This window comes from Velocimicrobium porci, from assembly GCF_009696045.1.
GTDB classification, from domain to species: domain Bacteria; phylum Bacillota; class Clostridia; order Lachnospirales; family Lachnospiraceae; genus Velocimicrobium; species Velocimicrobium porci.
On sequence record NZ_VUMT01000007.1, the window covers coordinates 57,672 to 115,342 of the forward strand.

47 protein-coding genes, 1 other RNA gene, 1 riboswitch and 1 other annotated feature (2 of these 50 cut by a window edge) are annotated in these 57,671 nt (G+C 34.3%); of the genes, 39 read left to right on the forward strand and 9 right to left on the reverse strand.

Translation table 11 applies throughout. From position 1 onward, the window contains the following. From FYJ58_RS06125 to FYJ58_RS06215, 19 genes are all read left to right on the forward strand, one after another. Window positions 1-449, forward strand: the 3' portion of a protein-coding gene (locus FYJ58_RS06125) for a LicD family protein (RefSeq protein WP_154518784.1). 385 nt of this gene lie to the left of the window's left edge; 449 of the gene's 834 nt are visible here — the last part of the coding sequence; its start codon lies off the left edge, out of view; its stop codon occupies window positions 447-449. A 22-nt stretch (window positions 450-471) separates the two neighbouring features. Next, the gene (locus FYJ58_RS06130) at window positions 472-1,470 is read left to right on the forward strand and encodes an LCP family protein (protein ID WP_154518786.1); all 999 of its coding nucleotides are present in this window, start codon (window positions 472-474) and stop codon (window positions 1,468-1,470) included. A gap of 113 nt (window positions 1,471-1,583) precedes the next feature. Then, window positions 1,584-2,090 (forward strand): acetolactate synthase small subunit, encoded by a 507-nt coding sequence (gene ilvN / locus FYJ58_RS06135; RefSeq protein ID WP_154518788.1) that lies wholly within the window; start codon window positions 1,584-1,586, stop codon window positions 2,088-2,090. 116 nt (window positions 2,091-2,206) lie between these two features. Beyond that, window positions 2,207-3,217: a ketol-acid reductoisomerase gene (ilvC, locus tag FYJ58_RS06140; RefSeq protein WP_154518789.1), complete on the forward strand. Its 1,011-nt coding sequence runs from the start codon at window positions 2,207-2,209 to the stop codon at window positions 3,215-3,217. A gap of 353 nt (window positions 3,218-3,570) precedes the next feature. Beyond that, window positions 3,571-5,136 carry a ClC family H(+)/Cl(-) exchange transporter gene (locus FYJ58_RS06145; RefSeq protein ID WP_328597809.1) on the forward strand — a complete coding sequence of 522 codons (1,566 nt, stop codon included), beginning with the start codon at window positions 3,571-3,573 and terminating at the stop codon, window positions 5,134-5,136. Window positions 5,137-5,213: 77 nt separating this feature from the next. After that, window positions 5,214-6,431, forward strand: coding sequence for a peptidase T (pepT, locus tag FYJ58_RS06150; protein ID WP_154518791.1), 1,218 nt, complete (start codon window positions 5,214-5,216; stop codon window positions 6,429-6,431). 309 nt (window positions 6,432-6,740) lie between these two features. Next, complete coding sequence (locus FYJ58_RS06155) at window positions 6,741-7,259, forward strand: GNAT family N-acetyltransferase (RefSeq protein ID WP_154518793.1); 519 nt, start codon at window positions 6,741-6,743, stop codon at window positions 7,257-7,259. A gap of 14 nt (window positions 7,260-7,273) precedes the next feature. Further along, on the forward strand, window positions 7,274-8,353 hold the full coding sequence (gene mutY, locus FYJ58_RS06160) for an A/G-specific adenine glycosylase (RefSeq protein WP_235912572.1): 1,080 nt from the start codon (window positions 7,274-7,276) through the stop codon (window positions 8,351-8,353). Between the two features lie 446 nt (window positions 8,354-8,799). After that, window positions 8,800-9,630 carry an RNA polymerase sigma factor region1.1 domain-containing protein gene (locus FYJ58_RS06165; protein WP_154518797.1) on the forward strand — a complete coding sequence of 277 codons (831 nt, stop codon included), beginning with the start codon at window positions 8,800-8,802 and terminating at the stop codon, window positions 9,628-9,630. Between the two features lie 295 nt (window positions 9,631-9,925). Next, window positions 9,926-10,177 (forward strand): TM1266 family iron-only hydrogenase system putative regulator, encoded by a 252-nt coding sequence (locus FYJ58_RS06170; RefSeq protein ID WP_154518799.1) that lies wholly within the window; start codon window positions 9,926-9,928, stop codon window positions 10,175-10,177. A 31-nt stretch (window positions 10,178-10,208) separates the two neighbouring features. Next, window positions 10,209-11,627, forward strand: a complete 1,419-nt coding sequence (gene hydG, locus FYJ58_RS06175) for a [FeFe] hydrogenase H-cluster radical SAM maturase HydG (protein ID WP_154518801.1) — start codon at window positions 10,209-10,211, stop codon at window positions 11,625-11,627. A 132-nt stretch (window positions 11,628-11,759) separates the two neighbouring features. After that, a complete protein-coding gene (nrdD, locus tag FYJ58_RS06180) occupies window positions 11,760-13,886 on the forward strand; it encodes an anaerobic ribonucleoside-triphosphate reductase (RefSeq protein ID WP_154518803.1) in 2,127 nt (708 codons plus the stop codon). 151 nt (window positions 13,887-14,037) lie between these two features. After that, window positions 14,038-14,568, forward strand: a complete 531-nt coding sequence (gene nrdG, locus FYJ58_RS06185; RefSeq protein WP_154518805.1) for an anaerobic ribonucleoside-triphosphate reductase activating protein — start codon at window positions 14,038-14,040, stop codon at window positions 14,566-14,568. 34 nt (window positions 14,569-14,602) lie between these two features. Further along, window positions 14,603-15,043, forward strand: coding sequence for a dUTP diphosphatase (locus FYJ58_RS06190; protein WP_154518807.1), 441 nt, complete (start codon window positions 14,603-14,605; stop codon window positions 15,041-15,043). A 22-nt stretch (window positions 15,044-15,065) separates the two neighbouring features. Then, window positions 15,066-16,157, forward strand: a complete 1,092-nt coding sequence (locus FYJ58_RS06195; RefSeq protein ID WP_154518809.1) for a hypothetical protein — start codon at window positions 15,066-15,068, stop codon at window positions 16,155-16,157. Window positions 16,158-17,029: 872 nt separating this feature from the next. Further along, window positions 17,030-17,596: an MATE family efflux transporter gene (locus FYJ58_RS06200; RefSeq protein WP_235912576.1), complete on the forward strand. Its 567-nt coding sequence runs from the start codon at window positions 17,030-17,032 to the stop codon at window positions 17,594-17,596. A 276-nt stretch (window positions 17,597-17,872) separates the two neighbouring features. Beyond that, entirely contained in the window at window positions 17,873-18,709 is an 837-nt protein-coding gene (gene licT, locus FYJ58_RS06205; RefSeq protein ID WP_154518813.1) for a BglG family transcription antiterminator LicT, read from the forward strand. Between the two features lie 193 nt (window positions 18,710-18,902). Further along, on the forward strand, window positions 18,903-21,011 hold the full coding sequence (locus FYJ58_RS06210; RefSeq protein WP_154518814.1) for a PTS transporter subunit IIABC: 2,109 nt from the start codon (window positions 18,903-18,905) through the stop codon (window positions 21,009-21,011). 141 nt (window positions 21,012-21,152) lie between these two features. Further along, entirely contained in the window at window positions 21,153-22,316 is a 1,164-nt protein-coding gene (locus FYJ58_RS06215) for an isocitrate/isopropylmalate family dehydrogenase (protein WP_154518816.1), read from the forward strand. Between the two features lie 72 nt (window positions 22,317-22,388). Here the strand turns inward: FYJ58_RS06215 and FYJ58_RS06220 are convergent, their stop codons facing one another. Next, window positions 22,389-23,069 carry a YitT family protein gene (locus FYJ58_RS06220; protein ID WP_205839174.1) on the reverse strand — a complete coding sequence of 227 codons (681 nt, stop codon included), beginning with the start codon at window positions 23,067-23,069 and terminating at the stop codon, window positions 22,389-22,391. Between the two features lie 125 nt (window positions 23,070-23,194). Here FYJ58_RS06220 and FYJ58_RS06225 point away from each other — a divergent pair, with 125 nt between their 5' ends. After that, the gene (locus FYJ58_RS06225; protein ID WP_154518820.1) at window positions 23,195-23,854 is read left to right on the forward strand and encodes a Crp/Fnr family transcriptional regulator; all 660 of its coding nucleotides are present in this window, start codon (window positions 23,195-23,197) and stop codon (window positions 23,852-23,854) included. A gap of 13 nt (window positions 23,855-23,867) precedes the next feature. Here the strand turns inward: FYJ58_RS06225 and rnpB are convergent. Beyond that, window positions 23,868-24,218: RNase P RNA component class A (gene rnpB, locus FYJ58_RS06230), an RNA gene on the reverse strand. A 176-nt stretch (window positions 24,219-24,394) separates the two neighbouring features. On the opposite strand from rnpB, the gene FYJ58_RS06235 reads away from it, so the two are divergent. The 6 genes from FYJ58_RS06235 to FYJ58_RS06260 all read left to right on the forward strand — a co-directional run bounded on the left by FYJ58_RS06235 (window position 24,395) and on the right by FYJ58_RS06260 (window position 30,797). Further along, window positions 24,395-24,985 carry an HD domain-containing protein gene (locus FYJ58_RS06235; RefSeq protein ID WP_154518822.1) on the forward strand — a complete coding sequence of 197 codons (591 nt, stop codon included), beginning with the start codon at window positions 24,395-24,397 and terminating at the stop codon, window positions 24,983-24,985. Window positions 24,986-25,038: 53 nt separating this feature from the next. Then, complete coding sequence (locus tag FYJ58_RS06240; protein ID WP_235912573.1) at window positions 25,039-27,132, forward strand: aminopeptidase; 2,094 nt, start codon at window positions 25,039-25,041, stop codon at window positions 27,130-27,132. A 190-nt stretch (window positions 27,133-27,322) separates the two neighbouring features. Beyond that, entirely contained in the window at window positions 27,323-28,972 is a 1,650-nt protein-coding gene (locus FYJ58_RS06245) for a hybrid sensor histidine kinase/response regulator (protein WP_205839175.1), read from the forward strand. 98 nt (window positions 28,973-29,070) lie between these two features. Further along, window positions 29,071-29,583 (forward strand): cyclic pyranopterin monophosphate synthase MoaC, encoded by a 513-nt coding sequence (moaC, locus tag FYJ58_RS06250; protein WP_331464162.1) that lies wholly within the window; start codon window positions 29,071-29,073, stop codon window positions 29,581-29,583. A 113-nt stretch (window positions 29,584-29,696) separates the two neighbouring features. Further along, window positions 29,697-30,131: a hypothetical protein gene (locus tag FYJ58_RS06255; protein ID WP_154518828.1), complete on the forward strand. Its 435-nt coding sequence runs from the start codon at window positions 29,697-29,699 to the stop codon at window positions 30,129-30,131. Window positions 30,132-30,146: 15 nt separating this feature from the next. Beyond that, on the forward strand, window positions 30,147-30,797 hold the full coding sequence (locus tag FYJ58_RS06260) for a hypothetical protein (protein ID WP_154518830.1): 651 nt from the start codon (window positions 30,147-30,149) through the stop codon (window positions 30,795-30,797). Window positions 30,798-30,942: 145 nt separating this feature from the next. Here the strand turns inward: FYJ58_RS06260 and FYJ58_RS06265 are convergent, their stop codons facing one another. Further along, a complete protein-coding gene (locus FYJ58_RS06265) occupies window positions 30,943-31,539 on the reverse strand; it encodes a hypothetical protein (protein WP_154518832.1) in 597 nt (198 codons plus the stop codon). A 235-nt stretch (window positions 31,540-31,774) separates the two neighbouring features. Here FYJ58_RS06265 and aroD point away from each other — a divergent pair, with 235 nt between their 5' ends. Next, window positions 31,775-32,539: a type I 3-dehydroquinate dehydratase gene (aroD, locus tag FYJ58_RS06270; protein WP_154518834.1), complete on the forward strand. Its 765-nt coding sequence runs from the start codon at window positions 31,775-31,777 to the stop codon at window positions 32,537-32,539. Between the two features lie 89 nt (window positions 32,540-32,628). Here aroD and argH read toward each other — a convergent pair whose 3' ends face one another. Then, window positions 32,629-34,002, reverse strand: coding sequence for an argininosuccinate lyase (gene argH / locus FYJ58_RS06275; RefSeq protein WP_154518836.1), 1,374 nt, complete (start codon window positions 34,000-34,002; stop codon window positions 32,629-32,631). Window positions 34,003-34,227: 225 nt separating this feature from the next. Here argH and FYJ58_RS06280 point away from each other — a divergent pair, with 225 nt between their 5' ends. Then, window positions 34,228-35,736, forward strand: coding sequence for a carboxypeptidase M32 (locus FYJ58_RS06280; RefSeq protein WP_154518838.1), 1,509 nt, complete (start codon window positions 34,228-34,230; stop codon window positions 35,734-35,736). 105 nt (window positions 35,737-35,841) lie between these two features. On the opposite strand, the gene FYJ58_RS06285 is transcribed toward FYJ58_RS06280, so the two are convergent. Together FYJ58_RS06285 and FYJ58_RS06290 are read right to left on the reverse strand one after the other, a co-directional pair. After that, complete coding sequence (locus FYJ58_RS06285; protein ID WP_154518840.1) at window positions 35,842-36,210, reverse strand: hypothetical protein; 369 nt, start codon at window positions 36,208-36,210, stop codon at window positions 35,842-35,844. Window positions 36,211-36,301: 91 nt separating this feature from the next. Next, window positions 36,302-38,932: a calcium-translocating P-type ATPase, PMCA-type gene (locus FYJ58_RS06290; RefSeq protein WP_154518842.1), complete on the reverse strand. Its 2,631-nt coding sequence runs from the start codon at window positions 38,930-38,932 to the stop codon at window positions 36,302-36,304. Window positions 38,933-38,998: 66 nt separating this feature from the next. Here FYJ58_RS06290 and FYJ58_RS06295 point away from each other — a divergent pair, with 66 nt between their 5' ends. From FYJ58_RS06295 to FYJ58_RS06310, 4 genes are all read left to right on the forward strand, one after another. Beyond that, the gene (locus FYJ58_RS06295) at window positions 38,999-39,637 is read left to right on the forward strand and encodes a manganese efflux pump (RefSeq protein ID WP_154518844.1); all 639 of its coding nucleotides are present in this window, start codon (window positions 38,999-39,001) and stop codon (window positions 39,635-39,637) included. 360 nt (window positions 39,638-39,997) lie between these two features. Next, the gene (locus FYJ58_RS06300) at window positions 39,998-41,692 is read left to right on the forward strand and encodes a L,D-transpeptidase family protein (RefSeq protein WP_154518846.1); all 1,695 of its coding nucleotides are present in this window, start codon (window positions 39,998-40,000) and stop codon (window positions 41,690-41,692) included. 331 nt (window positions 41,693-42,023) lie between these two features. Next, window positions 42,024-42,779 carry an exodeoxyribonuclease III gene (locus tag FYJ58_RS06305; protein WP_154518848.1) on the forward strand — a complete coding sequence of 252 codons (756 nt, stop codon included), beginning with the start codon at window positions 42,024-42,026 and terminating at the stop codon, window positions 42,777-42,779. A gap of 21 nt (window positions 42,780-42,800) precedes the next feature. Next, window positions 42,801-43,448, forward strand: coding sequence for a flavin reductase (locus FYJ58_RS06310; protein ID WP_154518850.1), 648 nt, complete (start codon window positions 42,801-42,803; stop codon window positions 43,446-43,448). A gap of 351 nt (window positions 43,449-43,799) precedes the next feature. Here FYJ58_RS06310 and FYJ58_RS06315 read toward each other — a convergent pair whose 3' ends face one another. Both FYJ58_RS06315 and FYJ58_RS06320 read right to left on the reverse strand, forming a co-directional pair. Then, a complete protein-coding gene (locus tag FYJ58_RS06315) occupies window positions 43,800-46,403 on the reverse strand; it encodes an ABC transporter permease (protein WP_154518852.1) in 2,604 nt (867 codons plus the stop codon). Between the two features lie 14 nt (window positions 46,404-46,417). Further along, window positions 46,418-47,134, reverse strand: a complete 717-nt coding sequence (locus FYJ58_RS06320; protein ID WP_154518854.1) for an ABC transporter ATP-binding protein — start codon at window positions 47,132-47,134, stop codon at window positions 46,418-46,420. A gap of 215 nt (window positions 47,135-47,349) precedes the next feature. Then, window positions 47,350-47,581 (forward strand) — a binding site (T-box leader). Window positions 47,582-47,721: 140 nt separating this feature from the next. Here FYJ58_RS06320 and leuS point away from each other — a divergent pair. Further along, entirely contained in the window at window positions 47,722-50,136 is a 2,415-nt protein-coding gene (gene leuS, locus FYJ58_RS06325; protein WP_154518856.1) for a leucine--tRNA ligase, read from the forward strand. 157 nt (window positions 50,137-50,293) lie between these two features. On the opposite strand, the gene mgtE is transcribed toward leuS, so the two are convergent. Next, complete coding sequence (gene mgtE, locus FYJ58_RS06330) at window positions 50,294-51,628, reverse strand: magnesium transporter (protein WP_154518858.1); 1,335 nt, start codon at window positions 51,626-51,628, stop codon at window positions 50,294-50,296. A 204-nt stretch (window positions 51,629-51,832) separates the two neighbouring features. Continuing rightward, window positions 51,833-52,005, reverse strand: a riboswitch (M-box (ykoK) riboswitch). Window positions 52,006-52,157: 152 nt separating this feature from the next. Between mgtE and FYJ58_RS06335 the strand changes: the two genes are divergently transcribed. The 6 genes from FYJ58_RS06335 to purB all read left to right on the forward strand — a co-directional run. Next, window positions 52,158-52,712 carry an RNA polymerase sigma factor gene (locus FYJ58_RS06335; protein WP_205839177.1) on the forward strand — a complete coding sequence of 185 codons (555 nt, stop codon included), beginning with the start codon at window positions 52,158-52,160 and terminating at the stop codon, window positions 52,710-52,712. Continuing rightward, on the forward strand, window positions 52,705-53,595 hold the full coding sequence (locus tag FYJ58_RS06340) for an immunoglobulin-like domain-containing protein (protein WP_154518862.1): 891 nt from the start codon (window positions 52,705-52,707) through the stop codon (window positions 53,593-53,595). Before FYJ58_RS06335 ends, FYJ58_RS06340 begins: the two co-directional genes overlap by 8 nt. A gap of 126 nt (window positions 53,596-53,721) precedes the next feature. Continuing rightward, on the forward strand, window positions 53,722-55,020 hold the full coding sequence (gene nagZ, locus FYJ58_RS06345) for a beta-N-acetylhexosaminidase (protein ID WP_154518864.1): 1,299 nt from the start codon (window positions 53,722-53,724) through the stop codon (window positions 55,018-55,020). Window positions 55,021-55,104: 84 nt separating this feature from the next. Beyond that, on the forward strand, window positions 55,105-55,848 hold the full coding sequence (purC, locus tag FYJ58_RS06350) for a phosphoribosylaminoimidazolesuccinocarboxamide synthase (RefSeq protein WP_154518866.1): 744 nt from the start codon (window positions 55,105-55,107) through the stop codon (window positions 55,846-55,848). A gap of 152 nt (window positions 55,849-56,000) precedes the next feature. Beyond that, complete coding sequence (gene purF / locus FYJ58_RS06355; protein ID WP_154518868.1) at window positions 56,001-57,440, forward strand: amidophosphoribosyltransferase; 1,440 nt, start codon at window positions 56,001-56,003, stop codon at window positions 57,438-57,440. A gap of 145 nt (window positions 57,441-57,585) precedes the next feature. Then, window positions 57,586-57,671 carry the 5' end (the start) of an adenylosuccinate lyase gene (gene purB / locus FYJ58_RS06360; protein WP_154518870.1) on the forward strand. 1,345 nt of this gene lie beyond the right edge of the window, so 86 of the gene's 1,431 nt are visible here — the first part of the coding sequence; the start codon lies at window positions 57,586-57,588; its stop codon lies beyond the right edge, outside the window.

The following is a 57,671-nucleotide window of genomic DNA, read 5'->3' on the forward strand; positions in this document are numbered from 1 at the left end:
AGAAGTTGCAGGCGATGAAAGTATATATTTATAAGAAAATGCTATATGCTAAAATAATGGATTATGAAGAAAAGCATCGTGCATTTTATAAGGCTTGCATTATTCATACTGTTCGGGCGTTGTTCACAATTGATGGATTGACAAAAAAAATAGATAAGACAATACAACAATACAATAAAAAAGAAAATCTATATTATTGTAATCATCTTGGACATTGGACAATCAAGGAAAATATTAAAAAAGAGGTTTTTTTACCGCCGAAGGAATATGAATTTGAAGGACATAAATTCTTTGGAGCCGGTAATGCACATGAGTATCTTACAAGTTTGTATGGAGATACTTATATGCAGATTCCTTCGAAGGAAGAGCAAGAGAAAGGAAAACATCCTGCTTATTTTTTGGATTTAGAACTTCCATTTGAGGAGTATAAAAAGCAAAGGGAACGTTAGAAGGCAGGTAAAGGGAAGAAATATGACTGGAAAACGGAGAAGAAAAAGAACAAGAATAAGAGTTCTTATTGGAATATTGATTATGCTGTCAATTGTCGTGGGACATTTTGCAGGAAGAGTTGCATACGAATATAATCATTCGCTCTCATTACTAAACAGAGAATCGGGAGTTGATTTAAGTGATGTAGATGTCAATGAAACGAACCTTGTATCAGAGAATAAAATTATTAATATTTTATTGGTTGGTGCAGATAAACGAAAGGCGTGGAAAGAGGCCGGACGTTCGGATTCAGTTATGATTGCTACAATGGACCTAAAGCATAAACAGTTAAAGCTTACTTCTTTAATGCGTGATATGTATGTAAAAATACCGGGACATGGAGAAAACCGATTTAATGCAGCATATTCATTTGGAGGAGTATCGTTATTATACCAGACAATTGCTGAAAACTTTGGTATTAAATTAGATGGTTATGTTGTTGTTGACTTTGCAGCATTTAAAGAGGTAATCAACACAATAGGGGGTGTTGAGATTGAATTAACAGATGCAGAGTATCAATATCTTGTAAAGGCATATGCAAATAAAGATGATTCTGCCAAATATGTCAAACCGGGTCTTAATTTGATGAATGGAAATCAGGCACTTGCTTATACAAGAATTCGTCAGGACGCAAAGGCAGATTTTGGTCGGACACAGCGACAGAGAAATGTATTACAGTCTATTTTTACAAAAGTTAAGGGAATGTCAATTGGTGAGTTAAAAGATTTAATGAATAAAATTTTACCATCAATTGTAACGGATTTGACAAATGATGAAATTACATCGTATCTCTTATCAGTAGTAATGATGGGAACAACAAAATTTGAACAGATGAGAATACCGGTGGATAATTCATTCCAGGATGCGAAAATTCGTGGAATGGCGGTTCTTGTCCTCGATTTTCAGAAAAATCAAGAAGCACTTCGCAATTTTATATTTGAAGATGCAAACATTGATAAAAATACGGAAAAATCAGAATAATTTTAGAAATTAATTGACAAAGTTAACCAGTATTGATAAAATAATTCTCAAAATATTGTATTCTTTAACACGCTATAGTGATGTAGTAAAGGGGCAGATTGGAGGAGTCATGTATGAGTAAAATCGTATTATCTATTTTAGTTGATAATACAGCAGGTGTATTAAGCCGTGTTGCAGGTTTGTTCAGTCGAAGAGGTTATAATATTGATAGTCTTTCTGTAGGTGAAACGGAGAATTCATTATTTTCCAGGATGACGATTCAGGCTTCCGGTGATGACCAGATTTTAGAACAAATAGTAAAGCAGCTTGCAAAGTTAGAAGATGTGAAGGAAATCAAAGAATTGGCAGATGGCGAATCGGTCTGTAGAGAATTAATTTTAGTAAAAATAAAGGCAGGGCAGCAGGAACGGCAGTCGATTATAGCAGTTGCTGATATATTCAGGGCTAAAATTGTTGATGTTTCAATGGAATCTATGATGGTTGAGCTGACTGGCAATCAGGCAAAATTAGATGGCTTTATGAAACTGTTAGAGGGATTTGAGATAAAAGAATTAGTAAGAACCGGTCTTACCGGTCTTACAAGAGGTGCAGGGGATATGGCAGATTATATGGATGACTAGTCTCTAAAATTGGAAATAATACGGACAGAATCCAATCGGCTTCGATGGTGGATTTGAGTCGTTCAATTTAGGGAATTAAGCCATAGATAAATAATTAATATATGGAGGGAAACAACATGGCAAAGATTTATTATCAGGAAGATTGTAACTTATCTTTATTAGAAGGAAAGACAATTGCAGTAATCGGTTACGGAAGCCAGGGACATGCGCATGCTTTAAATGCAAAGGAATCAGGCTGTAATGTCATTATTGGTCTTTATGAGGGCTCAAAATCATGGGAAAAAGCAAAAGCACAAGGTTTTGAAGTATATACAGCTGCAGAAGCCGCAAAAAGAGCAGACATTATAATGATATTAATTAACGATGAAAAACAGGCTAAGATGTATAAAGAGTCGATAGAGCCAAATTTAGAGCCAGGCAATATGCTAATGTTTGCCCATGGTTTTGCAATTCATTTTGGACAGATTATTCCTCCAAAAGATGTTGATGTAACAATGATTGCACCAAAAGGACCGGGGCATACAGTAAGAAGCCAGTATCAGGAAGGAAAAGGGGTTCCTTGTCTGATTGCCATTCATCAGGATGCAACTGGAAAAGCACATGATCTGGCATTGGCTTATGCACTGGCAATTGGCGGAGCGAGAGCCGGTGTATTGCAGACAACATTCCGTGAAGAAACAGAAACGGACTTGTTCGGTGAGCAGGCTGTATTATGTGGTGGTGTATGTGCATTGATGAAAGCAGGATTTGAAACATTAGTAGAGGCAGGTTATGAACCGGAGAGTGCATATTTTGAATGTATTCATGAAATGAAATTAATTGTTGACCTAATTTTCCAAAGCGGATTCAAGGGCATGAGATATTCTATTTCGAATACTGCAGAATATGGAGATTATATAACAGGACCTAAGATTATTACAGAAGATACAAAAAAAGCGATGAAACAGGTTCTCACCGATATTCAGGAAGGAAAGTTTGCAAAAGACTGGTTACTGGAAAATCAGGTTGGTTGTCCAAACTTTATGGCGAAAAGAAAGAAAGAGGCAAGTCATCAGTTAGAGCAGGTTGGTGAAGAACTTAGAAAGTTGTATAGCTGGAATGAGGAAAATAAATTATTAGATAACTAGAACGAGGAAAGGCTTCTAAAACTGTAAGTGTTCGTATAGAAAAAAGAATACAGAATGGAAAAGACGAATGGAAACATAGGTTGCTTCTATTCGTCTTTTTAAATTCATAGGAAATTACGTCCTATGAATTTAAAAGCCCTCCGGGCGGGAACGCACTGCCCCAAAGATAGCATAAAACTTAAAGTGGAAAAAAATTACTGGAAATTCAAAAATAGACCACTTATACTATAAGAGTAGGATACCAGGAGCACAAAGTGCGTAGCCATTCGTAGGTATCAGGGGTCAAAATATCTTTTGACCCCAACATCATAGTAGTTATAAATTAAAATAGGAATAAGATAGGAGCGAAAAATGTGTTAAAAAGAACGGAAAAGACTTTGCGGAGGGTTGAAAATAAGAGGGGTTCCAGCTTTATTTATATGACAGAGGGAGTTTTAGTCGGAGTTGTTGCAGGTTTATTGGCTGTTTTTTATCGGTATCTTTTATCCACCGCAGAACGGTTTGTATTTTGGATGAATGATTTCCTACATGAAAATATAGGTTATTTTTGTGTTTGGATAGCAGCATTAATTATAATGGGTTATGTTGTCGGTAAAATTGTAAAATGGGAACCGATGGCCAGCGGAAGTGGTATTCCTCAGGTCACCGGAGAAATGAGAGGATACTTAAATTGTAACTGGTGGAAGGTCATTATTGCAAAATTAACAGGTGGCTCTCTGGCAATCGCAGGCGGCTTATCACTTGGTCGGGAGGGACCATCCATACAGCTTGGGGCAATGGGAGCAAAAGCAGTTTCTAAATTATTGAGAAATAATAAAACAGCAGAAAAAACGCTGATATCCTGTGGAGCAGGAGCAGGGCTTGCAGCGGCATTTAATGCCCCATTGGCAGGTGTTATGTTTGTTTTAGAAGAAATACATCATACCTTTGATGGTGTTGTTATTGTTGTAGGAATGATAGCCGCAGTTACAGCAGATTATATCTCCAAATTTTTCTTTGGACAGTCTACCGTATTTCATTATGAAAACAGTACATTTCCGTTGCGGTATTACTGGTTATTGATTGTTCTTGGTATTATACTTGGTGTATTGGGCGTCATCTATAATATTATTATGATTAAAGGTCAGGAAGTGTTTGCAAAACTTACAAAGATTCCAATAGAGTATCGTATTATAATACCATTTATACTGGCGGGAATCTGTGGATATTTTTTACCACAGATATTGACAAGTGGACATGTAATGGTAGAAATCTTAATGAAGCAGGAATCGACAGTTGGATTTCTATTGGTACTATTAGTTGCTAAGTTTTTATTTTCAGTGGTCTGCTTTGGTGCAGGAACACCGGGAGGAATCTTTTTTCCATTATTAATTTTAGGCTCTTATATTGGAGCAGTTTATGGGAGTCTTAGTATCGAATTATTTGGCTTAAATCCGGATTTATGGCATAAATTTATCATTCTTGCAATGGCAGGCTTTTTTGCTTCCATTGTCCGTGCCCCTTTGACCGGAATTGTATTAATTGCAGAGATGACCGGAAACATGACAAGAATGATTGACCTTGTTGTTGTTAGTATCATTGCTTATGTAGTAGCCAATCTATTGAATAATCCGCCGATTTATTCAAGTCTTTTGGAAAGAATTTTGAAAAAACGGGGTGTTCCACTTATTCGGGGCGGAGATGGAAAAATATTGGCAGAATATATTATTCCGCTCGGTTCGGATCTGGATGCAATGAAAATTAAAGAAATCCCATGGCCGGATTTCTCACTTGTGGTATCTATAAAACGTGGAGAAAAGGAACTGACCCCACATGGAGAAACACTTTTAAAAGCAGGTGATGAAATATTAGTATTAATTGATGAAAAATATTATACTATGGCAAATGAAACAATTGAAAAGTTAAATGAAGGGCAGTAAAATATTAATATGATACAAAAGGTCATAGAACATTTTTTGACCTCTATATTAAAGAAAAAGAACAGGAGAAATTAGAAATGAGAGCTTATGAACGTTTATTAAACTATGTAAAAGTGGCAACAGCAAGTGATGACAAGAGTGAAGCAACGCCAACAACAAAGTGTCAGTTTGATTTAGCAAATCAGTTAGTAAAGGAATTGAAAGAACTCGGGGTAGAAGATGCAAGTGTAGATGAGTTGTGCTATGTTTATGGTACATTGCAGGCAACAGAAGGGATGGAGGACAAACCAAAGATTGGCTTTATTGCCCATATGGATACTGCACCGGATTTCTGTGGTGAGAATATTAAACCTCAGATTATTGAAAATTATGACGGACAAGATGTTGTATTGGGAACAAGTGGAAGAGTATTGAGTGTGGATACATTTCCGCATTTAAAAAAATTAACTGGAAGAACATTAATTACTACAGATGGTACAACACTTTTAGGCTCTGACGATAAATCCGGAATCGCAGAAATTATGACGGTAATAGAAAAGATTCAAAATGAGAATATTCCTCATGGAACAATTTGTATTGGATTCACACCGGATGAAGAAGTTGGAGCAGGAGCAGACCACTTTGATGTAGAACGCTTCGGAGCAGAATTTGCTTATACAGTAGATGGTGGAGAAGAAGGAGAAATCGTATACGAAAACTTTAATGCATATGAGGCTCTATTTGATATCAATGGCTTTAATGTACATCCGGGAAGTGCAAAAAATACAATGATTAATGCACAGCTTGTTGCAATGGAGATTAATGGCATGCTTCCGGCAGCCGAAGTTCCAGAACATACGGAAGGATATGAAGGTTTCTATCATTTATGTGAGATGAGTGGGAATGTGGAAAAAACACATATGGAATATATCGTAAGAGATCATAGCAGTAATATGATGGAAGCAAGACTTCATACTTTGCGTCAAATTGAAAAAGTAATCAATGAGAAATATGGAGAAGGAACGGTACAGTTATCAATAAGAGAAGAATATAGAAATATGGAAGAAAAAATTCGTCCATGCTTCCATATTGTGGAAACAGCAAAAAAAGTAATAGACGAAATGGGAATTGAACCAATTACCGTAGCAGAGCGTGGAGGAACAGACGGTGCAAGACTAAGCTTTATGGGTCTTCCTTGCCCAAATTTAGGAACTGGAGGCTATGCATTCCATGGACCTTATGAACATGTGACAGTAGAAGGTATGGATAAGTGCGTCGATATCATTTTAGGAATTATAAAAGAATATGCGAAATAAGAAATCAAAATAATTAAAAAAATTAAATATAAAATTGCTATAAAAATACTTGTAAGATAAAACAAAATCTGTCAAAATAAGTGTAAGAAAAGTTTGGTGCGAATGTCAAGTGAACATAAAAATCCTAGGAGATTCGCACCAAGTTTTGAAGAAAAATAGGTATACAGATTATACAAAAAATAAAAATATAACACAATAATTTTTGCACTGGAATAAAGTGGGGAATTGTCTAATTGAAAATTTATGTGTATAATGAAACCATAAGATTTGATATTCAGATACAATGAAAAAGAATGGGAGTGAGATATAATGAGAACAATCATTCGTCAGGAAACGAGAGAAGACAGGGATAATGTGTATAAGGTAATAAAAAAAGCTTTTGAAACAGTAGAACATTCGGATCATGATGAGCAGAATTTAGTAAATCGTCTTAGAGAGAGCGATTCTTTTATTCCGGAGTTATCGTTGGTTGCTGAAAAAGATAAAAAAATTATCGGTTACATTTTATTCACTAAGGTTAGTGTGAACAAAGAAACATTACTTGCTCTTGCTCCCTTGGCTGTTCATCCTGATATGCAGAATAAGGGGATTGGAAAGCGTTTGATAAAGGAAGGGCATAAACGGGCAGTTTCAATGGGATATAAGGGGTGCATTGTATTAGGACATCATGAGTATTATAAAAAATCTGGTTATCAGCCGGCGAGTTTATTTCATATAGTGGCACCATTTGACGTGCCGGATAAGAACTATATGGCAATTGAGTTAACAGAACATGGCTTAGAGAACATAGCAGGAACGGTTGTCTATGCCAAGGAATTTTATGAGTAAGCAGGGACATGAAAATGAAATATGATTATTCGATTATAGTGGATGAGATTCTCCTTTGGTTTGAGAAAGAAAAAAGAGATTTACCATGGAGAAGAAATCCACTTCCTTATTATGTTTGGATTTCTGAAATTATGTTACAGCAGACAAGGGTAGAAGCTGTGAAAGAATATTTTAAACGTTTTTTAGCAGAACTTCCAACGATAGAGTCATTAGCAACGGTGGAAGATGATAAATTAATGAAGCTTTGGGAAGGGCTGGGGTATTATAATCGGGCAAGAAATTTAAAAAAAGCAGCTGTTCAAATCATGGAGCAGTATAATGGAGAACTTCCAAAAGATTACAAAGAATTAATTAGTCTTCCGGGAATCGGTTCTTATACGGCAGGTGCGATTGCATCACAGGCTTACGGGATTGCGGAACCTGCAGTTGATGGAAATGTACTCCGTGTGACAAAACGGTTAGCGGGAAGTTATGACGATATTACAAAGGCAAGTGTTAAGAAAGAATTAGAAGAAGAATTAAAAAAAATAATGCCGCAAAATGAAACAGGAAGTACATATAATAAGGCCGGAGCATTCAATCAGGCCTTGATGGAACTGGGAGCGATTGTCTGTATTCCAAATGGAAAACCATTGTGTGAGAAATGTCCTTTACAGAAAAAGTGCATTGCTTATGAAAAAAATATAATAATGGAGCTTCCTGTAAAACCATCGAAAAAAGCAAGAAAGATAGAAAAAAAGACAGTGTTTGTTTTTGAGTGGAATGGTAGATATGGAATTCACAAAAGAGCCAAAAAAGGATTACTGGCAAATTTGTGGGAATTTCCAAATGTAGAGGAAATGTATTCAATCTCAAAAGTAGAAAGATTTTTAGAGAAACAAGGAATTTTAGAATATGAAATGGAATTGCTTGGTGAGGCGAAACATACTTTTAGTCATGTAGAATGGCATATGCTTGGATATAAAATAAAGATAAAGGAAATAAAAAAAGAACAGGCAATTTTCATGGAAGATCTTGTATGGGTGACAGAAAAAGAATTATTTGAGAATTATGCACTTCCTACCGCTTTTGGAGCATTTAAACAAAAGATTTAGAAAAGAGAGGAGGCAGGTTATATGGGTGATATAACCTGCCAAAGTTATGAAAAAAACAAATGTATTATTAAAAGGGGAGTTCCTTTTATAGTACTTATTCTAAGAGAAAAATATGTTCAGAGTATGTTAAAAGTATGAAAATATTGTGAATTTAAAAACTGAAATATTGTCTATAAAAGAGGAGGGGGCATGTTATTATAAAATAACATGCCCGGGTTATGAAAAAAACAAATGTATTATTAAAAAGGGTTGTTCCTTTTGATGTAATTTATTATAAAAAATAAATATGTATAGAGTATGTAAAAAGTTTGAAAAAATTGTGAAAATGTTATTCATAAAATGTCCATTAATGTACAAAATGAAAACAGGATTCGTTGACAGCCTTGAAATACTATGATAGCATATTTGCAATAATAAAATAGAATGAGGAAGGAAATGGAATTATTATGCTAGATAAAGGAAAATTTATAGAAATGCTTACTTCGATTGTTGAGATTGCAAAAACACAGGAGAATACCATTTCACAGGACGAGATCAAGCAGTATTTTTCTGATATAGAATTAGAAGAAGAACATTATGACCATATCTATCAATATCTTTCAGAAAATAATATTAAAGTAAAAGGATTTTTATATGTTCCAAAGCAACAGGGAGCAGAAGAGAAAGAACAGGAAGATTCAGAGGAAAGCAAAGAAATTGAGAGCAAGAATTCCATTTATCTCAATATGTATTTGCAGGAATTAGCAGATATTGAAGCGTTAGAAGAACAGGAAGAAATAGAACTTCTTATGGCACTTATAAATGGCGAAGAATATGCAAAGAAGCGTTTGACAGAAGGATGGTTAATTAAGGTAGTAGAGCTGGCGAAAAATTATAAAGATAAAAATGTTTTAATCGAAGATTTAATTCAAGAGGGCAATATTGGTTTATTAGGTGGAATTGAAAGTCTTTGCGGCAAAAAAGAAGCAATAGATGGGGCTTTATATTTAAAAGAATCGGTTCTTTTAGCAATGGAACATATGATTGACGAATCTATGACAGAAAATGATTGGGAAAGTACGGTTCTTGCAAAGACAAATCTGATTAGCGAGGCTGCTAAATTTTTGGCAGAAGATTTGGGAAGAGTTGCTACTTTAAAGGAATTAGCTGATTATACTAAAATAGAAGAAAATGAGATTAAAGACATTTTAAACTTATCTTTGGATGCGATTAAAATTGGTGAAGGAGAGGAAAAACATTCGAAAATTCAGGTGAAAAAAGCACCCAAAATTAAATAAAATAAATTTCTTACGAAAACCGGACTAAAAAAATCCGTCTATTGACAAAGGAATCTACCCGACGTATCCTATAGTAGGAATGGTCGGAATATATAGGTAAGCCTATATGTTTGGACATTCTTAAAAAGTATATTTTTCTGAATCCTATAGGTACGTCCTGAGAGAAAGAGCAAAAATGAAATTTTAAGCTATATTAGTAGCTTTTATTTGCATACCCAGAACGGAGTATGCATTTTTTTTAGTATTTTTAAGGATTTTAATAAAGGGAGTACAAGTTGGAAAGGAGAGCATCTATATGCAGACTAGGATTGCGCTAATTGGTATTATTATTGAGGATACGAAATATGCAGAACAGGTAAATGAATTACTTCATGAGTATGGTTCTTATATTATAGGAAGAATGGGAGTTCCATATCGGGAAAGGGGAATCAATATTATTTCTGTTGTTTTAGATGCGAAAGAAGATACCATTAATTCACTTTCCGGCAAACTTGGAATGTTAAAAGGAGTAAGCGTGAAATCTATACTTTCTAAAACGAGTCAGTAAACAAAACGATTAAGAGAAAGGGGTACAAAATATGTATGATGTAATGTCAAAAAAAGCAGAGGAGTTTATTGATGATAAGGAGATTTTAGACACAATCGAGTATGCTGCTAAGCATAAAAATGATAAAAAATTGATTCATGAAATTATAGAGAAAGCGAGGGTCTGTAAGGGGCTTAATCATCGTGAAGCCCTAGTACTGCTTGAATGTGAATTGCCGGAAGAAAACCAGAAAATATTTGAACTGGCTAAAGAAATAAAGCAAAAATTTTATGGAAACCGAATAGTCATGTTTGCGCCACTATATTTATCCAATTATTGTGTCAATGGCTGTGTGTATTGTCCTTATCATGCAAAAAATAAGACAATATGCCGTAAAAAACTGACACAGGATGAGATTAAAGAGGAAGTTATCGCATTACAGGATATGGGACACAAAAGACTTGCATTAGAAACGGGAGAAGATCCTGTTAATAATCCAATTGAATATGTATTAGAAAGTATTAAGACAATTTATGGAATAAAACATAAAAATGGTGCAATCCGCCGTGTCAATGTAAACATAGCGGCAACAACAGTGGAAAATTACCGTAAATTAAAAGAAGTTGGAATCGGTACTTATATTTTGTTTCAAGAAACATATAATAAGGAAAACTATGAAAAACTGCATCCAACAGGACCAAAACATAATTATGCGTATCATACGGAAGCAATGGACCGGGCAATGGAGGGCGGCATAGATGATGTCGGAATCGGTGTGTTATTTGGTCTTAATATGTACCGTTATGATTTTGTAGGTCTTTTAATGCATGCGGAACACTTAGAGGCGGCAATGGGGGTAGGTCCCCATACAATCAGCGTTCCAAGAATTCGTCCGGCGGATGATATTAATCCGGACAATTTTAGCAATTCAATATCAGATGATATATTTGAAAAAATTGTTGCAGTGCTTCGTGTTGCGGTTCCATACACAGGAATTATTATTTCTACAAGAGAAACAAAAGAATGTAGAGAACGTGTGTTAAAAGTAGGAGTATCTCAAATTAGTGGAGGTTCCCGTACTAGTGTGGGTGGTTATGTAAAGGAGGAATCCGATGAGGAAAATTCTGCACAGTTTGACACATCAGATACAAGGACACTGGATGAAGTTATTAACTGGCTTTTAGATGGAGGATATATTCCAAGTTTTTGTACAGCCTGTTATAGAGAGGGAAGGACCGGTGACCGTTTTATGAAGTTGGTAAAATCCGGTCAGATTGCAAATTGTTGTCAGCCAAATGCATTAATGACTTTAAAAGAATACTTAGAAGATTATGCTTCAGATGATACAAAACAAAAAGGTGAAAAAGTAATAGAAGAAGAATTAAGACATATTACAAATCCGAAAGTTTATGAAACAGCAAAGCAGCGTATGGAAAAAATAGCATCTGGGGAGCGAGATTTCAGATTTTAATCAAAGTTTCTTTAAATTAACAGCAAACACTATATATTGTACTGGTAAAAAAATCCTAACTATATTTAGTAGACATTAAATATTCTTTATGCTATAATGTGCAATGAGAAATCACTGGAAAGGAAGAAAACAATGAAGGTAATCAAACGAGACGGAAGAATTACAGACTATGATAGAAATAAAATATTATCAGCTATTCGTAAGGCAAATGTAGAGGTAGAAGACTTTGAAAAATTGTCTGAAGAAAAGATGGAGGATATCATAGGGAGTATTGAATCTTTAAAAAGAGATACAATTAATGTAGAAGATATTCAAGATATTATTGAACAAAAGTTAATGGCAGAAGGTAAGTTCGCATTAGCAAAGACATACATAATCTACCGTTATACAAGAGAGTTAGTTCGTAAATCCAATACAACGGATGAATCTATTATGAGTTTGATTCGAAATGACAATAAAGCTGTCATGGAAGAAAATTCCAATAAAAATGCAATTATTGCTTCAACACAAAGAGATTTAATTGCAGGAGAAGTTTCAAAAGACTTAACAAAACGACTTTTATTACCAGAAAAGATTTCAAAAGCACATGAAGAAGGGGTTCTTCATTTTCATGATGCAGACTATTTTTTACAATCTATCTTTAATTGCTGTTTAATTAATATTGGTGACATGCTTGATAATGGCACAGTCATGAATGCAAAATTAATTGAGAGTCCGAAAAGCTTTCAGGTAGCATGTACAGTAGTAACCCAAGTAATTGCAGCAGTAGCAAGTAGTCAGTACGGCGGACAGTCGGTTGACGTAAAACATTTAGGAAAATATTTACGAAAGAGTCGTGAAAAATATAGAAAACAGTATAACCAAAAATATGAAGGGATACTGGAGGAATCTGTAATTGAACAATTAGTAGAGGATCGACTAAGAGATGAGTTAAAATCAGGTGTTCAGACGATTCAATACCAGATTAATACATTGATGACGACAAATGGGCAATCTCCATTTGTAACGTTGTTCTTAAATTTAGATAAAGATGATGAATATATTGAAGAAAATGCAATGATTATTGAGGAAATATTAAGACAGCGTCTGGAGGGAATTAAAAATGAAAAGGGTGTATATATTACACCAGCTTTCCCAAAACTTATTTATGTATTAGATGAACATAATTGTTTAAAAGGCGGAAAATATGATTATATTACAAAGCTTGCAGTAAAATGTTCTGCCAAACGACTTTATCCGGATTATATTTCTGCTAAAAAAATGCGTGAAAATTATGAAGGAAATGTTTTCAGCTGTATGGGATGCCGAAGCTTTTTGACTCCATGGAAAGATGGAAATGGCAATTATAAATTCGAGGGACGATTTAATCAGGGTGTTGTAAGTATCAATCTTCCTCAGATTGGAATTTTAGCAGAAGGAGACGAAGAAGTATTCTGGCAGTTATTAGAAGAACGTCTTGCTCTATGTTTTGAAGCCTTAATGTGCAGACATCATGCCCTAGAGGGAACATTATCTGATGTAAGTCCAATCCATTGGCAGTATGGTGCAATTGCAAGGCTGAAAAAGGGGGAAAAGATTGATAAGCTGTTGCATAACGGGTATTCTACGATTTCCCTTGGATATATCGGTTTATATGAAGTAACAAAACTAATGACAGGTGTAAGTCATACAGAGCCAAAAGGAACGGAATTTGCACTTCGTCTTATGAAACGGCTTCGTGAGGCAACAGATACATGGAAAAAGGAAACAGGAATTGGTTTTGGCTTATATGGTACACCGGCAGAATCTTTATGCTATCGTTTTGCGGAGATTGACAGAAAACGTTTTGGCGTAATAAAGGATGTAACAGATAAAGGATATTACACGAATTCATACCATGTTGATGTAAGAGAAGAAATAGATGCGTTGCGTAAATTTGATTTTGAAGCACAATTTCAGGTTATTTCTTCTGGTGGTGCAATCTCTTATGTTGAGATTCCGAATATGAAAAATAATTTAGAGGCATTAGAAGAAGTTGTAAAATATATTTATGATAATATTCAATATGCTGAGTTTAACACAAAATCCGATTATTGCCATGTATGTGGATATGATGGTGAAATTATAATAAATGACGATTTAGAGTGGGAGTGTCCACAATGTCATAATAAAGACCATTCAAAAATGAATGTTACAAGAAGAACTTGTGGTTATCTTGGAGAAAATTTCTGGAATGTAGGAAAGACAAAAGAAATCAATTCAAGAGTACTTCATCTGTAACAGGTCAGAGAAACGGATAAAAAAGGATGTAGTTGCATCCTTTTTTATCATGTAGAGTTATTATTTAGAAAGCATTTATTGCAAAAAATAAAGAACGGTTATAGGTTGCCGTTATCAATCTAAATATATTATACAAGGATAATAATATAACATGAATTATGCAGGAATAAAGAAAATGGATGTTGCCAATGGGCCGGGTCTTCGGGTAACTTTATTTGTAAGTGGATGTACTCATCATTGCAAAGGTTGTTTTAACAAAGAAACATGGGATTTTAAATATGGAGAACCGTTTACTGAGGAAACAGAAAAGTTACTGTTAGATTATTTAAAGCCGGATTATATTGCAGGTTTTACACTGTTAGGTGGAGAGCCATTTGAACGGGTAAACCAAGAGGCATTGACACCATTTTTGAAAAAAGTAAGGGAAACATATCCGGAAAAAACAATTTGGTGTTTTACAGGATATGATTTTGAAAAAGATATTAAAGGACGTATGATAGGACAATGGGAACATACAGAAGAGATGTTAAGTTATATTGATATTTTAGTCGATGGAGAATTCAAAGAAGAACTAAAGAATTTAAATCTGCGGTTTAAAGGTTCTTCCAATCAGAGAACAATTAAAGTTAAAGAAAGTTTAGAGCAGGGAAAAATTGTGTTTTGGGAAGGCTCAAACGATTAATTTACAAGAAAGAATAAAGCATAAGGAGAATAAAATGGAAACAAAAACAATTAAAATTAAATATCATTCTGAAGAAATTAGTAAGCTAGAGTATATTGGAGGTAAAAGTGACTGGATTGACTTAAGAGCGGCTGAGCATGTTGTATTAAAGAAAGGTGAATTTAAATTAATCAGCTTAGGAATATCAATGCAATTACCAGCCGGATATGAGGCAGTTATTGTCCCAAGAAGTTCAACTTACAAAAATTTTGGAATTATACAGACAAACCATATGGGTGTCATTGATGAAACTTATTGCGGAAATGATGATATTTTCATGATGCCGGCACTTGCAATGAGAGATACGGAGATAAATGTAAATGATAGAATCTGCCAATTCAGAATTCAAAAACATCAACCACAGATTGTGTTTGAAGAGGTTGAAACACTGGAAAATGAAAACAGAGGCGGAATTGGAAGTACTGGCGTAAAATAATTAGTAAACGGGGGCTATTTGCATGAAAAAATGGATAAACACTTTTTTATATGGAGATAAAAAAACGATTTTTTTTATCATTTCTGTATTTTGCGGTACAGTAGCAACGATTAGTTTTGCAGTTGCTGCTGTAATGAAATTATCTCTTTTATACGGAGCTATATCTGTTTTGGTAGGGGTAATTACCGGAATTTTATTGCAAAATTATACGTTACAGGACAAAGTAGATAATTTCGATTCGAACGAAGAGAAGGAGAAAGTGACAGAGGCTCTTACTTTGCTGTCCGAGCCGGTAATAGAAGAAACAAAGAAAAAAGAGATAGAATTTAGAAAGCCTGCCGATCAACGAAAGAGCGAAGAAACGATATATGACAATTATGGAGAAAAAGAGTTAGAACAATTATTTCGCAAGTATAAAGTAAAGCAAGAGTACAGAAAAATTATGATTGATAGCTGTGCATGCTTTCGAATAAGACAATGTCCCGCATATATATGGAAAAATAAAAAGTGTTTATCTATTTTATTAATTGAAGAAAAGCCTCGATTTCTTTCAATTCCGTTGAAAGAAATCAAGGATATTTATTACGAAAGAGGAGTTTTGGTAAAAAATAAGGATGATTATGAAGAAATGAAAAAACCATCGTATATTGCTAGTCTATTTTCCCCTTACCTTCCTAATTATTATGAAAAAATACATGAGGAACAAAAAAGAAAGTATAAAAATTTATATGTTATTGGACCAAAATTAAAAGTTACCAATACTTCTGCGAGAAATTTATTTGATATTTTAGAACTGGAATTTAGTGTGGAAGATAAAATTATGGAATCGACAAGAATTAGTCCTTATTTCAAATTAGCCTATAAGTCCAATATTTTATTACAAGATAGAGTGATTGATTTGGAAGAATACAGACAAAGGATTCGGATGATAGTCACGGCAATTGCCGAGGACGAAGAAGAATATGAATTTCATCGTTTGATTGAACAGTTTGTTGAGGCAAAGTTGATAACAGCGGAATATGGTGATTATTATAAGGAAAAAAGAAAGGAATATCATATTACGGCAGAAGAAATGCTAAAAAATCAGACAATTAGAGATGGAAAAATCAGATAACAGAATATGTGATAAAAATATAAAAATAGTATTGACAAAATAAAAAACTTATACTATAATAAAATCATAAACAAAAACAAAGAAACACAAAAAAAGAAAAGAGAGGCTGATTCCAATGGATATTTCAGAACAGTATCTCCTTAAAATCGATAAAGTTAATTTCCAATAACATTGCTCTATATGAAACGTTTACATATATAGAGGCTACTCGAAGAAGAGTAGAAACAAAAGATAAAGGATGATACAATAAGAAACAAAAGAAAATTTATAAAAGTGAACCAAAGAAAAATACGACGAAAGTAAGAGGTACAGACCACCAAAAACATAAGTTAAATCTAAAGTACGGAAGAAAAACAATCTGAAGTACAAAAGATAAAAAAATAATAAACAAGATAGAAGAAAGTAGAGGTACAGACCACCAGAAAATTAAGTAATGAATCAAAACTTTTATAGAACTTATTAAAATACGACGAAAGTAAGAGGTATGGACCACCAAAAACATAAGTAATGATAAAATATAAAAACAAATCTAAGAAAGGTAAGGTATAAACCGCCAGAAAAGTAAATTATGAATAATGAAGAGAATTGAAAGTGCTTGTCTTTAATAAATGGAAGGCAGGCACTTTTTTTGCTTTATAGGAAGTGAGGGATACAGGGAGTTGAGGTGGACTTGTCCACTTTGTTCTGAATAGAATTGGAAAATCAATAAAATTGACATTATATAGTAAATGATATAATATTTTATTGTTTGCTATTGAAAGATAAAGGATATAAATTTTAAATGACAGTTAAGTGGAAAGAAAGGTTATTGATTAGTAAAACTATATGTTCCACTATTGGGACAGGATTTTGTAGAATCAACACTATTTGTGATGATTATAACTTCATTTGTAACCGGTATGGGAGTATATTATGCGGCTGCCTATAATCTGATTGAAAGTATAGTTGCATTTGCATTTATGCCTGTATATGCATATTCTGGTGCAACATTGATGTTAGTCGGACAGTCTTATTCCAAAAAGGAATTTGTAAAACTACAGAGATTTCCTAAAATTTCTATAAAATGCTGTATTGGTATATTTTTGACAATTGCTATCCTTTTTTCTTTTTTTTCAGAATCTGTATGTGGTATTATTACCAATGATACTACATTAATAGAATTTACAAAGAGAATACTTCCTGTTGCTTTGGGAATGCAGATATTTAATATAGGAAATCAAATATTTAAATATTGCTTACAGGGAGTTGAACGAGAAAAATGGGTGTTTATTTATTCGACTGGAATTTCCTGTGTGTCTTGTATCATAATATATTATTTTACAACGTATACAAATTTACAACTTTATGGAACATACGTTGGATTAGGAATTACATATTTTTTACTTGGAATCGGATCTTATTTGAAGTATAGAAAAGTGATAAAAGTATATAAAAAATAAAATGAGAAACGAATAAAATAGTGCAAAAAGACTATACTAGTACAAAAAGCCTAGAATATTTTTGGACGATTTTTCTAATAAAACGATTATTTTGCTTGACAGCATAAGAAAAAAATGTTATTATGTGAACAAGTTAATAGAAATAACGCAAGATAATCACGTGGATTGTGACTGGTAATGCAGGCAAGACCGTCTTAGTAGTTGAGAGAATCTACAGGGCAGGTCTTTTTTATTTATAAAATTGTGTAGTTAATAGGACATTAGGAGGGCAGTAGAATGTATGAGATTACAAAAGTGATTAACAATAATATAGTATGTTCTATTGATTCCAATGGTAAAGAGATTATTTTAAGAGGTCTTGGAATTGGGTTTCAGAAAAAGAAAAGAGATTGTATTGATAAAGAGAAAGTGGAAAAGGTATATCGAATTGCTGATAAAGAAGTATCAAGTAAGTTGCAGGAGTTATTAGAAGAGATTCCACTTGAATATGTCAGCACATGTACAGATATTATAGATTATGCAAAGCAATCACTTACAAGACGTTTAAATGACAATATATATATCACACTAACCGATCATATCAGTTTTGCGATCGAGAGAAAGAATCAAAATCTGGAATATAAGAATGCACTTTTATCAGAGATAAAGAGCTTCTATCCAAAGGAATATGAAATTGGTCTGAATGCAGTTGAGATCATAAAAGAGAGATTGTCTGTAGAGCTATCTTGTGATGAAGCAGCTTTTATAGCATTGCATATTGTAAATGCGGAATTAGATACCGATATGTGCAATATGGTTAGTATTACAGAGATGATTCAAAGTATTATTGAAATTGTAGAATGTTATTATAAGAAAGAATTAAAAAAAGATACATTACACTTTGACCGTTTTATTACACACTTAAAATACTTTGGTCAAAGAGTATTTCAAAATAAGATTACGAAAGATGATGATATGACATTTCAAAAAATGGTCCGGGAGCATTTTGTAAAAGAATATGAATGTGCAGAGCAGATTCGGAATTTTGTGGAAGAGACATATCATAAAAGAATTACAGAAGAAGAGATGATATTTCTCACAGTACATTTAAGGAGAATTATTACAGAATCTTAGAATAGAAATTATATTGATAGTGGATATCCTTTGGATTGTGACTGGTAATGCAGGCAAGACCGAAGAAAGCAGAGCAGACGCCTTTGTTTTCTCGGTCTTTTTCTATTGAAATGAGTTATAGTGAAGGACATAGTTCATCACTTAATTATAAAAAGGTAACAAGAAAAATAAAGAAAGAAAAGAGGGATAGTCTATGAAAGACAAAATTTTTGGAATATTGCAGAGAATAGGACGTTCATTTATGCTTCCAATTGCAATTCTTCCGGTAGCAGGTCTGTTTCTTGGTATAGGTGGTTCTTTTACCAATGAAACAATGTTGGAAACGTATGGGCTGACTCAGGTTATGGGACCTGGAACTATTATTTATGCGATTCTTTCTGTCATGAGTGACGCGGGTAACATTGTATTTGCCAATCTGCCAATTTTATTTGCGATGGGTGTTGCAATTGGTATGGCAAAAAAAGAAAAAGAAGTTGCAGCCCTTTCGGCAGCAATTGCATTTTTTATCATGCATGCAGCGTTGGGGGCTATGATTAAAATTAATGGCGGAGCAGAGGCAATGCTTAATGGTTCTACTACTTCTGTGTTAGGTATTACATCGCTTCAAATGGGTGTATTTGGCGGTATTATAGTAGGGCTTGGAGTTGCGGCACTTCATAATAAATATTATAAAATTCAGTTGCCGCAGGTATTATCATTTTTTGGTGGCACTCGTTTTGTTCCAATCATTAGTTCAATTGTCTATCTGATTGTCGGAATTGGAATGTTTTTTATATGGCCACCGATTCAGATTGGAATATATAAAGTTGGCGATTTAGTATTACAGTCCGGCTATGCAGGAACTTGGATTTACGGAGTTATGGAGCGTGCATTGATTCCATTTGGACTTCATCATGTATTTTATCTGCCATTCTGGCAGACTGCTGTAGGCGGTACTGCTCAGGTTGGCGGGCAATTGATTGAAGGCGCACAGAATATTTTCTTTGCTGAATTAGGAACAAAGGGAATTGCACATTTTAGTGTGGAAGCAACTCGTTTTATGTCAGGTAAATTCCCACTTATGATATTTGGGCTTCCGGGGGCAGCACTTGCTATGTATAAATGTGCGAAGCCTGAGAAAAGAAAAGCGGTAGGAGGATTATTACTATCCGCAGCGCTTACTTCCATGCTTACTGGTATTACAGAACCGATTGAATTTACTTTCCTATTTGTAGCACCGATTCTTTATGTAATTCATTGTGCGTTTGCCGGTTTGGCGTATATGTTAATGCATATTTTAAATGTTGGCGTTGGTATGACATTCTCTGGTGGTTTTATTGATTTATTTTTATTTGGTATTTTACAGGGAAATGGAAAAACAAGTTGGATTAACGTTGTATGGGTTGGTATTATTTATTTTGTTGTATATTACTTCTTATTCTCATTTCTTATTAAAAAATTCGACTTTAAAACGCCGGGAAGAGAAGAAGGAGATGGAGAAACAAAGTTATATACGAGAGCTGATTTAAATGAAAAGAAAGTAAATCAGAATGGTCAAAGTGATATGGTGTCCGAACAAATTGTAGCTGGTTTAGGTGGCTGCAATAATATTAGTGATGTAGACTGTTGTGCAACACGACTTCGTATTACGGTATTTGATGCAGGAAAAGTACAAGAAGCAACTTTGAAGGCAACAGGTGCATCAGGAGTAATTCAAAAAGGAAATGGAATCCAAGTAATCTATGGACCACAGGTAACCGTTATCAAATCTAACTTGGAAGATTACCTTAGTCATGGAGTAAAAGCAGGACAAGAAAAAGTGGAACAGGATATTCATAAAGCAGTTGAAAAGAAAGAACAAAACAATTCTATTGTAAAATATATTTATGCACCATTGAAAGGAACACTTCTTCCATTAGAACAAGTAGAAGATGGAGTATTTTCGGCAAAAATGTTAGGTGACGGAATTGCAATTGAACCGGAAGAAGGAATTGTGACAGCTCCGTTTGATGGACAGGTAACAATGGTATTTGATACAAAACATGCAATCGGTCTAATGTCAGAAGATGGAGTAGAAGTTCTCATTCATGTTGGAATTGATACAGTTCAATTAAATGGAAAGTATTACGATGTTAAAGTTAGTGCAGGAGATCAAGTGAAAACAGGTGATTTATTAGCAAAATTTGATATGAATAAAATAAAATCAGAAGGCTATCGTACGATAACTCCGATTATTATTAGTAATACGGATGAATTTCACACTATTTTACCGATTGGCCGGGGAAAAGTAGAAAGAAAGAGTAAGATTTTGAAAGTAGAATAAAGAGAATAAATTTATACTCCATTTTAAGTATAAAACAGAAGAAAAGGGGCAGGAATTTGCTTAATTCTTGTCCCTTGACAGTTTATCATACTATGATTTACAATAAAGCAAAATATGGATAGCAGATTAGGAGGGAAGAGTATGTATCAAGAACAGATTGAAGCAGCGAAAGAGCAATTTGGCAGGCTGTTAGAAAAACAATTAATAAGGGTTGAGCAGATGAAATCACAAGGTGATTTTATTGATTATAAGCAATTAGATAAAATAATTGTTGGAGTATGTGGTGGAGATGGAATTGGTCCTGCTATCACAAAACAGGCACAACGTGTGCTGGAATATTTATTGAAGGATGAAGTTGCATCAGGAAAGGTCGAATTTAAAGTTATTGATGGTCTTACAATTGAGCGTAGAGCGGAAGAAATGAAAGCAATCCCGGATGATGTGTTAGAAGAGTTAAAGGAATGTCATGTCATTTTAAAAGGACCTACAACAACGCCAAGAAAAGGTGATGAATGGCCAAATGTAGAGTCTGCTAATGTTGCAATGCGAAAAGCACTCGATTTATTTGCAAATGTGCGTCCTGTAAGAATTCCGGAGCAAGGAATTGACTGGACATTCTATCGGGAAAATACAGAAGGTGGTTATGCTGCAGGAAAAGAAGGTGTACAGGTTACAGAAGATTTAGGAATTGATTTCACAATTGCAACAAAAGAAGGTTGTGACCGAATTATCCGTGCTGCATTTGAATTTGCAAAGGCAAATGGAAAAACAAGAGTAACTGCAGTAACAAAGGCTAATATTATTAAAACGACAGATGGTAAGTTTTTAGATTGTTTTTATCGGATTGCAAAAGAATATCCGGATATTCAAGCTGATGACTGGTACATAGATATTATGACAGCAAAATTAATTGATGAAAACAGAAGAAGAGGATTCCAGGTAGTAGTTCTTCCAAATCTTTATGGAGATATTATTACAGATGAAGCGGCAGAATTCCAGGGTGGTGTTGGAACAGCAGGAAGTGCTAATATTGGTAAAAGATATGCCATGTTTGAGGCAATTCATGGTTCAGCACCTCGTATGGTAAAAGAAGGAAGGGATATTTATGCTGACCCTTGCAGTGTAATTCGTGCCGGAGCAATGTTATTAAGTCATATTGGTTATACGAAAGAAGCAGATAAGCTATATAAGGCATTGGATATCTGTACCGTGACAGAGAAAAAGTTAGTTATAACAGGACGTGATACAGGTGCTACGGGCGAAGAATTTGCCGATTATATCATGGAAACAATAGAAAGAATTTAAAAAAATGCAGTGCAGATGTCAATAAAATCGATTTAACATTTGCACTGCATTTTTAATATAAAAATAAAATCTCTATCCTAATTGTGTACTAGATGGAGTAGTAGGATGTTGATTTGAACTTTCTTTTGTGGCAGCTGTATTATTTTGATTGTCTGCAATGTATTCTCCAAATTGGGCAACAAAATAATTTGTAAAAATTCCATTAATGTAAAGCCCCAATAGACTAATCAGACAAAGCTTGCTTCCAAAAATAAAATAAGAGAATCCTACTGTTAAAATTCCTGATAAAATAAAACTTTTTCCATAATCAATATTAGAATATTTATTAATAATTTTTGCAATAACTTCTGTTCCGCCAGAGCAGGCATTTTGATAAAAAATCAAAGCGATGCCAATTGATGAAATTAGTGTTCCAAAAATAAGATTGATACCGATATCTTCAAATAATGGTTTGGAAACCGGTATAAAAATTTCTAAGAATCTTAAAATAATTGGTGTTACTACAGTTGCATAAACAGTTTTCCAGCCAAAATCGCCACCTACAAAAATAAATCCCACAATTAAAAGAATTACATTTAAGAAAAATGTAATCAGTGAGATTGGAAGTGGAATAAAGGTTGCGAGTAATGTGGCCAGACCTACAGCACTTGCGGTTACTATGTCTTGCGGGATTAGGAAAAAGTATATAGCTGTAATTATAATAGCAAGTCCTATCGTTATATTTACATATTCTTTTACCTGTTTTGATTTCATAATCAACAGACCTTTCTTCGTATTCAGTTTCGTTTCTTTTTCGTATGATGATTGTAACAGGATTATTGAAAAAAGAATGTAACTTATGCTACAATTGAGAAAAGAATGTAAAAAGAGGGGCATTTATGAGGCAAAATATTCAAAAAGAATCCATTTTATATAAAATATTTGAAAAAGTTGGAACAGTCGAAAGATATCAAAAAGATGAAATCATATTTTTACAGAATGATCCGGCACACGAATTTTATCTGATTCGTAAAGGAAGGGTAAGAGTTTATTTAACTGCGGAAAATGGCAATGAACTTACAATAGAAATTGTAAGAGCTGGTAAAATATTTGGGGAAGCAGGATACTTTAGTCGTTCTACTCAAATTAATTCTGTTAGTGCGGTGACAGAAGTTGAATTATTGGCCGTTAATATGGTGGAGCTTTATCCTCATTTAGTAGATAATCCGGAAGCGATGATTGAAATGTTTCAATTTATGGCCAATCGAATTCGTGATTTATCGCTTCAATTGAATAGTATTACGTTCATGAGCGTAGAGAAAAAATTGGCATATATGTTACTTCATTTAGGAGAGTATTTTAAAAAGAATCCTGATGATAATGAATTTTCGGTAGATTATACGCATCAGGAAATGGGGGATTTAACGGGAAGCAATCGTGTTACTGTTACGCGGGCATTAAAGCATATGCAGGAAATGGGCTTAGTTAAGCTGGAATATCGGAATATCCATGTTATAAATGTAAAGGCATTGGAAGAATACCTAGGGGATGTTTATTAAAAAAATAGAATAAATCGTAAGGAATACTATAAGCCGGGTTCTGTATTAGATGGTCATCTATCTAGTCCTAATGTCACCACTAGGCTCAAGCGACCTACCCGAAAACACGACGGGCAGCCGTATCGTTTTCTGTTCGGTCTTGCTTCGGATGGGGTTTACATATGCCCTGCCTGTTACCAGCCAGGCGGTGAGCTCTTACCTCGCCATTCCACCCTTACATAGTAAAACTATGCGGTATATTTCTGTTGCACTTTCCTTAGAGTCGCCTCCACCAGACGTTATCTGGCATCCTGCCCTACGAAGCCCGGACTTTCCTCACCTAAGACCTTTCGGTACGAATAGGCGCGACCATCTGTATTCCTTACGAAGCTTTATTCTAACATGATAAAAAGAAATTGTAAATATTTTTATAAAATATTTTCATTAATTTTTTTACTTCAGCACATTTTGCATATTTATTTTGAGTCTTATTCTTTCGCTTGTATTAATTATTATGGTGCTGTATAATCAGTAAAGATAATGTTTTTTGGGAGGTAGAAAATGGACTTCGAACGATTAAAACAACAAATGACTTTTATAAAAGAGATTGATAAAATTAAAAAAATTGGAAGGCAAACTTATCTTTCGGATGCTTCAAGAAAGGAAAATGATGCGGAACATTCATGGCATCTGGCAATGATGGTACTTTTACTTCATGAATATTCTAATGTGCCGATTGATGTATCACGTACGATGGCGATGGTTTTAATTCATGATATTATTGAAATTGACGCAGGAGATACTTATGCCTATGATGAGAAAGGAAACCAGTCAAAAAGAGAAAGGGAGTTAAAAGCGGCAGAAAGACTTTTTCATTTACTTCCAGACGATCAGGCATCTTATGTGCGTGGACTTTGGGATGAATTTGAGGAAAAGAAAACACCGGAGGCAAAATTTGCTAATGCAGTAGATAAGATTCAGCCAACTATGTTAAACGATGCAAGTGAAGGAAAATCATGGATAGAACATGGCGTACATCTGGAGCAGATTTTAAAAAGAAATGAATCTACGAAAGAAGGTTCAGAAGAGCTTTGGAATTTTGCGTTAGAAAATTATATCAAACCACATGTTGGGAATGAAATTTTAGAATAAGAAATGAAAATTTAAAAACTTTTATAAAACGTTATATGGAAGAGAGGTATAAAATGAGTTTTTTGGAACAAATAAAAGAAGAAAATAAGTTATTTATAGAACGGTATGAATTAACTTGTGAGAGGATTCAGGATCTGATAAATGAAAAAATTCCTTTAAAGGAAGCGTATCGTGATTACTTTTACAAAACGGCAAAATTTTTAGGAAAGATTCAGAAGGTAACTTCATTGGTAGAAAACGGTGAACTTCGTGTTTTACCGATAGAACAGTTACAATGCCTGAATCATGAGCTTTATGAGGATATTATTGGTGAAAATTATGAGCAAAGTTATGCAAATCCTTCCTATGCAGTTGACAGGCTAGGTGAAGGAATTGGACAAATGCTTAGTTTTTTGTACACAGAACTTCGCGGTTGTATTGCTTATGCATTTGAAAATCGACTATTTGAAATTACAATTGGTCAAGAACTGTTTCTTGAAATTTATCATTTGTTTGAAGAAGAGGAAGAAAAAGAAATATTGGAAAAATCTATAAAATCTTCAATTGTATATTATGCAGGAGACTATAGTGAAGATATGGTAAAAATCCGTACAAGAGAAATGCTTAATCCTTCCTATTCTTACGCAACTGATATCATTATGAACTGTGATTTGACAGATTTAAGATATTTGTATTATTTCGGAGAATATATAACAGAGAATGAATGGAAAACAGCTACTTATCTCAATTCTTTCTCTCAGAAGGAGATAGATAAGATGGCTTCTACCTATACAGAAGGTTTCCGAACGGGTTTTATTGCAAATAATTTGGATATTTCCATTAAATCGATTGTAAATATTCGCTATTGTGTGGGATTTGAGCGTCTTGTAAAAGCTGCGATTAACCAGTTTTTGGATATGGGATTAAAACCTACGATATATCGTGCAGCAGTAAGCAGTATTCAAAAAAATCAGAATTTGAAAATTGGATATTATAGCACTTCCCCAAATCGACAGTATGATTATGATCACCGATTTGATGACGCACTTTATATCAGTAAGAGCTTTTTAGACAGAAAGCTAGATGGTAATAAATCAGCTTATGAAGAAATGAAGGAACAGGCTTCTTGTTTTGCAGGACCTGCAGTGATCGAAGTGTTTGGAGAAACCCCATTTGCTCCGGTACAGAAAAAAGAAGCACTTCGACTGTCTGAGAAACAGCAAAAGCTAGTTGTAGATTATAAACGGGATGCGAGTCTGCTTTCGAATCAATATTTGAAAGGAGATGAGTATAGTTTTACAATTATAGCCTATCCAATACCGGAAATAGGAGCTGATTTTGAACAAATTTTCCATGAAACAGTAAAAGTCAATACATTGGATATGAAGCTTTATGAAACAATTCAAGAAAAAATAATTGATGTGTTAGATCAGGGAGAATACGTCCATGTTGTCGGAAAAGGAAAAAATAAAACAGACATAAAAGTTATGCTTCGGGAACTGAAAGATGCAAAGAAAGAAACATTATTTGAAAACTGTCTTGCAGATGTAAACATTCCGGTTGGCGAAGTATTTACATCTCCACAACTGAAAGGAACCGAAGGAACGCTTCATGTTTCTGAGGTTTATTTGAGAGATTTAAAATACATTGATTTGGAACTTCACTTTAAAGATGGAATGATTTCTAGTTATACTTGTAACAATTTTGAAGAAGAGGAAGAAAATAAGAAGTTTATCAGAGAAAATCTTATGCAACAGCATGAATCGCTTCCAATCGGAGAATTTGCAATTGGAACGAATACAACCGCCTATGTAATGGGAAAAAATTATGGAATTTCTCATATGTTGCCTATTTTGATTGCAGAAAAGACAGGACCTCATTTTGCGGTTGGAGATACTTGTTATAAAATGAGTGAGGATATAAAAACCTATAATCCAAACGGAAAAGAAATTGTCGCAAAAGATAATGAAGTTTCAATAAAACGAAAAACATCAATCGAAGAGGCTTATTTTAATTGCCATACTGATATAACGATACCTTATAATGAATTAGGGACCATTACAGTTCATACAAGAGATGGTAAAGCAATTGATATCATTTTGGATGGAAAATTTGTTTTAGAGGGAACAGAAGAACTTAATGGAGCGTTCGAACAGTTGAAGCATTAGTTTTTTAGGATACACTGCAAATATAAAAAAGTTATTTTGCAGTGTATTTTCGTATATTTTGCTCATAAAAGTACAGAAATCTGACAAATAAAAGCAATTAGTTTGTCGAAAATAGTAAAATAATGTATTATAGTTATAATAGTTTTGGTGATTTTACTATAAAATGTATAAGATTAAAAGGAGTAATTTTATGAGCGTTCATTTGATGGAAGAAGAGGGATTTGCAGATTTAGCAAGTGGGGAACGTAAAAGCAATTGTTTGCTCAAAATAATCCACCATGTGTGTGTAGTGGCAATAGTATATGAATTGAAACAAAATGTTTTCGAAATGCTGGAATGTAGAGAGGATTTTAAAGATTATTTTGTAGGAGTTAAAAGCTTTGATGAATTTATTTTACGTTATACTACGCTTATACAGGAGGATTGGAAAGAAAAGTACAGGGAAAAATTGGATTTTCAAAATATAGAGAATGAAATTATGAAAAAAAAAGAACTATATTTTGAATATCTGCAAAAAGAAAAAAATGAAACCTATAGTTGGTTTAGTACAAGAATTTTTCCGAATGAGTGGACAGATGAAAAAAGAGAAATAATTGTTATTATTGCACCGGAAAAAAGTAGAAAGATGAACGTGCAAAAAGAATTTGTTATGAAAGAGGCATTGCGTTTAGCGGAGAAAGCCAATAAAGCAAAAACAGAATTTCTATCCCATATGTCTCACGATATTCGAACTCCACTAAATGCTGTAATTGGAATGACAACAATTGCAAAAATTTATGCGGGAAATAGGGAAAAGGTAGAGGAATGTCTGGAGAAGATTACAGTTTCTTCTAAGTATATTTTGGCATTAATTAATAATATTTTAGATATGTCTAAAATTGAAAGTGGGAAAATGACTTTGAATTATAGCCCTTTTTCTATACAAAAAGTAGTCGGTGATATTAAAACAGTAATATCGCCACAGATAGAAGAAAAAAAACAGAAGCTTCAAATACATATTAGTGATGATATAAAAGAGTATTATGTTGGAGATGTTATTCGAACGAAACAAATTTTAATGAATATTATTGGAAATGCGATAAAATTTACTCCATCTGGGGGAACGATATATTTTTCTGTTATTTCAACAAAAATAGGAATGAAAAAAGATACGATTCGATTTGAAATTAAAGATACGGGAATCGGAATGTCGGAGGAACTTGTGAAGCATGTGTTTGAGCCATTTGTTCAGGAAATGGACAGAAGTGAAATAGTAGTAGAGGGAACTGGTCTTGGGCTTCCGATTACAAAAAATTTAGTGTATTTGTTAAATGGTAAAATAAGTGTAGAGAGCCAACTGGGAAAAGGAAGTACATTTATTATAGAATTGCCGTTTGAACAGATAAAAATCGGTGAAGAAAAAAAGAGTGGTCACTCTAAAAGCAGTAAAAAAGTAAAACCCGAGTTTCCGAAAGAACTTAGAATTTTAATTGCAGAAGATAATGATATTAATTTGGAAATTATAACAACATTGTTAGAGATGAACGGATTTATTGTTGAATCTGCGAACAATGGTAAAGAGGTTTTGGAGAAATTTAAGGCTTCAATACAGGGGTATTACTGTTTAATTTTTATGGATGTTAAGATGCCGGTAATGGATGGTTTAGAGGCAACAAAAAGGATTCGTCAATTAGATAAAAAAGATGCAAAGACAGTACCAATTATAGCTATGACTGCGAATGTGTTTAAGGAGGATATGTGTGAAGCAGAAGAAGCGGGTATGAATGACTATCTGATTAAACCACTGGATATGGAACTTGTATTGAAAAAAATAGCCAAAGTTTTGGGGATTGATGAGTAGGAGAAGTGTGAAAAAAATAATGAAGAGAAAGGAAATATGCAGCTGTTCTTTTTTCAATCGAATGATTGGGCAGCATCGCAAGCAGATTTGCGTTAAGCATGGGAATAAAAATGGAAAAGGTATTAAATCACTTTGATAAAAATGGAAATGCAGTAATGGTAGATGTGACAGACAAAGATGTGACAGAACGGATTGCAGTTGCATCTGGAAAAATATATATGAATAAGGAAACATATCAAATGATATGTACCCATAGTGCCAAAAAAGGGGATGTGCTTGGAGTTGCCAGAGTGGCAGGTATTATGGCATCGAAGCGAACCGGAGAACTGATTCCAATGTGTCATCCTTTAATGCTTACGAAGGTTTCGATTGATTATGAATACAACGAGGAAGAAGGTTGGATTAAAGCAATAGCAACAACAAAGCTGGCAGGAAGAACAGGAGTCGAAATGGAGGCATTGACAGCGGTTTCCGTAACTTTATTGACAATTTATGATATGTGTAAAGCAGTTGATCGAAGTATGGAAATAGGTGGAGTACATTTGGAAGAAAAATCTGGTGGAAAAAGTGGGCACTTTATAAGAAATAAAATTACACAGAATGGTAATTAGGTTGCTAGCAAAGGTATTTTATATTATAATAATGGTAAATATAAATTGCAAATATAAATTGCAAATATAAATTGCAAATAGAAGGTGTTCGCAGTGAAGAATGGAGGGCAAATATGGAAGAACGATATGTAAGTACAGGAAGACCCGTTATTTGTCAAAAATGTGGGGGAAAGTATAGATATAAATCATTAGGTGTATATGAATGTAATGACTGTGGAAATATTGAACTGGATGATTATGGGAAAGTAAGAACGTATTTAGATGAACAGGGAATGGCTCCTGCGGTTGTCATTTCCACTGCAACAGGAGTTCCGGTTCATGTTATTGAAGAATACTTAAAAGATGGGAAATTAGAAATACCGGAAGGTTCTGAAATCTATATTAAATGTGAAAGCTGCGGGACGGAGATAAGGTATGGAAGATATTGTCCGGCTTGTGCTTCAAAACTTGCAAAAGAATTGAAGGGAACGATTCATCTTGGAAATATTGGAGAAGTCCCAAAAGAAAGAAAAGGGAAAATGCGTTTTTTAAATGATGTGAATAAATAATACTGGAGGAAGGACATGGATGAGGATTTAGGAAGACAAGTAGAGCAAATGCTTTTAGAAGATGCAAGAAAGAAAGAGTCTGAGGAACTGCTTAGTGATGCAAAGAAAAAAGCAGCACAGATTATAAAAGATGCAGAAGATGAAGCAAGAGCTGTATATGGAGCGTCCTTAGAATATGTCGATGATATGCTTTCAGAAGTAAGTCTTGTTGTACTTCGGGCAAAGGAAGAAATGAAAAAGTACTGTGAAGAACTGTTGCTGGAATTTGACCGGAAGGCAGAAAGAATTGATGAGCAGAAAAATACAATAATGGAACAATTAAAAGTTGCTTCCGAAAATGGTAATCGTCCGGTAAAAAAAGTAAATTATGAAATTAAGGTAGATGAGTCTTATTTTCCAAAACGGGAGTATACGGTAAAATCGAATGATGGTTCTGGTGTAAAAGCAGAAACTTATAAGCCGGCAAAACAACCGTTTGAGATTAAAATTGCTGATGAATGGAAAGACCGGATTGAAAGTATGCTTATGGAAGAACAGCAATATGAAGAACCGGTTATCGAAGAGCCTGAGCCGGAAGAAGAGGAAGAGGGATATCAGGCAAGTGATTTTGACTTGGACGCAGAATATTTTTCGTGGTTAAATGAACAGGATAAAAAAGGGAAATAAAGACCGGAAGTTTTGCCAAACATTATAAAAAGTGTTACAAAATAATTGAATTTTGTAACACTTTTTATAATGTTTTACTTTATAGGAAACTTCGTCTCCTATAAAGCAAAAACGCTCCACTTTGTTCTAGTTATTATGCCTATTATCAAGCTTCAATTCCGGTTTCTTTCCAGGCTTTGAATTTTTCTCTTACGGCGTCCATTGTTTTCTGGCTGATATCAGGAAGCTCACTTCCCCAATCTTTTGTTGCTAATTTAAATCCTTTTTCAACTGCTTTTAACATTTCATCTGCCTTTGAAGGATCTCCGCCGGTTAAAGCATAAGCGAAAGAATAAATTCTTTCAGAAGTTTGCTCCACGCCCCAATAACCATTTTCGGAAACATCTTCTTTTGCCTGAGCAATATCTTCTGCTGAAAACTGTAAATTTCCAGATTTAATTAAATCAAAGATGTTCATTGAAGTATTATAAGTTTCACCTTGTTTTGCAAGTGTTTTGGCAACTAAATCTTTTAATTGCTGTTTTCTTTGTTCCGATTCCTTTAAAAGACGATTTACTGTTTCAGAATCTTTTACGTATGTTTTTTTTGTTGCAGAAGTAGCATCGTTTTTCGAAGGTTCATATACAGCAGCAGGATTAGCAGCTGTATTTATTGAAGAAGCGTCAGATGTCTTCTTTGCAGTTGAAGCTGTACTGTAAGTTGATGTTGCTGAACCTGTTCCATTAATTCCATTTACACTCATAGTATATTCTCCTTCCTTGGATATAGTATCCTCAATTGTTAGTTCCTTAATAGAATGGAAATCCGTTTCCAATGTTCTATTTAATATATCGGTGGGAGAAAAGCAGAACTTTAGACATATAAATTTGATTTTGGCAGATTCTTTGACAGAAAGACTGTTTTATTTGTATAATGGAGAAATATAAAATCCGAAAATAAAGAGTGATGATTTATTATAGAAGAAAGGAGAGGCTGTGATGGAGCAAAAGGAAGCCGTTGTCATAGTAAAAAATCTGGTGATTGGCATTGGAATACCTAAAATTTGTGTGTCTATTACGGGGAGAACAGAAGAAGAGATATATAATCAGGCAAAAAAAATAAAAGAAGAAAGAGCAGATATAGCAGAATGGAGAATGGATTATTGCGAAAAAGACTTTCTTTTTTCAAAATCCAAAGAGATAATTGGAAATATTGTTGAAATATTAGACACAATTCCGGTTATTGCGACATTTCGAACAAAAGATGAGGGTGGAGAACAACAGATAGAGCAGCTGTGTTATATTAAATTGAAGAAAAAGTTGATGATGGAGAGTAGGGCAGATTTGATTGATATTGAATTAAGTACCGGGGAGGCAATCGTAAAAGAATTAATTGAATATGCTCATTGTTATGGAAAGAAGGTTATTGTGTCAAATCATGATTTTCATTGTACTCCTTCTAAGACAGAAATAAAAGAACGGATTGATAAGATGCAAAAAGCAGGTGCAGATATTGCTAAGATTGCAGTTATGCCAAAAACGGGTAGAGATGTGCTTGATTTATTGGAAGCAACCATGGAAGTAAAGAAGAAAGAAATTCGTATACCTGTTATTACAATGGCGATGGGAAATCTGGGAAAGGTAAGCAGAATATCCGGAGAGATTTTTGGCTCGGCTGTCACATTTGGCAGTATAGGAGAACCATCGGCACCAGGTCAGATAGAAATTCATTGTTTGAAACAGATGTTAGATGTACTTCACTGATTATTTAAATAGAACTTGTAGTAAATTATCATATTTCAAAAGAAAAATGGTAATTTACTACAAGTTTTAAAGAAAAATCCAATTAGGCTCTAATTAGATAAATAATCTTTATAAATTTCCAGTGTTTTCAGCATCGCTTCTTTACCGGGAGCACCCATTGTGTTCCTTTTTTCAACACAGGTACGAAGGGAAATTGCTTCATAGATATCATGTTCAAATACATCGCTTATTTTACGATATTCTTCGAGAGATAGCTCATCAAGAGAACAATTTTTTTCGATGCAAAGAAGAACAAGTTGTCCAATAATTCCATGTGCATCACGGAAAGGAAGTCCTTTTTTGACAAGATAATCGGCTGCATCTGTTGCGTTAGTAAAACCACATCTTGCACTTTTTTCCATGTTGCATTTCTGGAAACGAATTGTTTTTAACATATCGTTGAAAAGTGATAAGCAGCCTTTTACTGTGTCAATTGCGTCAAATGTCAATTCTTTGTCTTCCTGCATATCTTTGTTATAAGCAAGCGGAAGTCCTTTCATTGTTGTTAAAAGGGACAAAAGAGCACCATATACCCTTCCGGTTTTTCCACGAACTAACTCAGCGATATCAGGATTTTTCTTTTGTGGCATGATACTGCTTCCTGTACTATAGCCATCATCTATTTCGATAAATTGATATTCATTGGAATTCCAGAGAATGATTTCTTCCGAAAAACGGCTAAGATGCATCATGATGATGGAAAGAGAATTTAAAAATTCAATCAAATAATCCCGGTCAGATACAGAATCCATACTATTTTGTGTTGCGTCTGTAAAATCAAGAAGTCTGGCGGTATAAGCACGGTCGAGTGGATAAGTTGTACCGGCAAGTGCACCTGAGCCAAGAGGACAATAATTCATTCGTTGGTAAATATCTTTTAAGCGGGAGCGGTCTCTTTGGAACATTTCGAAATATGCACCAATATGGTGGGCAAGTGTGATTGGCTGTGCCTTTTGGAGATGGGTGAATCCAGGCATATAAGTATCAAGATTTTTTTCCATCATTTGATATAAAGTATTTAATAAATCATTTAAAAGGACATCAATTTCAAATAATTCATCTCTTGTGTAAAGTTTCATATCCAATGCAACCTGGTCATTTCGGCTTCTTCCGGTATGAAGTTTTTTACCGGATTCTCCAATTCGCTCAATTAGCTTAGATTCGATGAAGCTATGAATATCTTCATAAGAAGAATCAATGGTAAGGGTGCCATTTTCTATATCAGAGCGAATGTCATTAAGTCCGTTGATGATAGTTTCTTTTTCTTCTTGTGTAAGAATGTTTTGCTTAGCAAGCATTGTTACATGGGCAATGCTCCCTCTGATATCCTGCAGATAAAATTTTTGATCAAATGAAATGGACGAATTAAAATTGTGAACCAGTTTGTCTGTTTCCTTTGTGAAACGACCGCCCCATAGTTTCATAGAAATTACCTCTTTTCTTTTTTTATTGCAAAACTCAATACATTAGAGTGTTTTGCTGTTTATCGATTATACTAGCATACCTTCTTTTAATTGTAAATCAAAAAATGTATAATTATACATAAAATAATAATATTGCTATTTTGTATAGAATATTAAGAAAAGGGTTATATTATTAGGGAATTTGTGGTAAAATTGGAAAAAAGAAAAAGATACTGGAGGGGAAATATGAGTAAAACATTTGAAAAATTAGACTCTTATTTAGAAAAAGGCAAAGCCTTAAATGCAGCACTTATCTTATTTGAATGGGATTTGGCTACGTTGGCACCGGAAAAAAGCGATAAGAATACATCTGATTTTATTGGTATTATTTCAGATCAATACTTTAGTACATTGATTAATGATGAAGTAAGGCAATTATTAGAAAAATTAGAACAGGAAGAAGAGCAAAAAGAACTTTCTGAAATAGAAAAGGCAATTGTAAAGGAAGTAAGGAAAAGATATGAAGAATTAGAATCCATTCCGCAAAAGGAATATCGTGAGTTCTCTGAATTAAAAGCAAGGGCAACTTCCGTTTGGGAAAAGGCCAAAAATAAAGGAGATTATAAAGCATTTGAGCCTACTTTAGAAGAATTGATTCAATATCGTAAAAAGTTTATTCAATATAGATTTGACGAGAAAAAGCATAAAAATCCTTACGATGTTTTACTGGGGGATTTTGAACCAGGATTTGATGTGGAACAGCTAGATGAATTTTTTAATCAAATAAAAGAAGAGTTGGTTCCTTTTATTCAGGAAATATTAAAAAAGACAAAAGATGTGGATAAGGCATATAATTTTAAGGAATATAATCTTGATAAACAAAGAGAGCTTAGCAGATTTTTGGCAGAGTATGTTGGCTTTGATTTTGAAAAAGGTGTATTAGCAGAGAGTGCTCATCCATTTACAACAGGACTTCATAATCACGATGTTCGAATTACAAACCATTATTTTAAAGATAACTTAGAAAGTGGTATTTTTTCTGTAATTCATGAGTCAGGACATGCAGTTTATGAAATGCAGATTTCAGATGATATTACAATGACAATGGTAGGAGAAGGTACTTCTTTGGGAATGCACGAATCACAGTCAAGATTTTTTGAAAATGTAATTGGAAGAAGTGAAGCTTTCTGGAAACCATTATATCATAAGTTACAGGATACATTCAATGAGCAATTAAAGGATATTAGTTTAGAAAAATTTCTAAAAGGATGTAACAAGCCGGAAGCAGGTTTAATTCGTACAGAGGCGGATGAACTTACTTATCCACTTCATATATTGATTCGCTATGAAATTGAAAAAATGATTTTCAATGATGAAGTTGAAGCGAGGGATTTAGCAGAGATATGGAATGAAAAGTATAAAGAGTATCTTGGTGTGACACCAAAGAACGATGCTGAAGGAATATTGCAGGATATTCACTGGGCAGGAGGCGATTTTGGATATTTTCCATCTTATGCGATTGGAAGTGCAGTAGCTGCTCAGATTTATTATCATCTATTGAAGGTCATGCCTTTTGAAGAATATTTAGAGCAGGGTAACCTAAAAGCAATTCGCGAGTATCTGAAAGAGCATATCCACAAATATGGTATGATGAAGAATACAAATGAAATATTAAAGGATATGACTGGTGAAGAATTTAATCCAGCTTATTATATTCGGTATTTAAAAGAAAAATATACAAAACTATATGAATAAAAAATACTGAAAAATTGAGAATTATAAATGAGGAAATGTTATTTCTTAATTAAATATAGTGGAATATGGCACTCAACCATCCACTTGACGATTGAGTGCCATTCTTTATTCTTCTACAATTTCACTATTGAAATCTAAAGTGTCTTTATCTTCCATTAGTTCATGAAGTTCATCATCTGTCAGATGATTGTTGGAAGATTCCCCGGCAGAGATTACCTCAATATTTTCTTTTGAAATTTCTGCAAGGCGTTCACTCTCTTTTTCCTGATGTTCATGAATTTTTTTATCTGCGAGAGTATCCATATCTGTTAATTTATAAATATCGCCTAATTTGCATTGATAAAATTTTAATACATTTCCACTTTCTAAAGCAATGGCATCTGCATTACAGCGATATGGATCACGTTTATAGGGAAGATTGTCATACATAGAGGTATCCTCCACGAGAGATGTATCAAAAGGTTTTAACTTCACAGATAGGTTCACCCCCTTTTTCTTTTGTATTATAAATTATATAACTTTTTAAAACAGAATACAATCATTATTATATAGGAAATAAGACTATTTAATTTTTTAAGTAATTCAATCCTTTTTGAATTTCTACAACTACAATTGGAAGAAATGATAGGAAAAATACAGCAATCCATTGAAGTAAAGTTAAGCTTTGTACTTTAAATATACTTGCAAAAACAGGGTATTCTACAACTAAAACTTGTAATATTGTACATAAAATAAAAGAAAAGGTAAGTCTTATATTACTGAAAATGCCTGTTTCAAAAAGAGAACGGGAGCTTCGCATGTTGAATGAATGGAAAAGCTGGGAAAGGGCAAGAACAGAAAAACACATCGTTCTTCCTAAAGTAAGCGAGCCATTTCCATCAATTTTATAACCACAGATAAAAGCTGTCAGAGCAAGAAAGCCGATAAATAAGCCTTCCAAAATAATGTTAACGACTAAGCCATCGGCAAATAATCCTTTTTGCGGGTCAACAGGAGGGCGTTTCATAATCCCTTTTTCGGGTTTTTCCGTTCCAAGTGAAATTGCCGGTAAAGAATCTGTTACAAGGTTAATCCATAATAACTGGACAGCAAGTAATGGGGTTGGAAAGTTCAGTAGAATGGAGGCAAGGATTGTGAGAATTTCTCCGATGTTACTGGATAGAAGAAAATGAATGGATTTTCTAATATTATCATAGATTCCACGCCCTTCTTTTACAGCAGTAATAATGGTAGCGAAGTTATCATCGGTCAAAATCATATCGGCAGCGTTTTTTGCTACATCAGTTCCGGTCATACCCATAGCACATCCAATATCAGCAGTTTTCAATGCCGGCGCATCGTTTACGCCATCTCCGGTCATGGCGACAACGTTACCTGTTCGCTGAAAGGCTTTTACAATTCGCACTTTATGTTCAGGAGAAACACGAGCAAATACATTATAGTGCTGAATGTTTTCTTCTAATTGTTTCTCACTCATCGTGTCCAATTTAGCACCATTGATTGCTTCGTCGGAAGAATGGAGAATTCCGAGTGCTTTTCCAATTGCAGAGGCAGTTGTAATATGGTCGCCTGTAATCATAACAGGACGAATGCCTGCCTCAATACAAGTTGCAACAGCTTCTTTTGCTTCAGGACGTGGAGGATCAATCATTCCAATCAGACCAACAAAGGTTAAATTCTTTTCATAGTCTTTGTCATGGATGGAAACAACGTCTTTATAGGCAACGGCAATAACACGCAAAGATTGTTCTGACATTCTTTGATTAAATTCCTGTAATGTTTTTTTATAGGAAGAAGTAAGAGGAACTGATTTTCCATTTATGTAGACTGAGTTACACAATGGAAGAAGCATATCAAATGCCCCCTTTGTAATAACTTCATAATTTTGGTTTTTCATATGTATGGTTGTCATACGCTTTCGAATGGAGTCAAATGGAATTTCATCAACTCTGCGATAAGTAAGGTCGAGCTTTAATTTTAAAATTCCTTGATTTTCGGCAGCTGTGGTAATTGCAACTTCGGTTGGATCGCCGGTAATAATCGTTGATTCATGGTTTTTTGAATGTTCAATATTAGTATCGCTACAACGTGTTGCTAGCGAAAGGAGAAAATTACCGAAAGCAGAGGATAAATTTTCAGCCCCGTTAATAGAGTAAAGTGTTGTAACCGTCATTTTATTTTGAGTTAAAGTTCCTGTTTTGTCAGAGCAGATTACGGTTGCACTTCCGAGTGTTTCTACAGCTGGAAGTTTTCTCACAACTGTATGTTTCTTTGCCATTCTTTGTACACCTAACGAGAGCATAATTGTAATAATCGTTGGAAGTCCTTCAGGAATTGAGGCAACTGCAAGGCTTACACTTGTCATGAACATATCAAAAATTGGGCGACCTTGTAGTGTGCCAAGAATGAAGATAACAGCACAGATAGACAAAGCAAGGATACCAAGAATTTTTCCGGTCTTTGCTAGTTTTTTTTGCAGCGGAGTCTGTGGTGTTACATCTTCCATAATTAATTTTGCAATATGCCCTACCTCTGTATCCATTCCGGTTGCAGTGACAATAGCAGTACCACGACCATAAGTGACAATACCTGTGGATGGGACGAAATTAGTTCGCTCTGCCAGTGGAGTATTTTCTTTTAAAACACAGTCTGCGTTTTTTTCCACAGGATGGGATTCTCCGGTTAGTGCTGATTCGTCAACTTTTAAATTAATCGAGGTGAGAAGTCGTGCATCGGCTGGGACATAGTATCCGGTTTCAAGAAAAATAATATCGCCCGGAACTAAGTCTTTTGCCGGAATTGTCATATGTGTTGAATCACGGAAAACAGAAGCATTTGGTGCAGAGAGTTTTTTTAACGCATCAAGAGAATGTTCTGCCTTTGTTTCCTGAACGACACCGATAATTGCATTTAAAATAATAATTGCAAAAATGATAATTGGGTCTACATAATCGGTTTCTCCTTTTAAAAAAGAAACGAGAAATGATATGATTGCGGCGATAATTAAAACAAGAATCATAAAATCTGCAAACTGACTAATAAACTTTAAAAGAAGGGATTGCTTTTTTGGGGATTCTAATTCGTTCGTCCCATATTTTTTCTGCCGTTTGGCAGCTTCTTTTGATGAAAGCCCTGTACTGTCGTCCGTCTGCAAAGATTTTAACGTATCTTCTGCGGAATGATAATGATAAAACATAATAGCTCTCCTCTTTTACATATTTTACAGTAGTTATCACTTTTTTTATTTATATGTACTTAAAAAATGAAAAAGACCACATTTCCTTCTTTTGGAACTTTGCTGAGAGAAAAAGCATATTTTGAAAATAAAAGGCATGAGAGTGAAATTATGTTACTAAAAAATATTGTTTTGGCGATTTCATTGAGCATAGATTCCTTTGGAGTTGGGATGTCCTATCGAATAAAAGGAGTTAAAATTACTTTTCTGGCAAAGGTAATTTTAGGAATAATGTCTTTTGGAATTACTTTTCTGGCTTTAAATCTCGGTGAGTGGATGGTACAATATTTTCCACCCGATATTTTACGAATTTTAGGAACGGCAATTTTAGTTTTAATCGGTATTACATTTATTCATAGAGGAATACAAAGTAAAGAAGAAGCGTTTTGCGATATGGATCATTCATCTAGTATTGAATTATGGGAAGCAATTCTTTTAGGATTTGCATTATCTTCAGATACAATCAGTACTTGTATTGCTATCGCCACATTTCCATTGGATACAAGAATTCTTCCGCTATTTGTCGGAATTCTTCAGGCTGTTTTTTTGGATGTTGGTTCAAAGGTAGCAGTATCCTTTGGGAGATTTACTAAAAATAATGCAAGAATTTGTGGAATCTTTTCGGGAGTGTTATTGATTTTTTTAGCAATACTGCAAAACGTTTAAATGATGATATTATTCTAATCGTTCTAAATTTAGGAAAATATATTTTAACTGCTGATAGATAGTAAGGTGCTAGAAAAGAAGAAAGTAAAAATTTGGTATTTCTTCTTATCTGGCACTTTTTATTATAATAAATTGTTCCCTTTTAAAAATAAGCTATTCTGATTGTAGAAAAGTTTTTCTAACGAGGAGTTATTAGTTAAGAAAGTATTCCAAAACTATTAAGTTTAACTATTTTGTTTTAAATTCATTGACACATAAACAACATATTGTTATTATAAACTAATGAAAAGAATTAAGTATCTGAATATAGCGATACTTGGATGCTTTAATGAAAGAAAAAACAAAAGTTAGGAGATAGTTATGAAACGTTGTAAGAGAAAATTACACATTTGGCAGATTGTATTAATGTTAGTTGTAATTGTTACAATTGGTTCTTTGGGATTGGAAAGTAAAAGCTCCTCTGCAGCTTCTGGTTATCCTTATCTGATTAAAGTAAATCGTCGAATGAGTACAGTTACTATTTATGCAAAAGATTCAAATGGTAAATATACAAAGCCGGTTAAGGCAATGCTTTGTTCACCAGGATATGAAACGCCATTAGGAACATTCCGTACACCTGCAAAATATCGTTGGCATGTATTAATGGGGGATGTATGGGGACAATATTGTACTAGAATTCATGGAGGAGTGCTATTCCACTCTGTATGGTATTATGAAAAAAATCCTGCAACTTTATCGAATCGCCAATATAATAATTTAGGAACGATTTGTTCTCATGGCTGTGTTCGTTTAAATGTAGCAGACTGTAAATGGATTTATGACAATTGTCCAATTGGTACAACTGTTGTTATCTACGATTCCAGTAATCCTGGACCACTTGGAAAACCAAAGGGAATTAAAGTAAGTGAAGCTACTAAAATGGGGTATGATCCAACAGATATTTGGAGCCCTGGCAATCCTTATGTAAAGAAAAATCCTGTTATTAATGGAACAAAGGATATTACAGTAAAATATGGTCAGTCTGTAAACTTAAGAAAAGGTGTAACAGCGAAATCTTCAACAGATCAGGACATTACATCTTCCATTAAAGTTAAGATTACATATAATGGAAAAACAGTAAGCAAAGTAGATACAAAGAAAGCCGGTACATATAAAGTTACATATTCTGTAACAGATAGTACAAAACGTACTGTTTCAAAAACGATAGCATGTAAAGTAATTGATAATGTAAAACCTGAGATTTCAGGTGTTAAGACAATTTATTCGAATAAGGCAATTGACCGCAGTATTGCAATTAAAGGTGTAACAGCTACATGGCATGGCAAAAAGGTTGCAAGCAGTAAGATAAATGTTAAAATTAAGAAGTTAAGTTCTCAAAACGGATTAGTTCGTTATCAGATTACTTATAGTTATAAAGCTTCGAATGGTTTGTCTGTAACTGAAACAGCAAAAGCATATTATGATAAGAAGGCACCGGTTCTTTCAGGTATTCAGAATAAGACAATTACTTCTGATACAAAGGTTACAAAGGCATATGCTTTAGAAGGTGTTAGTGTAGAAGATAACTATAGTACATTAGCTATAAAAGATATTAAGGTTACAATTAAGAAATCTGGTAATAGCTATAACGTAACCTATTCTGTTTCTGACAAGTGTGGCAATAAGACAACTAAGACGGCAATTTATAAGTTAAAAGATGAAATTGTAATTACTGGTGTGAAAGACCAGACAATTACAAAAGATGATGTGATGGATGAAGCACTTGCATTAAAGGGTGTAAAGGCTACAATCAATGGAAAGAATAAAACATCTGAAATTGAAGTTGTCATTTCTGCATTAAAAAATAATCAATACACGGTAACGTATACAATTGTTGCTCCAGATGGACAGTCGAAAACAGAAACAGCTGTTTTTACAGTAAAAGTAGAAGAAATAACGAATGATAAGCCAGATGATCAGACAAATCAGGATTTAGATTCTGGGGATAACGCAGCAAATGATGGAACAACTGAGAATGGAACGGTAAGTCAGGAGCAGGCGAATAATAATAAATAGAGTAGTATAAAATGATGTTGGGGTCAAAAGATATTTTGACCCTGATACCTACGGATGACTACGCACTTTGTGCTCCCATCATCCTAAAAACATTCGAAATCCGCCCTACTCGGGATACTTTCTCATGTTTTTACGGGTCTCAAAGTCATGCTTTTTCATGCTAGCACGAAAAGCATGACCTTTTGACCCTGGTATCATAAAATATTAAATTGAGGGGATGTGTTTTTGCATGCCCTCAATTTAATATTTAAATCAGTAATTTTATCTTATAGAAATAAAGTGCTATTTGTGCAATAATAAAGGCGAAGAATTAAAATAAGAGGAGTGTTGTATGAAATTTATATCATGGAATGTAAATGGGTTAAGAGCCTGTGTCCAAAAGGGATTTTTAGACTATATGAAACAGGTGGATGCAGATATTTTTTGTGTACAGGAAACAAAGCTTCAAGAAGGTCAGATTGAATTAGAGCTTCCTGAATATTTTCAGTACTGGAATTATGCAAAGAAAAAAGGTTATTCTGGTACTGCTATTTTTACAAAGAAAGAACCATTGTCTGTAAAATATGGTATGGGAATCAAAGAACATGATGAAGAGGGAAGAGTTATTACTTTGGAGTATGAAAGTTTCTTTTTTGTAACTGTTTATACACCAAATTCTCAAAATGAACTGGCACGACTTCCTTACCGAATGAGTTGGGAGAAAGTATTTTTAGCTTATTTAAAAGAGTTAGAAACACAAAAACCGGTCATTTTTTGTGGTGATTTGAATGTGGCCCATAAAGAAATTGATTTGAAAAATCCAAAAACAAATCGTAAAAATGCTGGATTTACTGACGAAGAGAGAGAAAAGTTTAGTGAATTATTAGAAGCAGGGTTTATTGATACTTACCGATACTTTTATCCTGACAAAGAAGGAGTATATTCATGGTGGTCATATCGCTTTCAGGCAAGAGCAAAAAATGCAGGCTGGAGAATTGATTATTTTTGTGTGTCCAAATCATTGGAAAAAAAGTTAGTTAGTGCCGATATTCATACTGAGGTGTTAGGTTCCGATCATTGTCCGATTGAACTTATCATAAATAATTAATTGAGAAAAGGAGCGGTGCTTATGAACAAAAGTGTATTTCACAAATTATCGTATGGAGTTTATGTTGTTTCTACATGGGACGAGGGAAGAGCCACAGGATGTGTCGCAAATAGCATTATGCAGATTACTTCGGATCCTGCAACAATTGCTGTAAGTATGAATCATAATAACTATACACATTCCTGCATTGAGCAAACGAAAAAATTTGCAGTGTCAATTCTTTCAGAACAGTCAGATCCATCGATTATTGGAACATTTGGTTTTCAATCAGGAAAGGAAGTTAACAAATTCGAACAAGTGGAGTACGAATTAAAAGAATACATGCCGGTATTGAAGGATTGCTGTGGCTATATTGTATGTGAGGTCATTGATAAGTTAGAAACAAATACACATACTGTATTTTTGGGAAGAGTAGTAGAAGGAGATTTAGTGAATAACGAAAAGGAAATGACCTATAATTACTATCATAAGGTAGTAAAGGGGAAAAGCCCCAAAAATGCTCCAACTTATATTGAAGAAGAAGCAACCAAAGAAGAAATTAAGGAAGCAAAATATGTATGTGGTATTTGCGGATATGTATATGATGGTGAGATTCCATTTGAAGAATTGCCAGATGATTATGTGTGTCCAATCTGTAAACAGCCAAAGCGTGTATTTAAAAAGCAATAGAAAATAAGAAACAATAAAATAAAAGGAAATATTTACTAATTGAATTACTTTGAAATAAGTAGTATAATATGAATGTTCCGTTATGGAACAAGAGAGTGTTATACACTTTCTACTCCCACCCTATTATACGCCAAAGCAGGCTCTGAGGATTTTATCCAAGGAGCCTGTCTTTTGTTGGAAGAATTTTTTAGAAATAGGATAAAAAAATAATAAAAAGTACTTGCAAAATAAAAATTATTGTGTTATAATAAATAAAGATTGTGTTTTATACACTTTCTACTCCCACCCTATTATACGCTTGAGCAACCCCCTTAGAGTTATTCTAAGGGGGTTGTTTTGTCTGTTATTCTTTTATTCCACATTTTTGAGTGCTTGTTCCATTGGAATTTTTTTGATTCTTTTAAAATCTAAAATCATAACAATGAAATATCCGATTAAGACAAATGAAAACATTTTTATATATCCAAGAGGTTCGATTACATATCCATACCAGCCACTATAACTGTACATAATTACTTTCCATGCCTGTCTCATAACCAATGTTCCTAAAACGACACAGATAGCATCTGAAACAATAAGAACGATTGTTGTGGAAAATAAATATAAGCTTGCAATTTCTTTATTTTCATAGCCTAAAATTTTTGTCATAGAAATTGCAGTTTCGTTTTTTTCAATGATAAGCTTGGTAAGAAGGTATATCAATACAGCTGATAAAATAACACATAAAAATTGAAAATATTCCATATAGGAGCCCATGGAATGGTCCAGCTGATCACACATTTTAGTAATATCCCGTTCGGTAATCACTGTTGCAATATTTTCTCCTTTAATATCTGTAATTTTTGAATCAGAAATATAGCCGCTAAATTCTTTTTTATCTAAATCAAATACAGTCTGATAGTTTTTGATTGGCATGAATACAGCAATAGTCTGACATCTGTCATAAATTCCTGCAACTTTAAAATGATACTGTTTATTTTCGTATTTTTCATCCAGAGTAATAGTGTCACCTGTTTGCAAATCATACTTATCTCGAAAAGATGCAGAGATATAAACTTCATTTTCTTTTAGAGATTTTAGATTGGCTATCTTTATATAACTGCTGTTATCAGAAATTCCATATACACTAATTTCTTCATTTAATATATCACTTTTTCTTTGCAGTGATTTTGTATTGAATTTTTCAGCATCTGTATTTTTGGTAACAAGTACATTTCCGTTTTCATCTTCGTATGATTTTAGTATATATTGATACTTTGCAAACATCATGTCAGAAGTATTTTCCTTGTAAAAATTAAGTGTGTCAGGCATTCCAACTGCCATTGCAAGCATTACCATAATAAAGAAAATACCGATAAAAAGAATAACATAATTAACCATGTTTTGTAACATGATGCGCAGGCGGAACCGGTTAAGAAATTTCCATGCTGGAAGTTGTATTGCCCTTTTTCGTCTGGATTTTTTTAAATCATGTCGTAAAAATTGTAAAGGTGAATGTTGTATCATTTTAGTTATAACGATAAGGTTTACTACAAACATCAGAATTACAGGAACCAGAGTAGTTTTGAAAAATGCATCGGAATTCCAGATTGTTTCATAGGTTGGAAGACTATAGCTGTTATAATACATTGATACTACTATATTTTTAAATAGTGAATATCCAAGGACATTTCCAATACATGATGCAAGAAACGTTACGATGACTGGCATGGAAATATAGTGCCTGATTAGTTCGCCCTTTGTGTAACCTAAGGCACGAAGGGTGCCAATTGTTGATGATTCTTTTGTGATTGTGTTACTGATTGTAATAGCAAAGATAAATGCAATAATTATAATCAGGATATATAAAAGCACACCACCCATTGCCTCGTCGGAACCCATGTCTTCGGTTGCAAAATTGATTGCCGGATTTGCATATGCCGGAACATAATCTTCAATTTCATTATCACTGACAACAGTCTGTGTGAGTAAAGCTTTCATGAAATGGTCAGATTGCTTCTTTTCGATTTGTTCATTTTTTGGTGTATGATTATATTTCCAGGCATATGTATAATGAATGGTCTGGTTTAAACGTTCAAAACCTTGTTCTGTTACCATTGCTACATCAAATTTTAAAGCATCAAACATCAAATCTGTACTCTTTTCATGCAAAGTGGAATAGTTTACATAAGCAATTAATCCGACAACTTTGTAGGATTGTCCACCTACTGTGATTATGTCATTTACTTTAATTCCAACATTATCTGCATGCATTCGGTCAATCGCAATTTCATTTTTTTTAGATGGGAAATTACCTTCCATCAGGCATGCCTGATTTATGTTATCTGTTTTTGCATAAATTCGGATTGTTCCGTCTGATGTACCATCATTGTTGTAATCCTCTTCTTCATTTCTATAAAAAGTTTCATAAATTTTTACCGGAACAGCTTTGAAGTCAGGAGCATTTAATTCATATTTTTCTTCTGCATCGGCATATTTTTTATTAATCTTTTTTAAAACTTTTGCCCATGCTTTATCATATGCTTCCTGATATGCCTTATCGTATGCTTTATCATAGGCAGCCTGATAAATGCCTGTTTGTTTTGCCTGTGCAAGCTGTGCACCGAATTGGGCATTGAATTTTTTTGTGAATTTTTTCTTAAATTCTTTCTCAAATTTTTGTTTTGCTTTATCAAGGTAATATTGTTTTATATTTGCCTTTTTTCCTGATTGAATTGCAGAGATTAATTTTTTGTCTGCTTTTTTATTCAGTTCGAAATGGCCATCTTCCAGTTTGTATTTGGATACACCTGTATCTGCGGCTGTCATCATACTTTCGTTTGCAACATACATTCCGGACACAAATCCAATTGTGAGAATCAGAAACAAACTTACTACAAGATATTTTCTCCAATCTCCAAGCAATTCTTTCGGGATTCGTTTCATGAGTGGATTTTTCATTTTTTTATTTTTCATAATTGACACACTCCTTACCACTCTAAATTTGTAGCAGAAATTTTATTGGCATTGATTTGATTATGGAGTACTTCTCCATCGCGAAGTTTAATAATGTGATCTGCCATGTTTTTGATTGCTTCGTTATGTGTGACCATAATTACAGTATTACCATATTTTATATTGACGTCTTCAATTAATTTTAATATTTCTTTTGAGGTATTATAATCTAATGCTCCGGTTGGTTCATCACAGAGTAATATATCCGGATTTTTGACGATTGCCCGACCGATAGAAACTCGTTGCTGCTGTCCTCCGGAAAGTTGATTTGGAAGCTTAAATCTATGCTCATAAAGCCCCAACGTATTAAGAAGTTCGTCAATATCTAATGGATTATCTGACAGATATGCTCCAACTTCAATATTTTCTTTTACGTTTAAATTTCCAATCAGATTGTACATTTGAAAGACATATCCCAGATGTTTTCTGCGGTATTGTGTCAGTTTACTTTCTCCGAGTGTTTCTAATTTGTCACCATTTATAGATATATAACCTGAATCGGCACTGTCTATTCCACCGATAATATTAAGCAGGGTGGATTTTCCGGAACCGGAAGGTCCAAGAAGTACACAAAATTCACCTTTGGCTATGGAAAAATTCATTCCACGCAGTACCTCCTGACGAGTTTCACCACTTCCGAATCCCTTTTTTAAATCTACAATTTCTAAAAATTTTCTTTCTTTTTCTGACATAGTAGCTCCTTTCTTTTGATGACCATAGGGGAATGGTTCTGAGGGTATCAGATTTATAATTTTTTGGTTAGTTGCAACTAATCTTTTTCTTTATTATAACAAATACTTTTATAATTACAAGCGATAAGCAGATGAAATTAATCAGATAAAGAAAGAACTTGACAAAAACCAAGAAGGTGAGATAGAATAAAAAACATGAATAAATTATAATGTAGAAAATAGCAATGAGAAGGAATAGTAAGGATTTGGAAGTGTTAAGAGAACTGTCGGTTGGTGCAAGGCAGTAACGGAAAGATTCTGAACTCACCTTTGAGCTCCTTAGATGAACGGGCGTAAGCAGTAGTTTAAGGCGGGTATTCCCGTTATAGAAGAATGAGTGTGTAAGATAGATGATATCTATTTTACAAAATAGAGTGGTACCGCGGATATTTGCTCTTCGTCTCTATCAGGAAATCTACCGATATGTCAGATACCTGATGAAGACGAAGAGTTTTTTTGTATTATGGAAAGTTTGAGCCATCGTATAAAAAAATTCCGGTAAAGAGTATAGTTTTGTGTGGATAAAGTTAAATTAGGAGGAATAGGATATGTCAGTACCTTATAATCATAAGGAAGTAGAGAAAAAATGGAGAACTTATTGGGAAGAACATCCTGTCAATGTAGATGATGGGAAGAAACCAAAATATTACTGTTTAGATATGTTCCCTTATCCATCTGGTAACGGACTCCATGTTGGTCACTGGAGGGGTTATGTAATCAGTGACGTTTGGAGTCGTTATAAAATGTTAAAGGGTTACTATTTGATTCATCCAATGGGATGGGATGCGTTTGGACTTCCAGCAGAGAATTATGCAATTAAGATGGGAGTTCATCCTGCAAAATCAACAGCAGCCAATATTGCTAATATTAAACGTCAGATTAACGAGATTGAGGCAATCTATGACTGGGATATGGAAGTAAATACAACAGACCCAGAATTTTACAAATGGACCCAATGGATTTTTGTAAAAATGTTTAAAGCCGGTCTTGCTTATGAAAAAGAAATGCCAATTAACTGGTGTCCATCTTGTAAAACTGGTCTTGCGAATGAAGAAGTTGTCAATGGAACATGTGAACGCTGTGGGGCAGATGTTACAAAGAAAAATTTAAAACAGTGGATGTTAAAAATTACAGAATATGCAGACCGTCTTTTAGACGATTTGGATAAATTAGACTGGCCGGAAAAAGTAAAGAAGATGCAGGCAGACTGGATTGGTAAGTCTTATGGTGCAGAAGTAAACTTTAAAGTAGATGGTCTGGATGAAGAAATTACAGTATATACAACAAGACCAGACACATTACACGGGGCTACATTTATGGTATTAGCGCCAGAACACAAGATGGCGAAAGAATTAGCTACAGAAGAAACAAGAGAAGCAGTAGAAAAATATATTTATGAAGCTTCCATGAAATCAAATGTAGACCGTTTACAGGATAAGGAAAAAACAGGTGTGTTTACAGGAAGCTATGCGATAAATCCAATTAATGGGAAAAAGATACCAATCTGGTTATCTGATTATGTATTAGCAGACTATGGTACAGGTGCAATTATGTGCGTACCTGCTCATGATGACAGAGATTTTGAATTTGCAACAAAATTTAATATTCCAATTATTCAAGTAATTGCAAAAGATGGAAAAGAAATTGAAAATATGACAGAAGCTTATACAGAAGCATCTGGAACAATGATTAATTCTGGTGAATGGAATGGTATGGAATCTGCTGTACTCAAAAAAGAAGCTCCTGTTATGATTGAAAAAATGGGAATTGGAAAGAAAACAACAAATTATAAACTTCGTGACTGGGTATTCTCCAGACAGCGTTACTGGGGAGAGCCAATCCCTATTGTTCATTGTGAGCATTGTGGCTGTGTTCCGGTACCGGAGGAAGAACTTCCACTTCTTTTACCGGAAGTAGAAAGCTATCAGCCAACAGGAACGGGAGAATCTCCACTTGCTGATATTGATGAATGGGTAAACACAACTTGTCCAAAATGTGGTGCTAAAGCAAAGAGAGAAACAAATACAATGCCTCAGTGGGCAGGTTCTTCTTGGTATTTCTTACGTTATGTTGATAATAAGAATAAAGAAGCTTTAGTTTCCAAAGAAAAAGCAGAAAAATATCTTCCGGTTGATATGTATATCGGAGGAGTAGAGCATGCAGTACTTCACTTATTATATTCCAGATTTTATACGAAATTTTTACATGATATCGGTGTAGTAGATTTTGATGAACCATTTGTTAAGTTGTTTAATCAGGGTATGATTACCGGTAAAAATGGAATTAAGATGAGTAAATCCAAAGGAAATGTTGTTTCTCCTGATGATTTAGTAAGAGATTATGGCTGTGATTCCCTTCGTCTTTATGAATTATTTGTAGGTCCACCGGAATTAGATTCAGAATGGGATGACCGAGGAATTGATGGAGTGTATCGTTTCTTAAACCGTTTCTGGAATCTTGTACAAGATAGTGCAGATGCAAATGTAGCGGAAACAAAAGAAATGGTTAAGCTTCGTAATAAGATGGTATATGATATTACAACTCGTCTGGAAAGCTTTAGCTTAAATACAGTTATCAGTGGATTTATGGAATATAATAATAAATTTATTGATTTAGCAAAGAAAACAGGTGGAATTGATAAAGAAACAATGGGTACAGCTGTTATTTTACTTGCACCATTTGCGCCTCATGTGGCAGCCGAACTTTGGGAAGCATTAGGTCATACAGATGGTGTGTTTGAGCAAAAATGGCCGGAATATGATGAAGCGGCAATGAAAGATGATGAGATTGAAATTGCAGTTCAGATTAACGGTAAAACAAAAACAACAATTGAAATTTCTACAGAAATGGAAAAAGATGCTGTATTAACAGCAGCGAAAGCGGCATTAGGTGATAAACTTTCGGGAACAATAGTAAAAGAAATTTATGTTCCAGGAAGAATCGTAAATATTGTGCAAAAATAGGCAGTGCGAATAAAATAAGAGGTAGAACTCCGTATGCTTGTATACTGGGAGGACTACCTCTTGTTTTATTCATAGGGCGTATGCCCGTCAAGCGAACGAGCTTGTCTCGAGAGCTTGAGAAGCACTGGCGTAGTAAACCGCGAAAATAATTAGTAACTTAAGACAGATGAAAAAGGTGTGTTGCAATCTGAAAATAAATTAAAATAGAACCTGTATCGACTAAAGTTGTAATTAAAGGGGTAGACATAATAGCAGGATCCATTTTACATTTGGTAGCCAGCATAGGCAAAAGACAGCCAACCAGTTTTGCCATAATAACAGTACAAACTAAAGAGAGAGAGATTAATAATGCAAGCATTGGATTTTTATACATGATTAAAATTCTCAGTCCATTTACAATTGAGAGAACGATGCTGACAACGAGTGCAACCCGTAATTCCTTGAACATTACTTTGAATACTTGATTTAATTTTATTTCATCAACGGCAAGTCCGCGGATAATTAAAGTTGAACTTTGGGAACCACAGTTCCCGCCTGTATCCATAAGCATTGGAATAAAAGAAACCAAGATTGGTATTGCAGAAAATGCGTCTTCGTAGCGGGTGATAATTGTGCCGGTAATTGTGGCAGAAAGCATTAAAACAAGGAGCCATAAAATCCGGTGTTTTGCATGATCGAACACGGATGTACCAAAATAGCTGTCTTCATTTGGAGTCATACCAGACATAATAGAAATATCCTCATCAACTTCGTCCTGTAAAACATTGATTGCATCGTCATAGGTAATAATACCAACCATACAATGTTCTGTATCTACAACAGGGATTGCCATAAAGCCGTATTTTTGGAATAATTTTGCCACGTCTTCCTGGTCATCAAAGGTATTAGCATAGATAATATTTGTTTCCATAATCGATTCAATCAGAGAATCATCGCTGGAAGTTAACAAATCCTTTGCTGAAACAATACCGATTAATTTTTTTTGTTCGATAACGTAGCAAGTATATACGGTTTCTTTTTCGACTCCGATTGATTTTATTTTATGAATTGCTTCACCAACCGTCATTTCCTTTTTAAAGTCTACATATTCAACCGTCATGATACTTCCTGCACTATCCTTTGGATAAGCTAATAAAGTATTAATCTGGCTTCTTGTTTCTTTGTCTGTAATGCTTAAAATATGTTCTACAACGTTGGCAGGCATTTCTTCAAGAAAGTCAACTGCATCGTCCAAAAACATATCATCAATAATTTCTTTTAACTCCTTTTCTGTAAATGCTTTGATTAATGTTTCTTGCATTTTTGAGTTCATGTAAGAAAAGGTTAAAGCTGCCTCCTGTTTGTTAATCAGACGAAAGATTTTGACCATGTCTTTCTCGTCCAATTCTTCCAATAATGCAGCTAAATCCACTTCGTTTAAGGCAGAAAGAATATCTTTAATCTGAGCATACTTTTTTTCTGCAAGTAATTTTTCAATGATTTTTTTTGTCATGAATTTTGCCTCCTATATTTAATTTTTAGAAAGCAAAATATAGAACAGCCCGGTGAAAGCTGGGTCTGGGGTGTTCTATATTTTGCGGATGACTACCGTCAGGAACCATAACTTTCACCGTCCTTTCTTATATGATAATTGAAGAATGTTTCCTAACAAGTGATATAAAAATGAAATAAAAACACGCAGAAAAAAATCGGCGTGTGAATGAGTTTTCGTTCAAGCTTCAACTTCACAGGGCGATGAAATTACGTTATTCTATGCCTTGTGTTCGACATAGACTGTTAACCTGCTCATAGTGTCTCCACTAATCTGCGGCAGTAACCCTTGGTATAGAACCGTATCCCTTGTGTTAGCCTCACCTACCGAATTATTTAATTCTTTTTTAGTATAGAGTCTTTATATGGAAAAGTCAAGTATTTCGATTTTATTCTTTTACACCTTATTTTTTTGTAGTAAAATAGAAAGGAAATACGTTAGTAATATAGACGGTCAAATATCATGTGACATGATAGGAGGACAGAAAAACATGATGGCATTAATGTCTGTCTTGGACACGGAAGAGGAACAAGACAAGTTTACATATATATATGAAAATTATAAATATTTTATGTGGTATCTTGCAAATGAGATTTTACAGGATGCTCATTTAGCAGAAGATGCAGTGCAGGATTCGTTTCTTGTGCTTACAAGACATATGAACAAAATTGAGGATGTAAAAAGTCCGAAAACAAAGAAATTTCTGGCAACAGTTGTAAAAAGTAAAGCAATTGATATTTTAAGAAAGCGAAAAGGAAAAACAGATGAATCTTTAGAAGAGAATGAAAATGTAATTAGCCTTGCTTCTGAAGATATGTTGGAACAGTATATAGAACATGACTCTTATGAACACCTACTTTCCTGTATTCGGAGGCTGGATGATATTTACAAGGTTGTATTTGAGTATAAATATATTCATGGGTTATCGGATAAGGAGATTGCTTCTGTTTTGGGAGTAACGCCAAAGACTGTGAATGTAAGGATTTTTCGGGCAAGAAAAAAATTGCAGAGCATGCTTAGGAAGGAGGAAAGAAAAAATGGATAAGAATGACAAAAATGAACGTTTGAGAAAAGCATTAGAGGAATGTTTAAATGAAGAAATTCGGATGGTTCCTCCGAAAAGAGAATTAGAACGAAGACATGAATTTAGCAGGTCATTTGAAAAAAATATGCAAAAGATGACTAAGAAACGCAAAAAAAAGAAAGCAGTATCATTATTTATAAAAATTGCTGCCTGCCTGTTTTTGTTTTTTGTAGTACGAATTGTAGGGGATTCCTTTTATGTAAAAGAAAAAACGAATTTTGACAATTCTGTTTTAGATAAGGATTCAGTAACACAGGAAAGGCAAAATAATGGTCAGACACATATAGAGATTGCAGAAAAGAATCAGACAAAAGAGGGGGAAATTTACTCGCCAGGGGGGCAGAAAGAACAAGATAGTTTGAAACAATATAATCAGATTGAAGAACAAAATGGAACCTCAAAAAAGAATGAAAAAACAAAAGATGACAAACAGGACACAAATGAACTTGAAGACGAAGGGGAAGAGGAAGAAAACGAGAGTTCAGATGAAAATATAATTTCTAATGCTTCTGTAAAGGACAAGGAAGAACAGGAGATTGTGAGTCAGCTGGTATCAGCTGTTTTAGATGGTGAGACAGCAAAGATTACTGTTCATATAGAGAATAAGACAGAAGATACAATTTCCTGTGTGAACGAGAATAAGTTACAAGTATTGGAGGATGGAAGCTGGATATCGGTAGAAGCTCCGGATGGAACAATAAGCAATGAAGAAAAGGAAATTGTACCGGGGGAGGTTTATCAGGATGAAACTGTTATAACAGGGTATGACTTGGAAAGCGGAAAGCAATATAAGATGTTTATTGCGGTTGGTGGTGAACAAAAGGAGATAGTATTTGGACTATAATGGAAAGCAATGGGAGTTTATCAATTTACTTGAAAAAATTTGTATTTTAAGTATAATATATGAAATGTAAAAGGAAAAAAGGATTGATTTTTTCTAGTCGTTAATTGTTTATGAGGAGAAAAGAAAATGAGAAAATTATATCTTATTGTGATGATTTTATCTCTTGCATTAGTAGGATGTAGTGGACAAAAATCAGAAGAAGTGGTTCATACCGTAGAAAATGAACCAACGAAAACACCAGAACAAGAAAAGGAAGAACCGACGGCGACGCCGGAAGCAGAACCGACCCCATCAGCAACTCCATCTGTAGTTACAGATGATGCAGCTATTTTAGGTATGGCAGAAGACATTTTAAGTAATATGACATTAGAAGAAAAAATAGGTCAGATGTTTATGGTAAATTTGGAATTGTTAGATAATTCGGAAGGAAAATATTACGAACATAAAAAATTTACCAAAGAAATGAAAAAGAGTTTGGAAAAGTATCCAATTGGCGGAGTAACTTTTTTTGCAAGAAATATTGCAACCAGACCACAGACAACAAAATTAATTGAAAAACTTCAAGAAAATTCAAAAGTACCGCTTTTTATTTCTGTTGACGAAGAAGGCGGAGATGTTGCGAGAATTGCAAATAATGATAATATGCGGACAACAAAATTTCCTTCGATGGAAGAGGTTGGGAAATTAGAAGACAAAGAGTATGCTTATAATATGGGTTCAACGATTGCCTCTGAAATAAAAGAACTTGGATTTAATCTTGACTTTGCACCTGTAGCAGATGTGAAGACGAATATATTAAATACAGAAATTGGAAACCGCTCTTTTGGAGATGATCCGAATCTTGTTTCTGATATGGTAACAAAAGTAGTTGAAGGAATACAAGATCAGGGGGTCAGTGCAACATTAAAACATTTCCCTGGGCATGGAGATGTATCCAAAGATTCTCATGAGGGTGCAGTAAATGTAGATAATGATGTCAATCGGTTAAGAAAGGTGGAATTTAAGCCATTTGAGGCAGGAATTAGGGCAGGCGTTGACTTGATTATGGTATCCCATATTTCCATTAGCAGAGTGACAGAATCGACAGAACCTGCTTCTTTAAGTGCTCTTGTGATGAAGGAAATGCTCCGTACGGAGATGGGATTTGAAGGTGTTATTATTACAGATGCCATGAATATGAAAGCAATAACAGACTTCTATGATTCAGGACAAGCCGCAGTGAAAGCGATTAAAGCAGGGGTAGATATTGTTTTGATGCCGGATGAGTTGGACAAAGCATACGAAGCAGTATTAGAAGCAGTAGAGGAAGGAAAAATCAAAGAAAGCAGGATTGATGAAAGTGTAAAAAGAATTTTAGAACTTAAAATACGAAGAGGTCTTATTTTGTCAGATACAGACTTGATTCCGACTGCAAAAGAGCGTTGAGGTTATAGATAAAATTAGAAAAATTAATAAGTAAACCTATTGCAAAATTCACGGTTAAGTTTTTATAATGTAGGTGCAGACAAGATGCAATACAGAAAGGAAAAGGTGTCAGACGTGGAAAAATTAGATTTACTTTATGAAGGAAAAGCTAAGAAAGTTTTTAAAACAGATGTGGAAGATGTATACATTGTAGATTACAAAGATGATGCAACTGCATTTAATGGTGAGAAAAAAGGAACCATTGCAGGAAAAGGTGTTATCAATAACCGTATGACCAATTATTTATTCCAGATGTTAGAAAAAGAAGGCATTCCTACTCACTTTGTGGAAGAATTAAGTGACAGAGAAACCGCAGTGAAAAAAGTTGAAATTGTTCCATTAGAAGTTATCATCCGTAATGTAGCAGCAGGCAGTTTTTCAAAACGGTTGGGAATTGAAGAAGGAACAAAGCTAATAGCACCTACCTTAGAGTTCAGTTATAAAGATGACGAACTAGGAGACCCATTAATTAATGACTATCATGCAATTGCGATTGGAGCTGCAACGAGAGAAGAAATTGACCGTATTACAGAATTAGTTTTTAAGGTTAATGATTTCTTATGTAAGTTCTTTGCAGAATGTGGAATTGAACTAATTGATTTTAAAGTAGAATTTGGTCGCTATAATGGAGAAATCATTTTAGCAGATGAGATTTCTCCGGATACATGCAGATTTTGGGATATCAAGACACATGAAAAATTGGACAAAGATCGTTTCAGAAGAGATCTTGGTGGTGTCGAAGATGCTTATATTGAAGTGGCAAGAAGAATTGGATTAATAAAGGAATAGATACAAGTAAGTACAGATAGAGTAAGTACGGACAAAGGCAGTTTGAATAAAGACAGAAGATGTCCAAGGACTTCATATAGATAACGATATCTATAGATATGGAGTTTTTGGACATTATTCAATCAATTTAGAGGAAAAAAGAGAGGATTAGCATGAAAGAAAATATCAGCACAACAATAGAGAGTGGGCTGCATGAGGAATGTGGTGTATTTGGTGCATATGATGTAGACGGAGAGAGTAATGTGGCTGCCTCTATTTATTATGGACTATTTGCACTACAGCATAGAGGCCAGGAAAGCTGTGGTATTGCAGTCAGTGATACAAATGGACCAAAGGGGATTGTAAACTCTTGTAAAGGTATGGGACTTGTAAATGAGGTCTTTAATGAAAAAAATATGGCTACTTTAAATGGAAATATTGGAGTTGGTCATGTCAGATATTCTACAGCCGGAGCAAGCAGTATTGAAAATACTCAGCCGTTAGTGCTTAACTATGTAAAGGGTACATTGGCGATGGCGCATAATGGAAATCTGGTTAATGCACCGGAATTAAAAGAGGAACTTTCTTATACAGGAGCTATTTTTCAGACGACAATTGATTCAGAAGTAATTGCATATCATATTGCAAGGGAACGTCTTAAAACACCTACTGTTGAAGCAGCAGTTAGAAATGCGATGAAAAAGATCAAAGGAGCCTATTCTCTTGTTGTTATGAGTCCGAGAAAATTAATTGGTGCGAGAGATCCGTTTGGTTTTCGGCCATTGTGTATTGGAAAGCGGGATAATACATATTTTCTTGCATCGGAAACTTGTGCATTAGATGCAGTTAATGCAGAGTTTGTTCGGGATGTACTTCCAGGGGAAGTAGTAACGATTGACAAGGAAGGAATTCGATCCGATACAACATTATGTCAGAAGGAATCGGCAAAATGTATTTTTGAATATATTTACTTTGCAAGACCGGACAGTTATGTGGATGGAATCAGTGTATATAATTCCAGAATTATGGCAGGTAAAATATTGGCACAAACCCATCCGGTGGATGCGGATATTGTTGTCGGAGTACCGGATTCGGGAACTATGGCGGCTCTTGGATTTTCGGAAGAGTCTGGAATTCCATATGGAGTTGCATTTGTAAAAAATAGTTATGTAGGAAGAACTTTTATAAAACCAAAACAATCTGTTCGTGAATCTTCAGTACGAATTAAGTTAAATGTGTTAAAGGAAGTAGTACAGGGAAAACGAGTTGTTATGATTGATGATTCGATTGTCAGGGGAACAACAAGTGAGCGGATTGTAAGAATGTTAAAAAATGCAGGGGCGACAGAAGTGCATGTAAGAATTAGTTCTCCACCATTCTTATATCCATGTTATTTTGGAACTGATGTTCCGTCCTGTGATCAGTTGATTGCACATAACAATACAATTGAAGAAATTCGAAATGTGCTAGGTGCGGATTCATTAGGGTATCTGGAAGTCAGCCGTTTAAATGAGCTGATTAATGGCGAATGTGGTTACTGTGATGCCTGCTTTACAGGAAAGTATCCGGTAGAACCTCCAAAAGAAGACATTCGTGGGGAGTTTGAAAAGTAATTTCTGAAAGCAAATATTTGTATTTGTAAGAGATGTTTATTATAATAGAAAGTAGTGTTTTATGGAAGACACGAAAAAAGAAATGAAAAGGAAAGGAAAAGAACTCTGATACAGAAAAAATGTGAGGAGTACTAAGGTATAAAAGATGAATGATCGATATGTAAGCCCTTTATCAGAACGTTATGCAAGTAGGGAAATGCAGTATATTTTTTCACCTGATATGAAATTCCG

Excerpts from the sequence above, each read along its gene's own strand:
- FYJ58_RS06130 (WP_154518786.1), top strand. The coding sequence starts at position 472 with ATGACTGGAAAACGGAGAAGAAAAAGAACAAGAATAAGAGTTCTTATT.
- ilvN (WP_154518788.1), top strand. The coding sequence starts at position 1,584 with ATGAGTAAAATCGTATTATCTATTTTAGTTGATAATACAGCAGGTGTA.
- ilvC (WP_154518789.1), top strand. The coding sequence starts at position 2,207 with ATGGCAAAGATTTATTATCAGGAAGATTGTAACTTATCTTTATTAGAA.
- pepT (WP_154518791.1), top strand. The coding sequence starts at position 5,214 with ATGAGAGCTTATGAACGTTTATTAAACTATGTAAAAGTGGCAACAGCA.
- FYJ58_RS06155 (WP_154518793.1), top strand. The coding sequence starts at position 6,741 with ATGAGAACAATCATTCGTCAGGAAACGAGAGAAGACAGGGATAATGTG.
- mutY (WP_235912572.1), top strand. The coding sequence starts at position 7,274 with ATGAAATATGATTATTCGATTATAGTGGATGAGATTCTCCTTTGGTTT.
- FYJ58_RS06165 (WP_154518797.1), top strand. The coding sequence starts at position 8,800 with ATGCTAGATAAAGGAAAATTTATAGAAATGCTTACTTCGATTGTTGAG.
- FYJ58_RS06170 (WP_154518799.1), top strand. The coding sequence starts at position 9,926 with ATGCAGACTAGGATTGCGCTAATTGGTATTATTATTGAGGATACGAAA.
- hydG (WP_154518801.1), top strand. The coding sequence starts at position 10,209 with ATGTATGATGTAATGTCAAAAAAAGCAGAGGAGTTTATTGATGATAAG.
- nrdD (WP_154518803.1), top strand. The coding sequence starts at position 11,760 with ATGAAGGTAATCAAACGAGACGGAAGAATTACAGACTATGATAGAAAT.
- nrdG (WP_154518805.1), top strand. The coding sequence starts at position 14,038 with ATGAATTATGCAGGAATAAAGAAAATGGATGTTGCCAATGGGCCGGGT.
- FYJ58_RS06190 (WP_154518807.1), top strand. The coding sequence starts at position 14,603 with ATGGAAACAAAAACAATTAAAATTAAATATCATTCTGAAGAAATTAGT.
- FYJ58_RS06195 (WP_154518809.1), top strand. The coding sequence starts at position 15,066 with ATGAAAAAATGGATAAACACTTTTTTATATGGAGATAAAAAAACGATT.
- FYJ58_RS06200 (WP_235912576.1), top strand. The coding sequence starts at position 17,030 with ATGATTATAACTTCATTTGTAACCGGTATGGGAGTATATTATGCGGCT.
- licT (WP_154518813.1), top strand. The coding sequence starts at position 17,873 with ATGTATGAGATTACAAAAGTGATTAACAATAATATAGTATGTTCTATT.
- FYJ58_RS06210 (WP_154518814.1), top strand. The coding sequence starts at position 18,903 with ATGAAAGACAAAATTTTTGGAATATTGCAGAGAATAGGACGTTCATTT.
- FYJ58_RS06215 (WP_154518816.1), top strand. The coding sequence starts at position 21,153 with ATGTATCAAGAACAGATTGAAGCAGCGAAAGAGCAATTTGGCAGGCTG.
- FYJ58_RS06220 (WP_205839174.1), bottom strand. The coding sequence starts at position 23,069 with ATGAAATCAAAACAGGTAAAAGAATATGTAAATATAACGATAGGACTT.
- FYJ58_RS06225 (WP_154518820.1), top strand. The coding sequence starts at position 23,195 with ATGAGGCAAAATATTCAAAAAGAATCCATTTTATATAAAATATTTGAA.
- FYJ58_RS06235 (WP_154518822.1), top strand. The coding sequence starts at position 24,395 with ATGGACTTCGAACGATTAAAACAACAAATGACTTTTATAAAAGAGATT.
- FYJ58_RS06240 (WP_235912573.1), top strand. The coding sequence starts at position 25,039 with ATGAGTTTTTTGGAACAAATAAAAGAAGAAAATAAGTTATTTATAGAA.
- FYJ58_RS06245 (WP_205839175.1), top strand. The coding sequence starts at position 27,323 with ATGAGCGTTCATTTGATGGAAGAAGAGGGATTTGCAGATTTAGCAAGT.
- moaC (WP_331464162.1), top strand. The coding sequence starts at position 29,071 with ATGGGAATAAAAATGGAAAAGGTATTAAATCACTTTGATAAAAATGGA.
- FYJ58_RS06255 (WP_154518828.1), top strand. The coding sequence starts at position 29,697 with ATGGAAGAACGATATGTAAGTACAGGAAGACCCGTTATTTGTCAAAAA.
- FYJ58_RS06260 (WP_154518830.1), top strand. The coding sequence starts at position 30,147 with ATGGATGAGGATTTAGGAAGACAAGTAGAGCAAATGCTTTTAGAAGAT.
- FYJ58_RS06265 (WP_154518832.1), bottom strand. The coding sequence starts at position 31,539 with ATGAGTGTAAATGGAATTAATGGAACAGGTTCAGCAACATCAACTTAC.
- aroD (WP_154518834.1), top strand. The coding sequence starts at position 31,775 with ATGGAGCAAAAGGAAGCCGTTGTCATAGTAAAAAATCTGGTGATTGGC.
- argH (WP_154518836.1), bottom strand. The coding sequence starts at position 34,002 with ATGAAACTATGGGGCGGTCGTTTCACAAAGGAAACAGACAAACTGGTT.
- FYJ58_RS06280 (WP_154518838.1), top strand. The coding sequence starts at position 34,228 with ATGAGTAAAACATTTGAAAAATTAGACTCTTATTTAGAAAAAGGCAAA.
- FYJ58_RS06290 (WP_154518842.1), bottom strand. The coding sequence starts at position 38,932 with ATGTTTTATCATTATCATTCCGCAGAAGATACGTTAAAATCTTTGCAG.
- FYJ58_RS06295 (WP_154518844.1), top strand. The coding sequence starts at position 38,999 with ATGAAAAAGACCACATTTCCTTCTTTTGGAACTTTGCTGAGAGAAAAA.
- FYJ58_RS06300 (WP_154518846.1), top strand. The coding sequence starts at position 39,998 with ATGAAACGTTGTAAGAGAAAATTACACATTTGGCAGATTGTATTAATG.
- FYJ58_RS06305 (WP_154518848.1), top strand. The coding sequence starts at position 42,024 with ATGAAATTTATATCATGGAATGTAAATGGGTTAAGAGCCTGTGTCCAA.
- FYJ58_RS06310 (WP_154518850.1), top strand. The coding sequence starts at position 42,801 with ATGAACAAAAGTGTATTTCACAAATTATCGTATGGAGTTTATGTTGTT.
- FYJ58_RS06315 (WP_154518852.1), bottom strand. The coding sequence starts at position 46,403 with ATGAAAAATAAAAAAATGAAAAATCCACTCATGAAACGAATCCCGAAA.
- FYJ58_RS06320 (WP_154518854.1), bottom strand. The coding sequence starts at position 47,134 with ATGTCAGAAAAAGAAAGAAAATTTTTAGAAATTGTAGATTTAAAAAAG.
- leuS (WP_154518856.1), top strand. The coding sequence starts at position 47,722 with ATGTCAGTACCTTATAATCATAAGGAAGTAGAGAAAAAATGGAGAACT.
- mgtE (WP_154518858.1), bottom strand. The coding sequence starts at position 51,628 with ATGACAAAAAAAATCATTGAAAAATTACTTGCAGAAAAAAAGTATGCT.
- FYJ58_RS06335 (WP_205839177.1), top strand. The coding sequence starts at position 52,158 with ATGATGGCATTAATGTCTGTCTTGGACACGGAAGAGGAACAAGACAAG.
- FYJ58_RS06340 (WP_154518862.1), top strand. The coding sequence starts at position 52,705 with ATGGATAAGAATGACAAAAATGAACGTTTGAGAAAAGCATTAGAGGAA.
- nagZ (WP_154518864.1), top strand. The coding sequence starts at position 53,722 with ATGAGAAAATTATATCTTATTGTGATGATTTTATCTCTTGCATTAGTA.
- purC (WP_154518866.1), top strand. The coding sequence starts at position 55,105 with ATGCAATACAGAAAGGAAAAGGTGTCAGACGTGGAAAAATTAGATTTA.
- purF (WP_154518868.1), top strand. The coding sequence starts at position 56,001 with ATGAAAGAAAATATCAGCACAACAATAGAGAGTGGGCTGCATGAGGAA.